Here is a 57,415-nt window from a genome sequence, read left to right on the forward strand (position 1 = left end):
GGGGTGTTTGACGAAAGCCATGGGTGCTGTAAACTATCATAGCAACAGATATGCGGGGGTCCGGCCCTCGTTGGCGTCAGATGCAGCGCCGGGAACGGAGGCACTATTCCATGAACTGGGCAAACTTGACAGAACGTGCTCAAAAGGCCGTATGGATGGCACAGGAGTCGGCTAGCTCCCTGGGTAACGACTTCCTCGACACCGACCATCTCCTGATTGGTCTTGCCAAGCTGGAAGAAGGCATAGCGTATGAGGCTATGGTAGCCAGCGGCATCGATCTTCACAAACTGGTCGACTACGTTTCCGATCAGGTGCGAGGGGTCAAGCACAACAACTTCCTCGGCAGGAATGATGAGATCATCCTCACGCCAAGGGCCAAGAAAGTCTTGGACCTGGCTGAGCGCGAGGCCATCAATCTTGGGGACGGGTATATCTCTACGGAACACATCTTGCTTGCGATCGTTCACGAGGGTGGCGGTGTGGGTGTGCGAAGTCTGGAGGATGAAGGTGTCGATGTTTCGAAGCTCGTGAACACGGTTCTCTCGTTGCGTGGGACCGAGCACACGACGGAGTCCCCCCGCACGGGTCATCAGCCGCGGCAGCGCACCAAGACGCCGACGCTCGACCAGTACAGTCGTGATCTGACAGAGATGGCTCGTCAGGGTAAGCTCGACCCCGTCATCGGCCGTGACAAGGAAACTGAGAGGCTGCTTCAGATACTGTTGCGACGAACCAAGAACAACCCCGTTCTCATCGGTGACCCCGGCGTAGGCAAGACGGCCATCGTCGAGGGACTGGCACGGAAAATCGTTGCGGGCGAAGTGCCTGAACTGCTCAAGAACAAGCGTGTCATTTCGCTTGATATTCCAAGCCTTGTGGCCGGGACCAAATACCGTGGCGAGTTCGAGGACCGGATGAAGAAGTTTCTGGCTGAGATGAAGACGGCCGGCAACACTGTCATTCTGTTCATCGACGAGCTGCACAACGTTGTCGGGGCTGGGTCCGCAGAAGGAAGCTCCATCGATGCGGCCAACATCCTCAAGCCGGCGTTGTCGAGAGGCGAGCTTCAGACGATTGGGGCCACCACGCTTGGAGAGTACCACAAATACATCGAGAAAGACCCGGCACTCGAGCGCCGATTCCAGCCGATCGTCGTCAGCGAATCCACCCTGCCCGAGTCGATCGAAATCCTGAAGGGACTACGTGACAGATATGAGGCTCACCATCAGGTAACCATTACGGACGCGGCCATCGAGGCTGCCGTAAGGCTCTCCGTGAAGTACATTACGAGCCGGTTCCTGCCGGACAAGGCAGTCGACCTCATGGATGAGGCCAGTGCCAAGGTAAGGCTTGCTTCTACCGTTCCAAGCGACGAATACCGTCAACTGCAGGACGAGCTCGACAAGATCGAGCGCGAGAAGGACGACGCCATTCGTAACCAGGAGTTCGAGAAGGCGGCGGGTCTGCGAGACCAGGAGCGGGACGTTCACGACAAGATCGAGACGATGAAAGGCAGCGCGTTTTTGGCATCGGCTGCACGGGAAGCCGTTGTGAGCCCGGATGACATTCGCGCCGTTGTGGCTCTGTGGACCAACATTCCTGCCGAGCGGCTGGCTGAGGACGAACGAGCGAAGCTCCTGCACCTCGAGGACGCTCTCCGAACCAGGGTTGTCGGGCAGGATCAGGCTGTAGCGCTCATGGCAGAGGCTCTCAGGCGTTCTCGTGCGGGACTGAAGCATCCGACGAAGCCCATCGGGTCGTTCCTGTTCCTTGGCCCGACAGGCGTAGGGAAGACCGAGCTGGCACGTGCCCTGGCCGAGGAGCTGTTTGGCAGTGAGTCGTCGCTCATTCGCCTTGACATGAGCGAGTACATGGAGAAGTTCGCCGTGTCTCGCCTGGTTGGAGCCCCTCCCGGCTACGTAGGATACGAAGAGGGTGGACAATTGACCGAGGCCGTGAGGCGTCGCCCATTCAGCATCGTCCTGTTCGACGAGATCGAGAAAGCCCATCCGGACGTCTTCGACATTCTGCTTCAGATTATGGACGATGGACGTCTGACCGACTCGAGTGGAAGGACGGTCGATTTCCGGAACGCCGTCATCATCATGACGAGCAACATTGGAGGCGGGTTCAATCGGATGGGTGGCCTCGGGTTCAAGCTTCCCGGCGAGGCTGGTGAGGCAGAAGCCCACACAGCGTCCATGATGGATGAGCTCAAGCACAGCTTCAAGCCGGAATTCCTGAACCGGGTCGACGAGATCGTCGTGTTCAACCAATTGGCGGTCGAGGACATCGAGAAGATCGTAGCGATCCTGCTGAAGCGGGTAACCAGGGAGATCGAGGAGGAGGACATGCACCTCCAGTTCGGCCCCGAGCTCGTGTCGTATCTTGCACGCAAGGGCTTCAACCCCGAGTATGGAGCCCGGCCGCTGCTGAGGCTGATCCAGCACGAAGTGGAGAACGAGCTGTCCTACCGGATCCTGGAAGGGGAGTTCAAGCACGGCGATACCATCGTCGTGACGAGCGACGGCCAGAAGGTGGTCTTCGAGTCAGCGCTGAGAGAGCCTGCGCCAGCAGAATAGGCTGGAGTCATGAACCCGAAAAGCATACGCAATTTCTGTATCATTGCCCATATCGATCACGGCAAGTCCACCCTCGCTGACCGTTTTCTTGAGCGAGCCGGCTTCATCCTGAAGAACAAGGGTGATCAGGTCCTGGATCAGATGGACCTCGAGAAGGAACGTGGCATCACGATCAAGGCACATCCCATCCGCCTGACCTATACCGCGCGGGACGGGTCGCCCGTGGTGTTCAATCTGATTGATACGCCCGGCCATGTCGACTTCACCTACGAAGTCTCGCGCAGCATAGCCGCCTGCGAAGGAGCGGTGCTTGTTGTGGACGCGACACAGGGTGTCGAGGCGCAGACTGTTGCCAATACCTACCTCGCGCTGAATCACAACCTCACCATCATCACTGCCGTCAACAAGATCGATTTGCCAAATGCCGACGTGGACGAGACGAAACGGGAGATCGAGGAGATCATCGGATTCGACGCCTCGGACGCGTCACTTGTCAGCGCAAAGACCGGGCTCGGCGTGGATGAGCTGCTTCGCGTCATCGAAGACAAGGTTCCGAGTCCTTCCGGCGACGCCGACGCTCCTCTCAAGTGCCTCGTGTTTGACTCGCACTTTGATACCTACAAGGGCGTGGTCGTTCACATCAGGGTTTTCGAAGGGACCATCCAGAAGGGAGACCGTGTCCGGTTCATGGCCACCGGCAACGAGTTCGACGTCGTCGAAGTAGGCTACTTCGAGCTGACGCCTGTCGTGGCAGATGTGCTGACGGCGGGGGAAGTCGGCTACTTTGCCGCGGTGATCCGGGTTCCTGCCGAGGTCCATATCGGGGATACCGTGACGGGCGCGCTCCGGCCGACCGCAGAGCCCATACCGGGGTACAGGCCGGTGCTCCCGATGGTTTTTGCCGGGCTCTACCCCATCGACGCAAATGACTATGACGGACTCAAGTCATCACTGCAGCGGCTGCAGCTGAATGATGCTTCTCTCACGTTTGAGCCCGAGTCGTCGGGGGCCCTGGGTTTTGGGTTCCGGTGCGGGTTCTCCGGTCTCCTGCATCTGGAGGTCATCACGGAGCGCCTCCGCCGGGAGTACGGCCAGGACATTATCGTCACCGTTCCAAATGTGCGGTATCGTGTTATCAAGCGCAATACGGGAGAGGAGGTTCTTGCCGACAGTCCTTCAAAGTTCCCCCCGCTGGGAGAGATCGAACGCATCGAGGAACCCTTCGTCAAAGCCGAGATTGTCGTACCGCATGATGCTATCGGAGACGTCATGGAGCTCACCAACAAGCGCAGGGGCATCTATGTCAACATGTCCTACCCCGAGAGCCGGCGGGCGGTCCTGGAATATGAACTCCCCTTGTCCGAGATCATCACGGATTTCTTCGATCGGCTCAAGTCCATCACGAAGGGGTATGGAACGCTTGACTACGTTCTGGCGGGGTATCGCGAGGAACGGCTCGCCAAGGTCGATGTCCTGGTCAACGGAACGCCCGTCGACGCACTCTCGTTCATCGCGCATGAAGATGAAGTCCAGCACATCGCAAGGTCGATGTTGCAGCGGCTGCGCAAGTACGTTCCCCGGCAGATGTACGAAGTTGCGTTGCAGGCCGCAATCGGGGGAAAGATCGTAGCACGCGAGAACATCGTCCAGCTGCGCAAGGACGTCCTGGCCAAGTGCTATGGTGGGGACGTCACGCGAAAACGGAAGCTTCTGGAGAAACAGAAAGAGGGCAAGAAGAAAATGAAGCAGATCGGCAAGGTGAGCATCCCCCAGGAGGCGTTTCTCTCTATCCTCAAGCGTGAGTCGGACGACTAGACCAGTCGGCGTCTATTTCCACATTCCCTTCTGTCGCAGAAGGTGCAACTATTGTGACTTCCTGTCGACGGGGGGCGCAACGGGTGTTCCCGACGAGTATGTGGATGCTTTGCTTTCCGAGTGGAGACTGTGGGTTGATCCATTGCGCCGGCAGGACGTTGGTGTGCGGTCCATTTACGTTGGTGGCGGTACCCCTTCCCTCCTGGAACCCCTTCAGCTTCGGCGGCTGATCGACGGGGTGAGGTCTGCTGTGCCAGAAATGCCGGATTGCGAGATTACCATGGAAAGCAATCCGGACAGCCTCGACGTTTCGAGCATTCGGGCGTACGCCGGCGCGGGTGTCAACCGCCTGAGTGTTGGCATCCAGAGCTTCAGTGATTGCTCGCTGAAGAGACTGGGACGCCTGCACGATTCGGCTGGGGCGGAACGCGCACTTCGGCAGGCGCGGGAGGCGGGGATCAATAACCTGTCTCTGGACCTCATGTATGGACTTCCCGGTTCTCTGCCCGGTGAAGAGGTTGCCTCGTTGAGACACGCCATCGAGCTTTCTCCGGAGCACATCTCCTGGTATAACCTGACCCTGTCTGCCGGCACCCCGTTGGCCAGGTCCGTAGCTGACGGCCGTGAGGTGATGCCGGACGACGACACGGTTCTGGGAACGATGCGGGAGGGATGGAGCCTGCTTGCGGCGAGCGGGTTCGAGCACTACGAGATCTCCAATTTCTCCCACCCCGGTTTCGCCTCGCAACACAATCTGGGCTACTGGCTGTTCACCGACTACGTCGGGCTCGGCCTGGGAGCGTCTGGATTCGTGTCAGGCCGGAGATGGACGAATGTCAGCGACATGGCAGTGTATTTCGCTGCCGTTTTCGACGGCAGGCTGCCTTTCGACAGCGAAGAACGGCTCGAGGGTCATCTCCAGGAAGGCGAGTATGTTATGCTGCGCATGCGCCTGCCTGGCGCCGGCCTCGATTTCGCGGCCTTCGGCGACCTGTTTCGAGAAGACGCGCGCATCATATTTCATGACGCTCTTGCTCAGCTGAGGGACGATGGACTCATCAGTGTCCTGAAGGACAGGGCTGTGTGCACGCAGAAGGGTCTCGAATTGAACAACCTCGTGGCCGGGGCATTCATCTGAGGACAGCGAAAGCCCCGGCCCTGATGGCCGGGGCTGGTGGCAACGAGCGTCCCCTGTCAGTGAGAAACGTTGAACCGGAAGTGGGCGATCTCCTTGTTCTTCACGACGTAGCTCTCACCCTCTATTCGCAGCAGCCCCTTCTCCTTGGCGACCTTGAAGGAGTTGTCGGCTTTGCGGAAGTCATCCAGCGAGATGACTTCGGCCGCAATGAACCCGCGCGCGATATCCGTGTGGATCTTCCCCGCAGCTCCACGGGCGTGCGTGCCAGCTTCGATAACCCAGGCCTTGCACTCGTCTTCTCCCGCCGTGTAGAAGGTTTCGAGCTTGAGCAGCTGATATGCTCTGCCAATGAACGTGTCGATGACTGATCCGGACAGGCCAAATTCCTGAAGGAACTCGAGTTGTTCGGCGGCAGGAAGTTCGGCGATCTCGCGTTCCAGTTTTGCATCCAGCACCATGACCGTCGCGTCTATCTGGCCTGCAGCAGCAGTGAGAGCCGCCTCGAGGTTTCTGGCGGCGGTTTCGTCTGTCATCGTGATGTTGATGACATACATCACCGGCTTCAGCGTGATGAACGCGTAGGAAGTGAGCAGCCTCTTGTCTTCATCGGTCAGTCCGAGACTGCGCAGTCCCTTTCCGGCCGAAAGGCATACCTGGGAACTCGAGAGGAGGTCCCTCTCCCGTTCAAGCTGAGGCGTCATTTTCTCCTTCTTCATGCGTTCGAGCCGGTGTTCCACGATTTCCAGGTCTACCAGGGCAAGGTCCAGTTCGAAGCTGTCTATCTGATCCTTGAGGCTTGTGGCGGAAGGCACCTGCGTGAATGCGTCGAATACCTCAACCAGCGCCTCGACGTTCTTCACGTCTTTGAGCAGTTCGTTGCGTCGTGAAGCGTTTTCCTGGCCGGACGGAATGCCCGGAACATCGGCAAACTCGACGCTGGCGGGCGTCGTCTTTTTGGGCTTGAAGACGTCGGCCAGATAGTCCAGATCAGTGTCGCCGACGCCAACGGCGGCGAGATTCGTCTTGGACTGTGAGACCTGCGTGGTTCCTCTGGTCAGTGCTCCGAACAGCGTGGTCTTGCCCGTTTGAGGCAAACCGATTATTCCAATCTTCATTGGCAGCTCCTTCTCATGCGCTCGTTCATGCTTGCGGACTCTTGTTCAGTATACTTGAGTCATAAACGTGTTGCAAGGATCGGGAGGCAACAGGCCTCGTGGGACAGCAGGAACCTGGCAAGGACGGGTTGTCAGGTGTATTCCTCCTGCACCGACCGATTGACATCGTGAGGCTGACATCATACACTGTCGTCTCTGGAGACAACCTATCAGATGAAGATCAAGACGGTACGTGGAGCGCTGCGCGCTGTGCAGCGCAAGATAGTCGCTGGTCACAGGGAGACGGTGACGTACTCCAGTGAACTCGACAAGACCTATGGTCTGCTTGCGACGGACAAGGCGTGGTACATTACGCGCCTGCTCCGCAGCGAGGACTATGTCGATTTCGGGGGCCTGTTCCCGGAGCTCTCGAAGCAGATTGGCTGGACGAGAGGGGTAAGGCTCGCGAGGCAGGGCCTTTCTGCTGCCATTGGTGCCACTCGGAAGCTGCCGGTACACGGCACCGCGTCGAGCATCCTGGTGTTTGTGGACGAACAGGGAAGGTTCCTCCAGATTGGCCCTGCGACACTCATGGGGTTCTGTGAGTACATGGGACTCACGACCGGCCGCGGCAACAGCTGGTATGCCTTTCCGACGATCATCCTGAGCCCCGTGTTTGGCAGCGAGCGCGACACGGAAGAGCGGGCTGCCCTGCAGCGGGCGTCTCTTATCTCCCAGGTCAATAGTACGGAAGCTGATGAGGACACGCGCAAAGAGTACTTCATCGATGCCGTCGTCCAGCTTGGCCAGCCAGACGCGCAGGCAGTGCCGGACTTGTCCGTGTCTGGAGCGGTTCCGACAACTTCGTTCGACCAGTTCGATTTTGCGGGCGACGGCGCCGTATTGGCCGTGCTCAGCGAGATCAACCGAAACCTTACTCGCATACGCGAGCTGCTGGAGAAGACCTCATCGAAGTGAGGACCGGCCGCGCGCGGCACCTGACCGTCGCTGTGGCTGCCATCATCTCTGGAGCGGTGTTCCTGTCGGCTCGATTGCCCGTGTCGATGAACCCTCCGGGGCTTCGCGCGGTTGACGCAGCGTCCCTGGACGCTGTGCAGATCGCCAGCGATGCAGGTATTGTTCTTGGTTCGGGAGCAGCCGTAGCGGTGGAGTGCGTGGGCGGCGGCATCGAATTGGTAACGCCCAATCAGCAGATGATCGGGGTGTTGCGCGATGGGTCGCCTTCTACTGGAACATGGGACGTGCCATGGGCTTTCGGTCCAGTGAGACTTGTCCAGGTGAGTGAGAGAACGGTCGTTGTACGCGAACGGGTCCCGTATGATATTCGGTATGTGCCCGAGCAGTCCGCAGTCAGGGGGCAGGTGGTCGTGTGGACATCCGGCACGGGTGGGGTGCGCGAGCGTTCGTTCCGCCTCCTCTACGAGGACGGCAGACTGGTATCGCGAGTCCTGGTTTCTGACTCCCTGCTCGAGCCACCCGCCGGAGACGCACTGGCTGTCGGGAAGTCCGCCTATCGCGGTGGAGCGATGAACGAGTTCTATATGGAGGCCACCGCCTATTCGCCGACGGTTCAGGAGACGGACGGCGATCCGTGGACGACTGCCTCGGGGATGAAATCTGGGCATGGTGTGGTGGCAGTCGACCCGAAGGTCATACCACTCGGCAGCAAGCTCTATGTGGAAGGCTACGGGTACGCCATAGCCGGCGACACGGGCGGCGCCATCAGGGGCGACCGCATCGACGTGTTCTTCTACTCGTCTGATGAGACAGCGAGGTGGGGAAGGCGCTGGGTTCGCGTGTTCGTTCTCTCATGACGAGGAGGAAGTCCACAACGTGAACACGCTCACTCCAACTGCCCTTCGCGACTTGCTGAAACGGACGGGTGTTGTCCTGTCCAAACGCTTCGGGCAGAACTTCCTGGTCGACGGCAACGTCCTTGCTTCCATGGCCTCGCACTTCCCTTCAGATGAGAACGTGGTGTTCGTCGAGGTCGGTGCCGGGGCGCTTGCCCTGACCGGGATTCTCGCGGAGCGTGGCAAGCGCGTGGTTGCCTACGAGATTGACGAGCGTCTTCGCAAGGTCCATGAGGCCCTTCTGGTCGATGACCCTCTCCGGATGCGTATTGAGCTGAGGTATGAGGACGCCCTGGAGGCAGACTGGTGTGCTCTGGGACACGAGGGTGAGACCCTGGTGCTGATGGGGAATCTCCCGTATCTGCGGTCCTCTGAGATCGTCCTGAAGCTTATCCGAACTGACTGTATCGGGCAAGCCTGCCTGCTGTTCCAGCGGGAGTTCGCAACCCGCCTTGCCGCTCATTCCGGGAACGGGGACTACAGCTCACTCTCTGTCGTGGCCCAGACGTTCTTCGATATCAGGCGGCTGCTTGAGCTTTCGCCTGAGGTGTTCTTCCCACGTCCAGAGGTCAGCTCGACCTTACTGGGGTTCGTCAGACGTCCAAGCGGACTGGAGGATGCCGAAGTCGCGCCATTCATGCGATTTGTTCAGCAGTCATTCCTGCACAGGCGCAAGAAACTGGCCGACTTCTTCCGCCGACTCGGCGTCCCGCTGACGGGTGAGTTCGCCGAGACGTCTCAGCTTCGTCCGGAGGTCCTCACACCCTCGGAGTTCATCGACTTGTTTCGGGCGGTCTCCCGGGTGACTCGACGCTGACCAACTGCGTCCAGAGCGTTCGCCGTGTTGCCTTTTCCCCCATCGGGAGTAGAATTTCCCGGTAAGCTACGTCATCTCATTTCGGGAGGCATGCGATCATGAAGATTCAGAACGATGCACGTTATGCGAAGTCGGACGAGTGGGTACGCGTCGAGGGTGGCGTTGCAGTCGTTGGAGTCTCTGACTACGCCCAGGGTAAGCTGGGGGACGTCGTGTTTGTCGGTGACGTCGCCCGCGGCTTGATACTGAAGGCAGGAGACATCCTGACCTCCGTCGAATCGGTCAAGGCCGCCTCAGACATCTACTCTCCTGTGTCAGGCAAGGTTCTCGAAGTCAACCACGAAGTTGTAGCGAAGCCTGAACTCATCAACAGTGATGCATTTGGCGCCGGCTGGCTGGCGAAGATCGAGCTTTCGAATCCGGATGAGCTGAACGGATTGATGAGTGCGACCGACTATGCAGAGTACAGAAAGGAATAGGTTCTCGTTCATCCCAGCGACAGGTGATGAGCAGCAGGCGATGCTGCAGAAGATCGGCTTGCAGTTTGACGACATTGTCAAATGTTTTCTTGGCAACGCTTGCGTGGAAGGCGGTCTCGATCTGCCCGAAGGATTGACTGAGGATCAGATGGTCGAGGAGTGGGACGCCATGATGTCCCGGAATTCCGGTCCCAGGAAGGCTTCTCTTCTGGGTGCCGGGGCATACATGCATTTCATTCCTGCCGTCGTTTCACACCTTGCCTCCCTTCCGGGTTTCGTCACGGCATATACGCCATACCAGCCGGAGATAAGCCAGGGGACGCTGCAGTCCCTGTTCGAATTTCAGTCGTTCATGGTAGAACTCACCAACATGGAATTGGCCAACTGCTCGATGTACGATGGAGCCTCGTCGACCGCCGAGGCCATGCTGATGGCTCATCGCGTCAAGAAGGTGGACCGCGTGCTCGTAGCTGCCACGGTCAACCCGAACTATCTGGCCACGGTCCGGACCTACCTGGAACCACATGGGATTGCGGTCGATGTCGTCAGGATGGATGGCAACGGGCAGGTATCCATGGATGACCTGGAGTCACAGCTGTCTTCCTCGGCGTGCAGCGCCGTCCTCGTCCAGAGTCCAAACTACCTGGGCATCGTCGAAGACCTGGGTGCTATCGGAACGACCGTCCATGCCCACGACGCACTGTTTGTCGAATCCTTCACGGAAGCGATGGCGCTGGGACTGCTGAAATATGGTGTCGGCACAGGAGCAGACGTCGTCGCTGGAGAGGGGCAGTCGCTCGGTATGTCGATGTCGTTTGGCGGTCCGCATCTTGGCGTCTTTGCCACCCTGAAGAAGTACAACCGTGACTTCCCCGGTCGAATCGTCGGTGAGTCCATTGACACGAAGGGTCGCCAGGCATTTGTCATGACATTGAGAGCTCGCGAGCAGGACATTCGACGTGAGAAGGCGACGTCCAACATCTGCTCGAACCATGCGCTCAACGCACTGACGGCGGCCGTGTACCTCGGCAGCGTGGGTGAATCGGGATTCAGGGCACTTGCCTGCGAGAACGTTGCGAAGCTGGAGAAGCTCATCAAGGGCCTGGAGGCCACCGGGAACTTCGTCCGCGTTTTCAAGCAGAGTCCGGTGTTCAACGAAGTGGTCGTGGCCAGTTCGATCGCTCCCGAAGATGTGCGGTCCCGTCTGGCCGGCCTGCCGGTGTTCCCGCCGCTCGCTCTTGCTCGTGGCGTCGCCCCGGACGTTCAGGGGATGCCTCACACATATCTGGTCTGCGCGACCGAGATGCTCAAGGATAGTCTCCTTGAGCAGGTTCTCGGCGCATTGAGCTGAGGTGGTGGAAGATGACCCTCTATGAGAAGAGCGTGGCAGGTCGGTCAGCATTCTCGTTTGGCTTCGAGGAGGACCATGCTGCGGCCGAAACGTGCATCCCTGAGTTTGCCCGCACTGCGATGAAACCGTTGCCACAGGTCAGCGAACTTGACCTCGTGCGCCATTTCACGAATCTGGCCAGGACCAACTACGGCGTTGATACCGGTTTCTATCCCCTCGGGTCGTGCACGATGAAGTATAACCCCAAGATCAACGAGCGAATGGCCGCTGATCCAAGGCTCACCGTGCGTCACCCGCTGGATGACGCCATGGACAACCAGGGCGTCCTGCAAATGGAGTTCGAGCTGAAGGAGTCTCTGCGGGAGATCACGGGTATGGACGACTTCACACTTCAGCCCGCTTGTGGCGCCCATGGCGAGCTCACTGGCATGCTCATCATCCATGCCTGGATGCGTGACCACGATGCCGGCCGTACGAAAGTACTGATCCCCGATTCTGCCCACGGGACGAATCCTGCATCGGCATCGATGGCGGGATTCGAGGTCGTGACCGTGCCCTCCAACGAGCGAGGCGGGGTCGACATGGATGCGTTGGACAAGCTCATGGATGGTACGGTGGCGGCCATCATGCTGACCAACCCGAACACCGTGGGCCTGTTTGAGGAGAACGTCACGCAGATTGCCGAACTCGTGCATGCCCGTGGAGGTCTTCTGTACTATGACGGGGCAAACCTCAATGCTCTCATGGGGCTCATCCGTCCGGGCGACCTGGGGTTCGATGTGATTCACCTGAACCTCCACAAGACATTCTCCACGCCGCACGGCGGCGGAGGTCCGGGTGCTGCCCCTGTGGGCGTCAAGGAATTCCTGGCCGACTATCTGCCGATTCCCCTTGTCGTATGCAGGGACGGTCAGTATGCCCTGGATGAGGATAGACCGCATACAATCGGCCGCGTGTCCGGGTTCTATGGCAATACCGCCGTACTCGCCCGCGCCTACGTGTACATCAAGATGATGGGCCGGGACGGTCTTCTGGCGGCAAGCCGGGCGGCAGTCATCAACGCGAACTACGTCAAGGCACTGCTGAGCCCGTACTTCCCGCCCGCCTACGACAGGCCTGTCATGCACGAAACGGTTCTGAGTGCGAAGGGCTACGACAAGTATGGTGTCACCCTGCTCGACATCGCCAAGCGTCTCATGGACTATGGATATCATCCCCCGACGATCTACTTCCCGCACTTCCCACCGTATGCAGAAGAGGTCATGATGGTCGAGCCGACCGAGAGCGAGAGTAAGGAGACGATGGACTTGTTCTGCGACGCCCTCATCAAGATCAGCCAGGAAGCGAAAGAGCATCCGGACCTCCTGCTCTCTGCTCCACACGATACCGTGGTCACCCGCGTCGATTCGACGTACGCAGCTCGCCACCTGGTCACGAGTCATCGTGACAAGAAAGGAAGTTGACTGAGTGCTGAACCTACGTGAGACAATAGACCGGCAGGTCAGTCTTGCGCTCGGGGACCTCCTCTCTGCGGAGGAGGCCCCTCTTGCGCTCTGCTCGCTGTCCCGCCCCGGTTTTCTGGACTACACGCTTTCGCTTCCCATGAAACTGGCCAAGACGCGGCACAAGGCACCCGTTGCCATAGCAGAGGCACTGCAGCCTGCTGTCGCAGGCATGGCCTGCGCAGGACTCGCGGAGGCAGTCGCCCCCGGCTACATCAATATTCAGCTTTCGGATTCGTTTGTGGCCGGTCAACTGAGTTCCATGCTTGGTACAGATCCCGCCATGCTGCTCCAGAAGGCGGGGAACGGCCAGAAGATCGAGGTGGAGTTCGTGAGTGCCAACCCGACAGGACCCCTGCACGTGGGCAACGGCCGTGGAGCAGCGCTCGGATCGGTGCTCGCCACCCTTCTGGAGACCCAGGGATATGATGTGGATCGCGAGTACTACGTCAACGACTATGGGTCGAAGATGAAGCTCTTCACGGAGTCGATAGCGCACTACCTCTTTCCGATGATGGGGCTGGAGCATGCCATGCCTGATGAAGGGTACCATGGGGCATATGTGCCGGACCTGGCCCAGGCCATTTATGATCGACAAGGGTCGGAGCTGCGTTCTATGCTTGAAGAACAGCGCCTTGCTGCCATAGAAGAGGACGGGAAGACCCTTGTGCTGGCATCGATTCGCCAGGCACTTGAAGAAATGGGAGTCTCGTTCGACACCTGGTTCTCGGAACGGTATCTCATCGAGAACGGATGGAATGATCGCGTTCTTCAGCAGTTCCGGGATCGAGGTGTCGTCTATGAGAAGGACGATGCCGTCTGGCTGCGCTCGACCGATTTCGGCGACGACAAGGACAGGGTGCTTGTACGGCGTGATGGAGAGCCGACTTACACACTCACTGACGCGGCCTACCACTTCAACAAGTTCCATCGCGGGTATATCAAGAGCATTGATGTCTTTGGCGCGGATCATATCGGGCATATCGTCCCCATGCAGGCCCTCATGAAGAGTCTCGGACTGCCCGATGACTTCCTGGAGGTCATCATCTACCAGATCGTGCACTTCCTGCGCGGTAGGCAGCGTGTCGTCCTCTCCAAACAGACAGGCGAGATCATCGAGCTGGCCGACCTCGTACGTGAGGTGGGCAAGGACCAGGCGCGCGTTTTCTTCCTCCTTTCGTCGGCCGACTCTGAGCTGGAGTTCGACCTTGAGGTTGCCAAGGAGAACTCACTCGACAACCCGGCATACTATCTCAAATACACCTATGCCAGGCTTTGCAGCGTGGAGCGTCAGGCACGTGGTATCGGAGCTGTCGTCCCTTCCGTGGCAAGCCAGGTTGACGTTTCGCGGCTGAAGACTTCTGAGGACCGTGAATTGGTGAAGTGCCTGCTGAAAGCGCAGGATGAGGTCGATGATGCCGCAAGGACGAGACAACCCCATCGGATCCTGTATCTCGCAAGTGAGCTTGCCAAGTCGGTCAACGCATTCTATCAAAAAGAAAAGGTCATCCAGGAAGACGCAGGCCTGGCACAGGCCCGCATGCTGCTCGTGCTGGTCTCACAGCGTCTCCTGCAGGCGTATGCCCACGTTCTGGGCGTCACTCTCCCCGAATCAATGTAATTGAGCTCCCCGCGTCTGTGCGGTGAGCACGAAGTGAGGTATGCATGAAGAATATCCGTAGACTGCGGCTTGAAGCGTTCATACGTCGTAGCGTCGAGGGTCAGCTGATCATGATGGACGACCCCGACCTGCGACTCTTGACGGTGACTCACATCGAGCTGTCGAACGATACGCGCTTGGCGAAGGTTTACGTTTCGAGTCTGTCGAATGACGAGAGTCATCAGAAGGCCCTCATGGCAGCCCTGTCCAGGGCCTCGGGCAAGTTTCAGCAGAGGCTGGCGACGGATGTCTCGATGCGTTTCACCCCCCTTCTTTCGTTCCATTTCGATCAAGGGTTCGTGAAGGGGACTCAGGTTGTCGAACTGCTCACTGAGCTCGAGAAGAACGAGAAGAAGGATCCCGCGGATTCATGAGGGGCGCTGGTCTCGACGTCATTGCATCGAGGATTCGCGATGCGAGTGATGTCTTTCTGTTCACCCACGAGTTTGCCGACGGCGATGCTCTGGGCTCCGTGGTGGCGCTTACGCTGTATCTGCAGGCAATGGGCAAGAGTGTTCATGCGTTTGTTCCTGGCAAGATCCAGAGTGTCTACCGGTTTCTTGCAACAGATGAACTGCTGAACACCATGCCCGCTATCCAGGCCACGGCTCATATTAGCGCCGCGCATGTGACGTGTCTCAGCGCAGATGCCGCCGATGTCGACCGTCTGGGTGAGTGGAAATCTCTGTTTCTCTCCGGGGCAGAGCGTCTGGTGATCGACCACCACGATACGAATACAGGCTTTGGCGAGGTGTTCGCCATCGACGGTTCGGCCAGTTCGTGCTGCGAGGTTCTGTTCGACCTGTTCAACGTGATCGACCCCCAGCTTATCGACGCCAGGATCGCATCCGCGCTCTATACCGGTCTGGTTGCGGACACCGGGTCATTCCAGTACGCCAATACGAGGGCTCTGTCCCTGGTGCACGGAGCTCAGCTGGTCGAACTGGGCGCGTCACCCGATGAGATCTCCCGTAGCATCTACGAATCCAAACCATACGGAAGCGTACGACTCATGGCTGCTTCCGTGGCAGTCTCGCGCCTCATGTATGGCGGGCAGGTGGTCGTATCCTACGTGACGCGGACCATGCTTGAGGACTCGGGCGCGCTGGATGAGGACACGGAAGGCATCACAGACGAATTGCGGCGAATTGCAGGAACAAGAGCGGTCGTGCTGTTCAAAGAGGCATCAGATGGCTCGGTCAAGGTCAGCTTCCGCGGGAAGTACGGGTTCGACGTCAAGCGCATAGCAACCGCGTTTGGCGGCGGCGGTCACTTGCTCGCCGCCGGCTGCACCATCACGAGTGACCTCGGCGAAGCCGAAGTGCGCATTCTCGCGGAGCTGGACAGGTACCTGGGGCCTTCTAGAATTTGAAACTTGTGCTGATGTCGTAGACCACCGGCACGTGGTACATGGTCTCGCCGGTGAGCATCTTGATGATTGCAAGTACAGAAATGAGCCCTGGCAGGAACCAGAACCAGCCGGCCACGAACCTGATCAGTGGAATGCGGCCCAGAACTGCGAGGATGACTTCCAGGATCAGCACAACGAGTCCTTGCGCCAGATGCAGGCGGAAGAACTCGTTCTTCTTATTGGAAAGAAGCGGGATGAGCCAGAGGATACCCAGATAGCACAGAATTCCAAAGACCAGATCGTTGTTGACGGTTCCACTCGACTGCTGCTCCACGGTCGTCCACCCCCACACTAGGATATCAGCATGCTACCTGATGGCGAAGCTGTGTCAAGGGTTTTTGACGCTCATGAGCGCTGAGGTGGGGCAGGGATTCAGATACTCCTGGATGCCGCATGCATGGCAACCTGTGTCACGGCACGTCGGGAGACGCTCGCCCTTCTCTGCCGACAGGTAGTCCTCCCGGAGGAAGTCTGTCGAAACCCCGGCATCGATGATTTGCCAGGGTAGTTCACTCTGCAGAGGAATACTGCGATACAGGAAGTCAGCGGGGTCGAGGCCTGAGGCGGCAATGGCCTGCCGCCACACATCAAACCTGAAAGACTCGCGCCAGGCGTCGAATGTCGCCCCGTTCTTCCAGGCTGTCTCGATGACCTGACCGACTCTGCGGTCGCCCCGGCTGAGAAATCCCTCGAGGAAGGCGATGCGCGGATCGCCAAAATCGATATGGAGCTTGCCCTTGAAGGCTCTGAAGCCTTTGCGGAGGTGATCGATCTTGGCATCGTACACCTCAGGCGTATTCTGGGCACACCATTGAAACGGCGTATCAGGGCGAGGCACGAACGGGTTGATGCTGAGATTGATGGCGATGTCCCTGCGGAAACCTTTGCCAAACGTGGTGATGCGGCTCACCAGGTCAACCATGGCATCGAGGTCCTGCTCCGTCTCAGTCGGAAGGCCGAACATGAAGTAGAACTTGACGAGATGCCAGCCCTTGCCAAAGACGGTCCGCAGCGTTTCAAAGATCGATTCTTCCGTGATGTTCTTGTTGATGACGTCGCGGAGGCGCTGGCTGCCAGCTTCGATGGCAAACGTCAACGAACCTTCGCGTGTCTGCTTGATCTCGTCTGCGAGATAGCCGGGGAAGTTGTCCATACGGAGTGACGGGAACGAAATGGCCACCTTGTGCTCTTCTCTGTACACGCGCACGAGTCTGACCAGCCCCGGCAGATCACTGTAGTCCGTGCTGCTCAGAGACAGCAATCCAACTTCTTCGTAGCCGGTGTTGGCGACGAGCTGCTCAAGCTGCTTCTGGATGGATGCCAGTGATCGCTCCCGGGTGGGGCGATAGGAGATGCCGGCTTCGCAGAAGCGACAGCCTCGCACACATCCACGGAACAGTTCGATGACGCCCCGGTCATGGACGAGCTCACGATACGGGACAATAGGGCTGACCGGAGCAAATGCGTCGTCGAGGCTCTCGACAACGCGCTTGCGCACGGTCGCCGGGACTCCCGATAAGATGGGTTCGGCGACAACGTATGGCGCACCGCCAAGGGCAGAGCGTGTTTTGTACAGGGATGGGACATAGACACCCTCGACGCCGCGCGCCAGTGTTTCCAGCGCATCGTGACGGCTTGCTCCGGTTGCGCGCGACGCTGCAAGATTCCGCACGATTTCCGGCAGGAGGTCTTCGCCATCGCCGATACAGAATGCGTCCACGAAGTCGGACATGGGTTCGGGGTTGAACGTGCAGCTGCCGCCGGCAATGACGATCGGCCACTCGGTTCGATCCTCCGACCGTACGGGGAGCCCGGCCAGGTCAAGCATGTTGAGCAGGTTCGTATAGACGAGTTCCGTACCGAGGCTGAAGGCAATGACATCGAACGAGCCCAGCGGCTGGCGGCTTTCGAGAGAGAACAAGGGAACCTCGTGCTCTCTGAGCCAGGCCTCCAGATCGTGGAACGGGGCGAACGCGCGTTCCACGACGACACTGTCGATGGCGTTGAGAAAGTGATAGAGGATCTGGATGCCGTGAGACGACATGCCGACCTCGTAGAGGTCCGGGTAGCTGAGCGCGACCCGAAAGCGACCCTCCCAGTCCTTGTGGACGGCATTGAGCTCATTTCCTGCATATCGAGACGGGCCTTCGAAGCGTTCGAGAGAGTGCATATCCATGCTAGAACCTCAGTTCGTCGCGGGTGCGGTAGACGCTCACGACGATCGAGGCGGCCGCAACCTGCGTGAGCAGGGAGGATCCGCCATAGCTGATAAACGGCAGTGGGATGCCGGTGACGGGCGACAGCCCGATGGTCATGCCCATGTTCACGGCAGCTTGCAGAAACCACATGGCTCCTATGCCTATGACGATGTAGCGAGCGAAATCATCGGTCAGCGATCGAACAATGAGAAACGTTGACCAGAGGAGCATGACGAAGAGAAGAACGAGCAGCGCACTGCCGGCAAACCCAAACAGCTCTCCGACGAGAGAGAAGACGAAGTCGGCATACTGGACAGGCACAAACGAAAGAGGCGCCTGGGTGCTTCCTTTGATGCCACGACCCCAGATGCCGCCTGATCCGGTGGCTACGATCGACTGGATGACGTTGTAGCCATCACCGAGCGGGTCTGCCTGTGGATTCAGGAAGGTCTCGATGCGTGTACGCTGATATGGCCTGAGGCTGAGCCACACACCGCCTGCTGCAAGTGCCAGGACCAGTCCCAGAACCAGCAGCTGGCGGCCGGTGAGCCGGAAATGAGCCAGCATGACGACAGAGATCCCGAGCAGGAGGCTCGCGGATCCCAGGTCCGGTTGCTTCATGACCAGAAGAACGGATGGCACGACAGCGGCCACGACAAGGAGAATTTTCAGGCCCGTGTTGAGCTTCTTCTCGGGGAGCGTCAGGATGAACGCGACGACAAGGATGATGACCAGCTTCTGTATCTCACTCGGCTGAAGGCCAAATGACCCAATGACAGGGATCCAGCGCCGTGAACCGTACATGCCGCGCCCGACGAACAGCACTGCCACCAGCAGCCCTGTCTGAATGACGTAAACCGGGATCGTGAGAAACCGGAAAACCCGGTAGTTCACGAATTGCAGCATGACTGCAATGGCCACACTGAGGCCAAGCAGCAGGAGCGTCTTCAGAAAATAGGAGTAGAAACTGCCGAAGTGCCCAAGCGTGTACCGCTCTGCAAGGCTTGCGGCATAGAACGTCGCCAAGCCGAACCCGATGAGGAGCACGACGCTTGTGATGAAGACGAGCGGAAGGCGATGGGGCTTCACAGGGCGTTGCTACTCCAGAAAGCGTGTTTCGACGTTCAGCCGGCCTTGAGTGGCGCTCGCCACGTAGTAATGACCGCGCATGCCAGCCGGGGCCAGATGAAGGACGGCGCTTGCCTTGCCGATCGAAAGTGAAGTGCCACCAGCGACCTCGAGGCACGTGATGATCGCATCCGAAGTCCCCTGGGTGCCAGCCAAGACGGTTCCCCTGATGGCGCCGAACACGAAACAGGAACGCATGGTCTCGACGCGTGATCCCTCGAGAACGGAGCCGACCACGACGACATCCTTGGTCGTCTGAATGACTTCGCCTCTGATGAGGTCACGAGCGATGATCAAGGCTGTCTCAGGTGGAGGGGTGCTCTTCTTCGATTCCCGTATGCGGTAGTTGGTGATGCCCAGGTTGTCGCCCACGACCTTCCGCAGATCCTTTTCCAGCTTGGTCAGCGTCTTGAGGCCGCAAGCCCGGTTTTGCAGGTCGACCCTGAGCTTGAGCTGAGGAAGGATCTGATGCTGGGCGGCTGCTTGGACAACGAGCACGTGCGAGGCTTCCTTCCACGTTGCCTTGGGATTGACGAGAGCCAGGATTTCCGTTTGGTTCCCCTTGAACACGACGGTGTTTGTCGGACTAGTTGCTGACATTTTCCCCTCCGTACAGATCAAAGTACTGCTGCAACATGCGGTGAACGAGTGGAGCCATACTGGTACTGCGCTCGTAGGGCGAGTTCTCGAACATGAGAAGGACCGCTACCTGGGGATTGTCCATCGGTGCGAATGCTACCAGCCATGTATGGTACAGATTCAGCGTACCGGTTTCGGCCGTACCGGTTTTTGCGCAGACCTCGATGCCCCCGACTTGAATGCGTGTCATTCCGCCAGTCTTCGAAACGAGATTGAGGCCTTTCTTCACGGTCGCCAGCGTGGCCACGCTTATGCCGAGTGTGTCCTGAACGACAGGTGTCGTCAGCGTCTCCGCTTTGGTGATGGGGTCGACCGAAGCCTTCAGGAAGTGAGGGCGCCAAAGAGTCCCGTTCATCGCGATCGAACTGAAGATGGAGATGTTGCGGATAGGCGTTTCCAGCATGTATCCCTGGCCGATGCCCATGTTCATCGTATCTCCTTCGTACCATGGTTCGTTGTACCTGTCGAGCTTCCACTCTGGTGTCGGGTAGAAACCGGTCCTCTCGCCAGGAAGATCGATGCCGGTGGGCTTGTCGATGCCAAATCTGCGCGCGTAGGTGGCCAGTGTCTCGATACCAACCAGGCGGGCAACGGTGAAGAAGTAGCTGTCGCAGGAGTCGGCATAGGCCCTGTAGATATCTTCGTTGCCATGGCCACCTGGCCAGATCCAGCACTTGAACAGCCGTCCTCCGACCGCCAGCCCTCCACCACAGTAAATGATGGTTCGGTCCGTAATGGTGTGCGTTTCCAGCCCCGCCGTTCCGGTGACGACCTTGAACGTGCTCGCCGGGGGGAATGAACCTGCAATGGCCCGGTTGAACAGAGACCCTTTGACGGACCACGCCTTCCAGTCTTCGGTGGAGATCCCGGAGATGAACTTGTTCGGGTCGAACGTGGGCGCGCTTGCCAATGCGAGGAGGTCTCCGTTGCGTGGGTCCATCATGATCGCGGCACCCTGGTTGCTACCAAGAAGCTCTTCGCACGTCTTCTGCAGACGGGCATCGATGGTCAGGATGATACTCTTTCCAGGTGCAGCGGGCTTCTCCTGCAGCGTTTTCACGGCTTTGCCGCCGGCATCCACTTCGATGAGTTTTTGACTCTTCTGGCCGCGCAGCAGTGACTCGTATTGCAGCTCGACGCCTTCCTTGCCGATCGTGTCCTTCATGACATAGCCGTCAGCTCGCAGCTTTTCGAGTTCAGTTTCGCCTATTTCACCGGTATATCCGAGGACATGTGCCGCCAATGTTCCCTGGGGATATGATCTCCTGGTCGACATGACGAGCTGGATGCCAGGCAGGTCTGGTTCCTGTTCCGCAAGCTTCAATGCAACGGGTTTGCTGACGTTGCGAGCGACGGTGATGGGCGTGAACGGCCCGACGCCGGCCTCTTTCACGATGCCCTTGAGAGTCTGAAGCTTCGTGCCTGTCAATTGGGCTACGATGCCCAACTCCTGGTCAGCGTTCTCGAGGTCGTAGGTTGTCACGACGATGTCGAACGAGGGGACGTCGGTTGCGAGAACGATCCCGTTCCTGTCGCGGATTTCGCCCCGTGGGCCTGCCGTACTGATGATGCGAAGACGGTTGTCTTCCGCGACTCCTGCATAGTAGGTGCCCTTGACGACCTGCAGAAAGTAGAGGCGGGCGATGATACCCAGCAAGATCAGCGTGAAGACAACGGTAACCGCAAGGAATCGCCGAGTTTGCCGGTACTGTTGTAGCTTATCCATGACTCTGCTCGAGTGGCGAACGCCTGAGGAGGTAGCGGGACCCCGCGAGCCCCGTGACGGCTGCCGCGACGAAATACCAGAAGAGGGCCACGAGACCGGGAGCAGCACTGCCTCTGGCGAAGAGGGCGAGAAGGATTGCCACGACCGCATAGGCGCCCGTGAAGGCTATGCGAGCCAGACCAGGTGCAAGCTGCTCGATGTAGGGCGAGGTGCCCGTGACGAGCAGAAGCAGCAGGGCAGTCGGCAGCCCCCGCGACTGGCTGAAATATGAAAGAAGGAGTGTGTTGAAGAGTCCGGCAGCAACGCCGAAGGGAGTGGGATGACGTACGCTGTAATAGAAGACGATGGCCGCCGCCACGAGGAAGCCGAAGGCTCCCGCGCCCGGGGCATGCAACGCAACGCTGCAGAACAAGGCAAACACGAATGCTTCCATGGACAGAACCCCTGCCAGGATGGCATACTGCCGTTTCAGGTTCATTTCGAGCCCTGTGTGACCAGAAGGTAGCGTGTCGCCCAGACGGCTGCAAACGGGCGCAGGACGAGCCGTGTCGCGGTGTCGCTGGTCAATGTATCCACTCTGCCGATAGGGATGTTGGGAGGAAAGGTTGCTGAGCTGCTGGAAGTGACGACGATGTCACCCGCCTGGAACTGGGGCAGTGGTGAGATGTATGACAGTTCACAGTACTCTCCGTCGGTGCCCTTGATGAGCACATCCTCCCCGGTTCGGCGGTTGATGCCGGAGATGACGCACCTGCTGTCGAGCAGCGGGATCACTGTGGCAGTGGATGTGAAGGCGCCCCGGACCTTGCCATACACGTAGGCTTGGCCGGTGAAGTCTGCGACAAACACTCCGGCGCCGTCGGTTACCCCGAGGGCTGTTCCGTGGTCTATGAACACATCCAGAGAGCGCATACCCATTGCTCTTCCCGTCACCTGGGCAAGGACACTCTTGACCGGCAACTGTTGTTGGACCGACAGCTGCGCTTGCAGCTGTTTCAGTTCGTCGTGATCGCCGAGAGCGAGACGAAGTCGAGCATCGAGATACTGGTTCTCGCTGCGGAGCGCCTCGTTCTCAGCGTAGACACCTCGGGCAAACGCCAGGGCGTGCCCATATGCAGCCACACTGTCAGTTGCTGCGGAGACAGCCCTGCCAAGCGTCCGGGCAACGCGTTGGACTCCGCTGAGTGCAAGGCTTCCAAGCGTAACCCCATAGGACGCCAGTCCGATGATGGTTGCCAGCGCAAGGAACAGCGCTATGAACAGAAGGCTGGTGGACCTGCGGGTAGGCTTCCGTACCGGACCGGGCATTCGCTATATCAGAACCTCGTGCAGCAAATCGTAGTTTTCGAGGACCTTGCCTGCGCCCTTGGCGACACACTGCAACGGATCCTCTGCGATGGTGACGAGAATGCCCGTACGGGTGGAGATGAACTTGTCAAAGCCCATGATCAGCGCGCCACCGCCCGACAGCATGATGCCGCTATCGATGATGTCCGCCGAGAGTTCGGGCGGGGTCAGCTCGAGTGCCGACTTGATCGTCGCGAGAATCTGCTCCAAAGGTTCCTTGAGTGCGTCGCGAATCTCCTCGCTCGTGACTTCGACCGACTTTGGCAGGCCATTGATCAGGTCTCTGCCCCGTACTTCATAGGTCTTCTCGCTTTCGAGCGGATATGCCGAACCAATGGCGAGTTTGACTTCCTCGGCCGTCACATCTCCGATGAGCAGGTTGTAGCGGCGGCGGATATGCGTTGCGATGGCTTCTGTCATCTCGTCGCCTGCAATGCGCAGTGATCGCGATGTGACGATACCCTTCATCGAGATGACCGCCACCTCGGCGGTACCGCCGCCGACATCGACGATCATGACTCCGCGGGCGTCAGCGACGGGGAGGTCGGCGCCGATGGCGGCTGCCATGGGTTCCTGGATAAGCTTTGCCTCTCGCGCACCAGCGTTGAGGGCTGCGTCAATGACCGCCTTCATCTCAACTTGGGTGATACCGGACGGGATGCCGACAAGCACACGTGGACGGGCAAAGAGACCTGTTCCGGAGGCTTTTCGGATGAAGTATTCAAGAAGCTTCTCTGTTACCGTGAAGTCTGCGATGACACCGTCCCTCAGAGGACGTGTCACGGTAATCGACTGGGGCGTGCGCCCCGCCATCTTCTTGGCGTCGTTGCCAACGGCAAGCACAGTCCCGGTCTTGGCATCGGTCGCCACGATGGTAGGCTCGCGGATGACGACACCTTTGTTCTTGACATATACAACCGTGTTTGCAGTACCAAGGTCTATTGCCAGGTCTCTAGAGAAAAATGCCACGAATTACCTCCTCACATCAACATGCAGCTCAGTACACAGCGCGTAGAAATCACTCATCGTGAAACCGATGATCGTGTCCATCGGCCCGTCAGTTCGTTCAATGAAACTTGCGGCCAGTCCCTGGATGGCGTACGCACCGGCCTTGTCCCGATATTCGGGGTTGCTCAGGTAAGCCTGTCGCTCATGCTCGCTCAGGCGTCTCATGAACACGCGCGCCATGGATATTCTGGCAGCTTCCGCCCTTTCGGGCATGAGCACAGCTGCCATGGCAGTAATAACGCGGTGTTCGCGCCCTTCGAGCAACGCGAGCATATCGCGAGCTTGAGCTTCATCGAGCGGCTTTCCCAGGATGCGGCCTTCACAGGCGACGACAGTGTCGGCGCCAACGACTAGCCCAGCGTCCACACGACCACTTCCGGATCTTGCCTTTGCCAGTGCGTTTTGTGCTGCAGAGTCCTCGGGTGCGGCGTCCAGCATGACTTCGTCCGTGTCAGTCTCCACGACCAGAAACGGTATACCCCAGTCGGCGAGCATGTGAGCTCTGCGTGGCGAACTCGAAGCCAGATAGAGGTTCATATGAGCGTCGAGAAGAAGAGAAACAGCAGTGCAAGCCCCGCAGTCCCCAGGTTCATGTTGAGCGTGAAGCCCAGTCGCAGCTCCATGAAACCAAGCTGGAGGGTGAATTCGGGAACGCCAAAATGGAGACCCGCCCGCATGAAGGGGTAGTACGCGCCCAGTACTTCGCCCAGCACGGATCCAAGGATGGCCCCCACAATCACAAAAGCTATCGATATCGTTCGTTCTTTTCTTCTCACCGCTGCTCCAGAGGTACACTGCCATGAAGGGCTCGGTCGAGTCGAGTCAGAACGGCAAGCGACACACCACCGATCAGATATCCGGCCGCTCCGCCCGCCACCACCAGCACCGGCAGATAATACCATAGTGTACCCACAGTATTGGTAATCAACAAGAGCAGGTATTGCGACACATTGTTGCAGACACCTCCTATGGTACTCACGGTCGGCAGCCCAATATGCTTCCCGAACGCCTTCCGCAGGATGACCATGACGATGACGGCCCCGAGACTACCACTGAAGGAGAGCAGCGAAGTGATGGTCATCAGATTCCCCTTCATGATACCCGTGGCCAGGACTCGCAGCACCACGAGTGCGACAGTCGCGAGGCCTCCGTACATCTCCAGACACAGCATTGTGCTTATCTGAGACAGTCCCAGCTTGGCGCCCGGCAGGAACGACAGTGGAGGGTCGAAGTAGTTGATGACGATCGCAACGGCGGCTAGCAACGCAAATCGCAGGGTATCCCGCGTCGTACAGCTCTTCCTATTGGGCGAGAGCATCGATGCCGGTCCCTTTTCGTTCGATGGTGATGACCATGCGGTTGGGTACACAGATGATCTGGTCGCCGGGGCTCCGGGCCGGAACGGTATGCACGCAGATGTGGTCCGTACACGTCGATTCCGTGACTCGGATGGAGCCCTTTCCATCAGTTGCGATCACGAGTGGCCCCAGCACACCCGTTATGTGCAGCGTTTGGGGTTCGCGTGACATTAGATCGACCGTCGCGACGACCTGGCCGTCCACGCGGATAGTTGCCACGGTGCCGCGTGTACGGTGCGTGACGATCCAGAAGACAACGACAAGTGCCATGGCGGTGAGGATGACTACCGCGGTGATTCGATCACTCCGCTTCATTGAGCAGTTGTGGGCACGAAGGTAATCGGCCCAAGTGTGGACCGTGTTCCAGCAGCGTCGACGATGACAATGCCGACGGCCCCCTGGTTCTGGGCCGCTGGGAAGAGCGAACGCTGAGTCTCGGCTGTTGAGCAGAAGAAAACTTTGCCCAGAGCATCACCGACGGCTCCGTGCATGGATTCTATGTCTGTGATGACCGTGACGCTCTGATTGAGGGTCCCCGGGTATCCCGTCGATGGGTCGATGATGTGACAGTATCTTGTGCCATCCCGCTCGAAGTACCGCTCATAGTCTCCGGACGTAGCCACAAAGGCATCCCCTGATTGAACGTAGCCGATGATCCCCTGGCCACGCGGATCGCGAATGCCGATCTTCCAGTCGTGCTTTCGACCGCCGCTATACAGCAGGAGGTTGCCGCCGAAATCGACGATCACCTGTCGGGGCTGGGGTTTGACGGTGTGGAGGTATTCCTCCATGACGTCCAGCGAGTAGCCCTTGGCAATACCGCCCAGGTCGATGCGGGCCCGGGAGTCTCGAATCTGCACGGTGGTGTCGGAGAGCGTCAGCTGATCTGAGTGAGAATAGGCGAGCGTATCCGATATCTCCTTGGCAGCAGGGACTCTGAAATCCTTGGTCGAGAAGCCCCAGAGCGATGAGACGGGCGAGATCGCTATGTCAAACGTCCTACCATGGTCGATGGTTTCCACGGCTATGGCGGCTTTCAGGAGCGTTGCATATTCCGGTGAGACGGACACCGGTCCTTTGCCGGCGGCCGTATTCACGCGAACCGTCTCGGACCCGGACTTGTAGTAGCTGGTCAAGCTGTCGACGCCGGATGCCAGAGCATGGAGATGCTCGTTGATCGCGGCGGCATCGCCTCCGGTGGTCTTGACGGTGAGGACCGTGTCCATGAGAAAGTATGTGGACGTAACCGGCTCAGGTGATGTGCGCAGGGCGAAGAACGTCGCCAGTCCTGCTCCGATGACGATCAGTGCCACAATCGGGGCAATCGCCTTTCTCAAGGTGTCTCCTTGTCGAGTGTCAATCCAACGTCCGTACCGCAGTTGCCGCATATTCCGTCTGTAACGAAGGACAGGTCCAGTGGACGAGTCGTCCGGTCGACGATGACAGAATAGCAGTTGGGACACATCGTATTATTGAAGAAATGCCCATGGCAGTTGCTCAGGTAGACGAAGCCAACGTGCTGTCTTCGTCCAGATTCTACTAGGTTTTCGAGAAAAGGTGTGACGGGGCCATGGTGAATTGCGAAACCATGCTCGGGGGCGATTGCCCTGAGGTGGAGAGGGATTCCCCTGCGAAGGTCCTGGGCAATCCACGCGAGCATGGCAGAGAACTCCTGTCCCTGGGCCGGAGTGTCCCGTGCAATATCGAGCATGAGTTCGACGTGGATCCCCGCGTCGATGGCACGTTCTACAAGAGCTCGACTGTTCTCCAGGAGCCCGGCCGGACTTCCCAGCGTCCGATACGTTTCGTCGGAAAAGCCCTTGAACCTGACAAGGAGAGCATCTACCGTTTCGGGTGAGTCGCGGAGAAGCTCCGCCGTCACCCCGCCGTTCGTTGCGAGGACGACCTTCTTGCCCGCCTGGTGAACTTTTCGGGAGCACTCGACAACATTGTCCCAGTGCAGCGAGGGTTCACCACCACTCCAGGCCACGCCGGCAAACCCGGGCTGGCTCCCGAGGCTCTCCACCGCGGCGGCGAGCCTGGCAGGGTCGTAGGGCGACCAGTCCTGTGAGCGCGCCAGCAGCGGGCGGTCACAGTACGGGCACCGCAGGGGGCATCCAGGCACCTCCAGGACGAGCACCGAATCGCCCGGCAGATAGTGATAGAGCGGCACATCCTCGATCTCGGCAACGTATGGCTGCCCGAGAGGACTGGAAAACCTGTCAAACTTCATGATTCCTCGGGAGTGCAGTGGAATCGCATTTCTGGCTTGTGGCCGCGTGCGGGCAGGGGCACTGGAACGTCACAAAGGACACCGTGGCGGTGTCCTTTGTGACAAATGTGAGGCGCACATGGCAATCACAGAGACCCCAGGCCGGCGATGCAGCCCTCAGATGCGTATGCCGGCCCTGGCTTGAGCCTCGACCATTTCCATGCCAAGATCCAGTGCCTTCATGTTGAGGTCGAGGAACTGCTTCTTGACGTGCATCGCGACTGCCTTGCGGAGTGTCTCGACGTCCACGATGGCCGTCAGACCCTCAATGATGCCGAGAAGGACGATGTTGAGTCCAAGCTCGGACTCCAGCCTACTGATGAGGGTGCTGCGTATGGGAAGGGCCAGCAGGCCCCGGCAGTTCTCCTCGTCCAGGAAGTCGGGGACAGACATCACGGATGAATCGATGACGACCCTGGTCTTCCGGCTGATCCCTCCGCCGTACTGCTTGAGGCCCTCGTTGGTCATTGCTGCGAGCAGATCTGGATCGGTGACCTTGGGATAGGCGATATGCTTGTTCGAGATGACGAGTTCGGCCTTGGTCGTTCCGCCGCGCGCTTCCGCGCCATAGACCTGACTCTGTGTGACGGTCTTGCCTTCCATGATGGCGGCCTCCGCGAGGATGATGGAACCCAGGATGAGTCCTTGCCCGCCGCTGCCGGTCATGCGGAGTTCGAAACGGTTGTCGTTTCCCATGTCAGGCCTGCTCCTTGGGCGCAGCCGCGCTCACCGGCGCATGGCGCTCGATATTCACGAATTCACCGATGATGACTTTTCCCGCCAGTTCTTCGGGAGTCCTCTTCTCGGCCACGCTCTTGAGGGCCATCCAGTCCTTCTGCGATGTGACCATCTGTCCTGCGCTGCCCTTCTTGTTGAACCGTCCAAAGTATGTAGGACATTGGGCGACAGCGTCGACAAGAGAGAAGCCGTCATGGGCGATGGCCTTCTTGAGGTGGTCGACAAGATGTTTTGCGAAATAGATGCCAGAACGGGCAACATACGTCGCACCGGCTCCGGCTGCCAGCTTCACAAGGTCGAATGGTCGATCCAGCATGCCGTTCGGGGTCGTCGTCGTGATCGACGAGGTCGGCGTGAGAGGCGATGCCTGCCCGCCGGTCATCCCGTAGTTGTAGTTGTTGAACACCACAACCGTAATATCGACGTCCCGGCGTGCGGCATGGATCAGATGGTTGCCGCCGATTGCCGAGCTGTCGCCGTCGCCGGTGACCACGATGACCGTGAGGTCCGGATTGGCCAGTTTGATGCCCGTCGCGACTGGAATGGCGCGGCCATGGAGGGTGTGCACATTATCGAAAGCAGTATATGCCGGGGCACGTGAAGAGCAGCCGATGCCCGATACGAGGACAACCTTGTCGGGATCCAGTTGCAGCTGATCGATTGCCTCCAGGAGCGCACGGAGGACAATGCCGTTCCCGCAACCGGGGCACCAGATGTTGGGCAGTCGTTCGCTTCGGAGAAAATCGAGTCTCATAGGTTCTCCTCCCGGAGGAAGTTGAGGATCTCCTGCGGGCTGATCAGGTCGCCATTGATCTTGTTCATGGGCACGACCTTCCGGGAGTCTCCGAACACTCTCTTGACGAGAAGGACGAGTTGACCGGAATTGAGCTCGGGGACAACGATTGTCCTGGCATTGCCGGCAGCCTTGCGGACACGGTCGTCGTCGAACGGGAACAGCGTGATGAACCGAAGCGACCCGGCCTTCCGTCCATGAGAACGAAGCGTTTCGACTGCCTCGCTTACTCCGCGGGCGGTGATGCCGAAGCTCATGAACAGGACGTCGGCGTCCTCGACGCGGTCGGTCTCGAACTGGATGATGTCGTCGAGGTTGTTGAAGAGCTTGTCGCGCAGACGCTCGACAAGGGCCTCTGCCACATGACCATTTGCGGTCTGGAAGCCGGATTCACCGTGCACAAGGCCCGTGCAGCTGGTACGGAAGCCGGTGCCAACGTTGGCGACCGTCGGGACCAGTGACTCGTCTGTCCTGTAGGGAAGGTATCCTGCCTTTTCGGTCGGGAGTCTGCGCTCGACAAGGGCCGGCGGGATGCTGATGTCGATGGGTTCACGCAAATGAGAGATGGTCTCGTCGGACAGGACAATGACGGGGTTCCTGTACTTCTCGGCCAAGTTGACCGCGCGTATGGTCAACTGGTAGGATTCCTCGACACTGGAGGGGGAAAGGACAATCACCCAATGGTCGCCGTGAGTTCCCCAGCGTGTTTGCATGAGATCCATCTGTGAGACTTTCGTTGCCATGCCTGTCGAAGGCCCATATCTCATGGAGTCCAGAATCACGATGGGTGCCTCGACCATGCATGCGTAGCCGAGACCTTCCTGCATCAGCGAGAACCCGGGCCCGGATGTCGCGGTTAGTACTTTTTTTCCGGCCAGCGATGCACCGACGATCGCCATGATGCTCGCGATTTCGTCCTCCATCTGGATGAAGGTGCCGCCTACCTCTGGCATGCGCTTGGCCATGATCTCGGCGACTTCGGAAGATGGTGTGATAGGGTATCCGGCGTAGAATCGTACACCTGCGGCAATCGCGCCCTCGGCGACAGCTTCGTTGCCTTGCATCAGAAGCATCTTTTCACTCATCCTTGACCTCCTCCACCGTGAGCGCGAAGTCGGGACAGTGCTCGACACACATCTGACAGCCGATGCAGTCCTGCGGGTTGACGATCGCGTGCTGGTCACTCCGGTCTATCTCATAGACCTTCTTCGGGCACACGGCGACGCAGATGCCGCAGTCCTTGCACCACTTACGGTTGTGCGTGATCTTGAATGCTTTTTTCTCTGGCATGTTCCCTCCCCTCGTGGTAGTTGAACAGTTCTCGAGCAGTCTGCTCAATGCGCTGGCTCAGAACGAGCAGGTCCGTGTCCAGAAGTGAGGCCACTGCGCGATAGGTGTGAACAACAAATGCAGGCTCGTTCCGCGTTCCTCGCATCGGTACCGGCGGCATATACGGTGCGTCGGTTTCGAGCAGCAGGCGCTCCAGTGGGCAAGCCTTCAGAGCCTCACGCGTCGCTCCCGCCCCTGGGTAGGTGAGGTTGCCGGTGAAGGAGACACACAACCCCATACCCACGGTTTGCTCGACGTCCGCCGGTGTTCCTCCAAAGCAGTGCATCACCCCGCGCGATCCGGCAAAATGTGAGATGACACTCAAGGATTCAGCCTCGGCGAAGCGCGAGTGCACGATGACGGGGAGCCTCATGTCGGCAGCCAGCTGCAATTGCTCCTCGAAGAAACGCATCTGTACCATGTGGTCGGGAGTGCCCTCCTTGAAATCCAGTCCAATCTCCCCGATGGCGACTGTCTTCTCGCTGTACCGGGCAAACAAGGCGCTCAGCTGGGCCAGGTAGTCTGGCGGTGCGTCGGCACAGTCCTCGGGGTGGACTCCGATGGCCGCAAGGACGCCGGACTCCTGTTGCGCGAGGCGCCCGGCGAGGTCCGACGTGGCCAAGTCGACGCCCGGACAGACGATCCAGCGGACGCCGCTCTCCCGGCATCGCCGCAGGACATCCTTCCGGTCGTCGTCGAACTCGGCCATCTGGACATGGGCGTGTGTGTCGATGTAGGAGGGCTCGGTCAATGGATCTCCGCTCCGTCCGGCAGGACCGCCATCGGGGTCAGCAGAGCCATCTCGTCTCCGGCCGAAGCCGCGAGGAGCATACCCTGCGAGGTTATGCCTTTGAGTTTGCGTGGCTGGAGGTTTGCGATGATCACGATCTGTTTGCCGACCAGCAGAGCCGGATCATAGTGCTTGCCGATGCCTGCCACAATCGTACGCTCTTCGCTGCCGACCTTGACGCGCAGCTTGAGCAGCTTGTCGGTCTCGGGCACCCGTTCGCCTTCCAGGATCGTGGCGACGCGCAGCTGCACCTTGGCGACGTCGTCGATCGTGATCAGGCCGGAATCGGGGGCGGAAACAGGTGGAGGAGTTGCAGCAGTGACCGTTGCAGAACCAGTCTTGCGGGCAGTCTGGGCTGCCAGAAACTCGTCCAGCTGGTCAGGCTGGACACGGGGGAACAGCACGGTCGAGCTTGCCTCGGGGAGTTCTGGGCCAGGTCCCCGCCATGCAAGGTCACGCCAGGCAGCCTGCGGCCTCCGGATTGCCTCCAGCAGTCGGTCTGAGACGGTCGGCATGCACGGCTCCACAAGGTTTGCAACGTACCAGAGACCTGTCAGAAGCGTCGTCAGATGAGTTGCCAGTCCAGCAGCGTCACCGGCTTTGGCCAGCACCCACGGTTTGTCGTCTTCGATCATCTTGTTGAGCACGTTGACCAGCATCCATGTTTTCTCGAGTCCCGCAGAAAACTGCAGGCTGTCGTAGTCGGCGCTCACGGCGGAAAGAGTCGTCGAAAACAGCTCCGACAGAGCGGCTTTCGGCTCCAGCGGCTGGCCTTCGATCTGGGGTCGAAACTTGGCGAACATGTTCAACGTCCTGTTCAGCAGGTTGCCCAAGTCATTCGCGAGGTCCGTGTTGAAGCGAAGCAGGAGGCGCTGGCTGGAGAAGTCGACGTCGAGCCCGTAGGTTCCTTCCCTGCACAGGTAGTACCGCAGGGCGTCCACAGCTATTGGCTCGTCGATCCCGATGAGGCTGCTCAGGTTCTCGATGAGAGCAGCCGGGTCGACGACATTGCCGAGCGACTTCGACATCTTCTCACCCTCGAAGTTCCAGAAACCGTGGGCAAAGATATGCCGTGGCAGTGGAATGCCGAGCGCCATCAGCATGGCCGGCCAGATGATACCGTGAAACCGTGTGATGTCCTTGCCGATCAGATGGAGGTCGGCCGGCCAGTCGGTCGCAAACCGCTCCGTTCCGTAGCCGGCTACTGTCGCATAGTTGATCAGGGCGTCAAACCAGACGTAGACGGTCTGGTCGGTGTCGAAGGGAATGGGGACTCCCCACTTCACGGTCGACCGGGACACGGAGACGTCCCGCAGGCCGCCCCTGATGACGTTGACCAGCTCGTTGTAGCGCATCTGGGGCTGCACGAAGTCCGGGTGCTGCTCGTACCAGGCAAGCAGGGCGTCCTGATACTTGGAGAGGCGGAAAAAGTAGTTGACTTCGGAGACGTGCTGCACTTCAAGGCCGCAATGGGGGCACTTGCCTTCCACGAGGTCTGACTCGAGCAGGAACGCCTCGTCCTTGAGGCAGTACCAGCCGTCGTACGATCCCTTGTAGATGTCTCCCTGGTCGAAGAGTTTCTGGAACATCTCCTGCACGACCTTCATGTGGTCTGCATCAGTCGTCCGGATGAATCGGGAGTAGCTGATGCCCAGCCTGTCGAAGAGGGCTTTCCAGGATGCGGCAGCCGTCGCGGTGTACTGTTCCACGGGTTGTCCCATCGCCAGTGCCGTTCGCTCGACTTTCTGCGAGTGCTCATCTGTCCCCGTCGAGAACAGGACCTCTTTTCCCAGCTTCCGCTGATACCGCGCGATGAAGTCAGCCGCAATAGTCTCAGACACCGAACCAAGGTGCGGCTTATCGTTGATGTAGTAGATGGCCGTGGTCAGAAAGTATCGATCCATGGCAACTCCTCCTGCTATGTCGGGTGTGGCGCGTCGCTCAGGCAGACTCCGAGAGATCCTTGAGAGCGCGGCCCATGGCAATTCTGATGATGCCGAGGTTGCTTTGCCTGGTGGTGAGGATGGAAAGGACACTGTCCTTCGTCCGTACCACCATGATGCGCCCGGTCGTCGTCTCCACATCCACCTCGGTCAGCTTGCCCATGTCGAGCTGGGTGACAATCTGCTGCATGTATCCCGCAAAGGACAAAATCATGCCGCGCACGAGGGGGGGAGCGATGTCCATGTCTGAGGCCGTGTACAGGATGGCGCCGTCGAGATCGGTCAGAATGACGGCGAGAACCCCCGAAGAAGACTTGAGTCTGTCTAACGTCTCTAGCATCACGATCACCAGCCTTTCTGTCTCTCGAAATGTGGTCGGAAACACACGTCTGAACACTGAACATGATACGTGCAAAAGGGTTTTGTGCAACGAAGCGCATTGCCTGGTTTGTAACAGGGGACAGCCGTAGTTGTTGTAACATGTGTAACAGGGGACAGCCGTAGTTGTTGTAACAGGGAACGCAGCTGGTTTCGCGACAAATGTTACAGATTGCGGGGAGTACTCCGCCGCTTCAAATACCGCCCGATTGTCATGGCACTGACATCCAACCGCTCGGCTATCTCCCGCAGCGTTCTCCCCTCGTTTCGCAAGCGTAGGATCTCGGCTGTCAGCTCGTCTGGGCTCAGACTGCGTGACGACGGCCCATTAGGAGCATCGTGGACGACGGGTTGCCTTCCTGTGCGGCGCGGTAGCAGAAAGTGTGGCTTCTCCGCGCCGAGGCCTGCCCGGACAAAGTCGCGGTAGGCCTGTCGGGATTCGTTCTCTCCATGACTGTCTAGCATCGACAGCAACATCTGGTCAGCGACGGGCACGAGTCCGCGCCTGCCAAGTGCACTTGCAGCATAGCTGCTCCACTGCCAGTCGCTGGGCGAGGCTACCAGTCCGGCTCTCACCGGGTTCAGGACCGTGTAGCGGCAGGCCTCGAGCAGGTGGCTGTCTGAGGCAAACGGGACCGAGAAGAACCTTCCTTGAAACACATGGCCACGATGGTCGTAGTGATGGTTGTACATCTCGCCATACGAGCCATTCATCGCGTGCATGCCCTGAGACAGATTCGCGAGGGGTGTCCGTACGACAAGATGATAGTGATTGTCCATGACACAGTACGCCGCGACCTCCCACTTCTCTCGCGTCGTCGTCGTGCCCAGAAGGTCCAGCAGCGCGTGCTTGTCCGCGTCTGTGGCAAAGATCATGTCGTCGCCGTTGCCGCGAGCCGTCACATGATAGAACCCGTCGGGCACGACTGCTCGTGCTATGCGCGGCATGTCAGCATCCCCCCGGCCCACGGACAGCCTTCCATGTCGGCAGTAGTCTCCTGGACTTCTTTCTGAGTAGCAGCCTTGCCGAGTAGAACGACATTCAGATGTTTCGCGTCACACATAGCGCGTTCACCCCCCTACGATTTTCATTCGATAGCCGCCCTCAACCATTTGCCGAGACGCTGCGTCGGTCCTTTGGGCACACTAGAGCCCAGCTGGCCACCAAGATGCTCGACGATCTGCAACCCTGCCCTCATGCGACGGTGTTACAACAACTACGACTGTCCCCTGTTACACCCTGTTACACCTGTTACAGGTCGAAGTCGGCGTCGGTTATTTCTCGAAGCTCGTCGAGGGTGATTTCGGGGGCCATTTCCTTGAGGATCAGGCGGCCCTTGTCGAAGACAAACACGGCGTACTCGGTGACGACCATGTCGGCCTCGCCGATGCCGGTGATGGGGAGGGTGCATTCTTTGACCAGCTTGGGCTTGCCGTTCTTGCTGGTGTGCTGCATGGCGATGACGACTTCTCTTGCTCCTGTCACGAGATCCATGGCTCCGCCGACCCCAAGCTGCTTGCCATTGGGGATGATCCAGTTGGCAATGTTCCCCTTCTGATCTACTTCGAACGCTCCGATGACGGTGGCGTCGACATGGCCGCCGCGGATCATGCCGAAGGATGCGGCGCTGTCCAGGTAGACGCATCCGGGAGTCTCCGTCACACAGGTCCTGCCGGCGTTGATGAGGTCGTGGTCCATCTGGCCTTCGGGCGCCGCACAGCCGACGCCGAGCATCCCGTTTTCGGCCTGCACGTAGATGTTGGGGCTTGTGACGTAGTTGGCCACCATGGTCGGAATGCCGACGCCAAGGTTGATGAAGAGCCTCCCATTCTGGGCTCTCCCGTCGAAGTAGCGCGCGATCACGGAAGCTATCCGTTCTTTTGCCTGTTGTTCCGATATCGCCTGCATGTCAGCTCTTCCTCATCGTCAGCACGTCCACAAACATGTGGGGCGTGACGATACACTCGGGGTCCAGGGACCCCACGGGGACGATCTCTTCGACCTCGGCTATGACGGTGTCTGCCGCCATCGCCATGACGGGATTGAAGTTGCGGGCAGTCTTGTAGTAGACGAGGTTGCCCAGCTCGTCGGCCTTGTAGGCCTTGATGAGCGCCACGTCGGCATGGATGGATTCTTCCAGGATACACGCCCTCTCGGCGAATGCTCTGGTCTCCTTGCCTGCCGCGAGTTCTGTCCCCGCTCCGGTCGGCGTGAAGAAGGCCGGGATGCCCACGCCGGCGGCTCTGATCGCTTCTGCGAATGTCCCCTGGGGGACCAGCTTCACGCTGATCCGGCCTTCATTGTAGGCGGCCGCCACCTCTGGATTCCAGTTGTAGTAGGTGCCGATCAACGACCGGATCTGGTTGTTGGTGAGCAGTTTGCCAAGACCAACGCCGGGCGTGCCCAGGTCGTTGCTGATGATCGTCAGCTCTCCCGTTCCACTTGCTGAAAGGGCCTCGATCAACTCCTCGGGATATCCGGCCAGGCCAAAACTCCCGACCATGACGCGCGACCCCGGCTTGACCATGGCAATTGCGTCCTCGATGCTTCTGTACTTGTCACAAGCCATAGACTGAACCTCCCGTTCTTACACGCACAGATTCTCGAAGATCGCCGACACGCCGAGGCCACCCGCAACGCAGATGGTCGCAAGCCCGTACCTGGTGTTTCTCCGCAGCATCTCGTGGATCAGTGTCACTGCTATCCGGGTCCCGGAACAGCCGAGCGGGTGCCCCAGCGCAATGGCCCCACCGTTGACGTTGAGGATCTCCCGGTTGAAGCCCAGCTCCCCCACGACAGCAAGACTCTGCGCCGCGAACGCTTCGTTGAGCTCGATGAGGCCGATGTCGTCCAGCGACAGTCCAGCCCTCTCGAGGGCCTTTCGGGTAGCGGGTACAGGGCCGATGCCCATGATGGTGGGGTTGACGCCGGCGATGCCTGCCGCCACAAATCTCGCCATGGGCCTGATGCCCAGCTCAGCAGCCTTCTCTTCCGACATCACCACGACAGCAGCAGCGCCGTCGTTTCTGCTGGAACTGTTGCCGGCCGTCACCGTCCCTCCCGCCTTGAACACGGGGTTGAGCTTTGCCAGCTTCTCAAGGCTTGTCTCTCTTCTGGGGCCCTCATCGGTGTCGACGAGCGCCGTCTCGCCTCTCCCGACGCGCACGCTGACAGGGACGATCTCCTGCTTGAACCGGCCGGCGTCAATGGCCGCGACGGCCCTGACATGGCTGGCATAGGCAAATTCATCCTGTTCTTCCCTGGTGATCCCGTACTTGTCCGCCAGATTCTCGGCCGTCATGCCCATGGTGAAGGTGCCATAGATTTCTTCAGGCTGGGACCTGGGCTGGCTCTCGGTGTTCGGATCGAGCAGCTCACCGTTCCCGGACTTGTAGCCGTAGCGCGCGTTGCGAAGGTAGTAGGGAGCCGTGCTCATGCTCTCGACGCCACCAGCCACGATCACGTCGCCATACCCCGCCTGGATCTGCCACACGGCATTCAGGATGGCCTGCAGACCCGACGAACACTGCCTGTGGACCGTATAGGCAGGGACTTCTTCGGGAAACCCGCCTTCGAGAGCGGCGACTCTGGCAATGTTGGGCGCATCGGTGCTCTGTTTTGCCTGCCCGAGGATGATCTCATCCACGATCGACTTCTCGATGCCTGACCGCTTGATGGCCTCCTCCAGGACAATTCTTGCCAACTCGACGGCCAGCGTGTCCCTGAAAACCCCGCCCATGTTGCCCACCGGCGTTCTGACTGCGGACGTGATGACAACTGACTTCATTCCTGTCTCCTCCTGTTCAGTGTCCGATCGCCGCGAAGATCTGGTCGAGCTTCTGCAGTGTCACCTCGTAGTCCTGGGCCGAGTGCGCCAGCGACGTGTAGAACGGCTTGTGCGGATGGACATAGATGCCCTCGGTCAGGCACGCGAAGTCGAAGGCCTCGCGCAGCGCTCCGTTCTCGCGAGCCAGGTCCCGGTAGTTGCGAATCGGCGTCTCGCTCATGATGACGCCGAAATTGGCACCGAGGCCGGCCACGTGCCCGGGGATGTGACGGGCTGTCAGCAGATGGCGGATGCCGGCCTTGAACTCCTCGGTCGCCTCATAGAATGGCCGCATCTGGGACTCATCTGACAGGATGTCCAGCGTGGCAAGTCCCGCAGCAAGAACCTGGACTGCCCCGTTGAACGTCCCGGAGTGGAAGACGCTTCCGCCAATCGACAAGGGCGACGTCAGGTCCAGAAGGTCCTCCCGTCCCGCCACGGCTCCCACGGGGAAGCCGCCCCCGATGATCTTGCCCAGGACCATGAGGTCGGGCTCGACGCCAACAATGCCGGCCGCTCCCCTGGGGCCAGAGCGAAACCCGGACATGACCTCGTCGAAAATGAGGACCATGCCAAGCTCCCTGGTCAAGGCACGAAGCCCAGCCAGAAACCCAGGGTCTGTCTGGTAGAACGCACGAGGCGACGGCTCGACGATGACGGTGCCGACGCGGTCACGATTGGCCGTGAGCAGTGTCCTGCACGCGTCGAGGTCATTGAATGGAAGCACCAGCGTGTTCTCGAGGATGGACGCAGGAGTCCCGCGGGACCCGGACACGGACGTTGGGCGGTCTGGATCTCCGTAGTCTGCGGCCCGTGGGCTGTTGCTGAGCACCCCCTCATAATGCCACCCGTGGTAGTGTCCTTCGAAACGCGCGATAGCCGGCTTGCCGGTCGCCGCGCGGCCCAGCTGCAGAGCCAGGTACGTCGCCTCGGAACCACTGTTGGTGAGACGTACCTTGCCGGTGACCGGCAGCATGGACATCAGTTTCTCGGCGTAGATGATCTCGAGTTCGTTGGGCGTCCCAAAAATCGTCGTACCCCATGTTGCAAATGATGCTGCCACGGCACTGACGACAGCTGGATGCCCATGGCCGAGGATGAGCGGCCCAAACGCGAGACAGTAGTCGATGTACTCGTTCCCATCGACATCCCACAAGTGCGAACCCCCTGCCCGCTGCATGAACAGGGGGTAGGGGGCGAAGTACTTGACGTTGGCGACGACGCCGGCCGGGAGAGTCTGCTGGGCGCGCTCGCTCAGTGTTCGGGATGCCGGTGTCTTCGCTGTATAGAGCTGTTTGAACTCAGCAGAAGACTTCATCGCCCACCCCTCAGCTGTTCATCTGTTTCTCGACAGCCGCCAGAGACTCTTCCCAGACGTCCAGCATGACATCGCACTGATCCTGTGTGACACTGAGCGACGGACAAAGGCGGACCGAATTCTCGCCACAGGGCAGGAGCAGCAGGCCACGTTTGAAGGCCTCGAGGACCAGCTGAGTGCTTTCTTCCTTGGCCTTGGTCTTCTTGGCGTCCTTCACGAACTCGACGCCGATCATGAGTCCCATACCGCGCACGTCGCCCATGAGCGGGTGCCGCTTCTGCATCTGGCGCAGATGCTTCATGATGTACTTGCCCTGGACGGCCGCATTCTTCATCATCCCATTCTGGATGAGCTCGATCGTCTTGAGCGCTGCAGCACAGCTCAGCGGATTCCCTCCAAAGGTCGAGCCGTGGGCGCCCTGCTTCCAGTCCATGACACTCTTCTTGGCGACCATGATGCCCAGAGGAAGACCCGAAGCAACGCCCTTCGCGATGGCCATGATGTCGGGCTCGGTATCCCAATGCTCGATGGCGAACATCTTGCCGGTACGGCCCATGCCGCTCTGCACTTCATCGACCATGAGCAGGATGCCTCGCTGTTCGGTGAGCTGACGCAGTTTCTGGAAGTAGCCGGCCGGTGGCACGACGTACCCGCCCTCGCCCTGGATCGGCTCGACCACCATGACGGCCGTATCAGAGGGGGGAGCAATGCGCTCCATGACTTCTTCGATCATGCCGATGCAGCGGAGACTGCATGTCTTCGGCGCGAGACCGATGGGACACCGGTAGCAGTAGGCGTATGGCACATGAACGACGCCCTGAAGCATGGGCGAGAATCCTTCGCGGTGTTTCGCCTTTGAACCCGACAGCGTGACAGCACCGTAGGTGCGGCCGTGGAATCCACCGAAGAACGCGAGCGCCAGCGGGCGCTTCGAGTGCCAGCGTGCAAGCTTCAGGCCTGCCTCGACAGCCTCGGCTCCGGAGTTGCCGTACCAGACCATCTTTTCGGTCGGGCCGGGTGTGATTTCCTGGATCTTCTCCGCGAGCTGAATCTGAATCGGGTAGAAAAAGTCCGTGCCGGACATGTGCACCAGCTTGTCTGCCTGATCCTTGATGGCCTTGATGACTTCGGGATGACGATGACCGGTACTGTTGACGGCGACCCCGGCTGTGAAGTCCAGATACGTGTTGCCGTCGACGTCCACGACCTCCAGTCCCTCAGCATGGTCGGTCACGAGGACATATGGGCGAACGTACGAAGGCGAGATGGCGGCGCGGTCACGCGCATACCATTCCATGCCCTTGGGTCCCGGGATCGCGGTCTTGAGGTCGATATAGTTGTTCCTGGCCATTGTCATCACTCCTTTGAATAATGCTCACGACGCTTTTCGCGCAACGTGCCTGGCGGTGTCAGGTCGTAGGCGTCTTGCGTGAAGATCTTGGCGATGCCCTCGGGCGGCACCTTGCGCTTTTGTAGGTCACAGATGAGACATGGCTCCGGACAATGGCTCCTGGTGTCTTCGGGCTCGGGGTACGACACGATGACGCCTTCGTAGTTTCGCAGCACGATGCGGTCTGGAGACATGGAGAGAATGTAATTGGGACTGACCGGGATCTTGCCGCCGCCGTGCGGCGCGTCGACGACGAACTGTGGCACAGCAAAGCCGCTCGTGTGACCGCGCAGGAACTCCATGATCTCGATGCCCTTGTAGACAGAGGTGCGGAAATGACTGATACCGCTGGTCAGATCGCACTGGTAGATGTAGTAGGGTCTGACACGGATAGCCACGAGTTTCTGAATGAGCTCTTTCATGACATAGGGACAATCGTTGATCCCCTTGAGGAGGACGGACTGGTTGCCAACGGGGATCCCTGCGTCGACCAGCATCGCGATAGCCCTTGACGATTCAGGCGTCACCTCGTTGGGGTGGTCGAACTGCGTATTGAGCCACAAGGGATGATACTTGCGCAGCATGGCGCAGAGTTCGGGCGTGATGCGCTGAGGGAGAACCACGGGCGCACGCGTGCCGATGCGGATCACCTCGACGTGCTGAATCTTGCGGACCTCACTGATGACGTACTCAAGGAACTCGTCGTCGACGAGCAGGGCGTCACCGCCGGACAGGAGGACGTCGCGCACCTCCTCGTGCTCACGAATGTAGCCGATTGCCGCGTCGACCTCGCTCCTGGAGCGTCGTCCGTCAGTCATGCCTGCGAGACGCCTGCGCGTGCAGTGACGGCAATACATGCCACACTGGTCCGTAATGAGGAAGAGCACGCGATCGGGGTAACGATGCGTCAGGCCGTGGACGGGAGAATCGACCTCCTCGTAGAGGGGATCGTCCAGATCGCTCGGCGCAGACTGCAGTTCGAGCGCGCTCGGAACACATTGTTTGAAGATGGGATCATCCGGACTGCTCTGGTCGATGAGCATGGCGTAATACGGTGTGATAGCCATGCGGAACCTGGAGAGTGCATTGATAACACCGGTCTTCTGCTCATCAGTGAGATGGATGACCTGGGATAGTGTTTCGACTGTCTGGATGCGGTTGGCAACCTGCCAGCGCCAATCATCCCAGTCCTGCTGCAACACGTTCTTCCAAAGGGGAACGTCAGTGTACTTGTGACCCGACACGGAACACCTCCTCCTTTCGATGGTGGAGATGGCGGGATTTGAACCCGCGACCTCATGGATGCAAACCATGCGCTCTCCCAACTGAGCCACATCCCCACGTATGAAGACACGAACGAAAAAAATGGTGGGCCTCTCTGGATTCGGACCAGAGACCTCGTCCTTATCAGGGACGCGCTCTAACCAGCTGAGCTAGAGGCCCACTTGCAGCTTCCTTTTCCAACATGTCATTCTACAGGGAATCACCCTGCTGTCAAGTCGCAGGAACGGCTCTCAGCCGTAGCGCTCTTCCTTCCACGGGTCCCCATGCATATGATAGCCACGCGATTCCCAGAACCCGGGCCGATCCTCCGCAAGGAACTCGAAGCCGGATACCCACTTGGCGTCCTTCCAGGCGTACAGCGACGGCACGAGAAGCCGGAGGGGTCCGCCATGCGGGGCAGTGAGGGGAAGCCCTTTCCATTTCCAGACCAGCATCGTGTCGTCCGCGACCAGGGCCTCGATCGGAAGATTCGTCGTGAACTCCGTCACACAGTAAGCCATGACAAATCGAGCCGACGCGGACAACTCGACGTGCGCTGCCTCAAGGACATCACGCACCAGCGCTCCACCCCACTCGGTTGCCAGCATCGACCATCCGGTGACACAATGGAAGTCGGCCGTCAGGGTCGTATGCTTCACTGCCATGAGCTGCTGCCACGTCATCTCGGTCGGCTGCCGCACCTCGCCCCAGAACCTGAACACGAAGTTGTTCACGTCCACCAACGGCACCTGCTCGGCCGTCAGGGTGTAGAACGATGTCGTGACCGACTGGTTGGGGGGAACGCGGGGCCGACTCGGCCGAGGAGCGAATCCTGAACCACCTGAAGGTCTATGCTGGAAGACGCCCATTTCCGGAACGTTGGTAGACGTTCACAAGCAAGTCCACAAAGAACGCCGTCGCTGGAATCATCACGACACTGCCTGCGGCTTGACCGGCTACCACGGGCCAGTATGGCAGCTTTATGACATCATGCAGTACCAGAGGCAACCAGCCGACATTGAGCACCAGGCGCGTGACGCTCACTCCTATCCATATCCGCGCGGTGCGCGACCGTGGCCATCCCAGCTTTACAAACACCCAGGGGATGACACCGTTGAGAGCCGAAATTGCCGTTATCTGCCAGATGATGAAGGGTCCGGAAGGCCAGATGACGAAACCAACCAGGTCAGCAGCAGCTCCAACCAGCAATCCGCTCAGCGGGCCTGCGACGATGCCGGTAAACACAATCGGGAGATGCCCGAGGCCTATCCTGGCCCCGATGCCCCCTCCGATGGGAACGTTCAGTGACATGAGACGCGTCAGAACGATGCTCACCCCAATCATGAGCCCGTCCAATGTCAGAACTCTCAGGGCCAGGCGAGCGCGATCCGGTTTCCCTTCAACGGGGTTACTCACTGTTCCTCCTCCTGTGCGCCTCCAAGGCGCACCAACACAGCACAAACAGACGTACAAGGTCAGCCACGTCAAGTGGCGCGCCGCTGCGTCCCTCTATAGACTTTTCTGGGTTGCCTCCCTTTACGGCTATATCAATATCTCGTGCTGATTCTACCTCTTCAAGACATGAACCAAAAAGTATCACTTTCCCCACACCAAAATACTTGCTAATGTTAATGACTTTAGCTAATTCTTTTTCGAAGATTACTCTTTCCATTTTTCATTTGGGCAAGCGTAAGCTTGCCACAAACACCGTGTTATATGCCGTTTTGGCAATTCTACTTTGCTTTATATCTATCTTTTTGGTTAAACAATGTTAAATCCTTGTAACCTTTTCTAATTCTTGCACTATGCTTGACATCTTTAGGAATAAAGTATGTATCCCCATTTGTAAAAATGCATTTCTTGCCGTCTATGGTTAATTCGATTTCACCATCTAAAACGACTCCCCATTGTGCTTCATGAGAATGTTCAGGAACTTCTGCATCATTTTCAAAACTCATAAAAACGAACTGTTGTTTTTCACCTTGAAGAAGATATGAATGTAACCCTTCGATAGGGATATCTGCTTCTGGTAGATTTGTAATTATCTCCGGAAAGGATTTTTCTTTTGACATTTTTCAAATCCCCCTTTCCTTAGTCCAAATGGTAGACATTGACCGCCAGGAACCGCTTCTTGCCAACGCGCATGTGGGTGGGCGAATGACCCAGACTGACCTGGAATCCAATGTCGGCAACACGCTGCCCTTCCACTTCGATGCCGCCCTGTTGAATCAGACGGCGGGCCTCCGACTTCGAAGGCACCACCCCCAAGGCAAACAGCAGGTCAATGACCGCAACCTCGGGGAGGCCGGCAAACTCGGCCGGCAGAGCGACGTCCTCATAAGCGATGTCAGCAGACGCACTCGAAGCCCTCTTGCTGAACACATTCTCGAAGTTGGCCTGCGCAGCCGCCGCGCCCTCTGTCCCATGGAAGCGCTCAGTGACGAGGAACGCAAGACGCTTCTTGGCAGTCATCGGATGCACCGAGCCATCTGTGATACCTGCCACGATACCCTGGATCTCCGGTTCGGGCAGGCCGGTCAGAAGCGTGAAGTACTGCTCCATCAACTCGTCCGGAATCGACATGCACTTGCCGTACATGTCCACGGCGTTCTCTGCTATGCCAATGTAGTTGTCCAGACTCTTGCTCATCTTGTGGACGCCGTCGAGTCCCGGCAGGATGGGCATCATGAACGCGACCTGCGCAACCTGGCCGACTTGTTCCTGCAATTCGCGAGCGAGAAGGAAATTGAACTTCTGATCCGTGCCACCCAGTTCAACGTCTGCCTCGACGGCCACTGAATCATACCCCTGCATGAGGGGATAGAAGAACTCATGGAAGAAGATCGGGACCTGGCCGTGGTACCGCTTGGCGAAGTCGTCGCGCTCCAGAATCTGCTGGATGGTGAACCCTGAAGCGAGGCGGATGATCTCCTCGAACGTCAGTCTGGACAGCCATTCGCCGTTGTAGCGAACCTCCGTCTTTTGCGGGTCGAGAATGCGGTAGACCTGCTCGAAGTAGGTCTTCGCGTTGGCATCGATCTGCTCCCCGGTCAGGGGTGGACGTGTCTTGGAGCGTCCGGACGGATCCCCGATCCTGGCGGTATAGTCGCCGATGATGAACACCACCTGGTGACCAAGGTCCTGAAACTGGCGCAACTTGTCGAGGACGACGGCATGCCCGAGATGCAGGTCGGGCGCGCTCGGATCCGCTCCCAGCTTCACCCGCAACGCCTTCCCTGAAACGAGGGAATTCCTGATCTTGGCCGCTAGGCCTTCTTCACTGACAATTTCCGCTGTTCCACGCCGCAGGATACTCAGCTGACGTTGTACTTCCTGCTCCACCTGTGCCTTTTCCATTTTCACCTCTTTCATGGAATATCGCTTTCTCCCTTCCAGGCAATCATGACAACTGTCCCACGTTCCACAACAACCTCCTGGACGAGGCCGCAGGCGACGTTGCTCAGTGTTCTCGTCGACCCCTGCTGCACGACTGCACGCGACAGAGGGTATGCGAATCCCGTCAGGCTCAACTCGACTTCCGAGGTCATCGGAACAAATGAGACGGTCGTTCCCGACAGGAGCTGCAGGGCGTTGCTGCCCCTAAGCGGCCTGACCAGACACCGGTCATCCTCGAACGTGATGTCCTCGAAGTCAGCGAGATGCCGTGCTGCAAGCTGGAGGTTGAACAGACAGTGATCGAGTCTCCCGCCGAGTCCGGCCAACACGAGCACGCTGCCGTGCCGTTCCATCGTCACCAGCAGGTCAAACGCAGCCTCGAGGTCGGAGGCATCCTTGTGCGCCGGCAAGATGACCACCCGCGTGCGCTCCCTGTCCAGCCCTGCCAGCAGTTCGGGAACCACGGAGTCGCCGTCGCCGACAAACAGGTCGGGGGTCAGCCCAAGTTCGGACATCACGGCCAAGCCACGATCGACGGCGACCAGAAACGCGTCCGAGAACTCAACAGTGCGCAGGTACGAGAACGAGCCAGGGTCTCCCCCGGCGAAGACGATCGTGGGCGCGGCAGACATGGCTGCCCTCCTCAGGCACCCTTGAGGAGCCGTACGAATGCAGGAGCGTCTGCGGCCCGGAAGAATGCCGTCCCTGCCACAAGTTCGTCTGCGCCCGCGTCGCGAAGAGCCGCTGCGTTCGAGGCGTCGACTCCCCCGTCAACGGCGATCCGAAGGGGTATTCCAGACCGGTCCGCGGCGGAACGGAGCACCCGCACCTTCGCCAGCGTCCCCGTGAGAAACGACTGGCCCCCAAAACCGGGTTCCACCGACATCAGGAGCACCGTGTCGACACTGTCCAGGAGAGGAACAACGGACTCTGCCTGCGTCGCGGGGTTGACGGCGACACCCCTGCGGATGCCGGACCCTTCAAGGAGCTGGAGTGCCCGGAATGGGAACCGCGTCGCCTCCACATGAAAGAGCAGCTCGGCCACGCCCGCCGCGACAAACGCGTCGAAGGCTTCCTCGGGGTGCTTGATCATCAGGTGGGCGCAGCATGGCAGACCTGATGCCCTGACGATGTCGGCTGCGATCGACGAGCCGAACGAAATGTTCGGCACGAACCGGCCGTCCATGATATCCAGGTGGACGCCGTCGGCTCCCGACAGCCGAATCCGCTCGAGGGAACGACCAAGCTCTGTGAAGTCCGTGCTCAGGACAGAGACGGACACGTTGACGCGGGGCTCTTCGATCATGGGACTTTCGACACGGTCAGCTCGATCCAGGCGCCTTTCTCGATGGCGTCGCCGGCCGCTGGTTCCTGCATCAGCACCAGCTGTGCGGGTTGAGTCAGCTGAGGTGAGACGATGACCTTGCTCACCGAGAACCCGAGGGCTTTGAGACGCTTCTTCGACTCCGTCAGCGACAGCCCGACCAGATCGGGCATGGTGGCCATGGTTCCTCTGCTGATCGTCAGGGTCACGACAGACCCTCTGTTGACATCGGCGTTGACCGCAGGCACCTGGGCCAGGACAGTCCCTACCGGACTCGTGTCGACCTGCTCGACGAGGTCGCCCAGGACCAGCCGGTTCGCGACAATGAAGGCCTGCGCCACCTCAAATGTTCCACCGACGAAGTTTGGAAGTGTCAGGAAAACGGGTCCCGAACTGGTCACCACCGTGATGACGCGCCCCTTCTGTACCATGGTCTGGGGTTCGGGGTCCTGTCTGAGGACAAAATCCACGGGCATCGTGTCCGAATTCTCTGACGACTTCACTTCGACCTGCACTCCCACTGCCGCAGCTTTTGCCTCGGCCTCGCGAAGACTCACGCCCACGAAGACCGGTGCCTGGATCATGCCCTGAACAATAGTACTGGACGAACAGCCGGCACCTGCTGCCAGGATGCCAATAAGCGCGACCAGTACCAGATATCTATATGGGTTTCGTATCCTCACTGTCATTCCACCTGTAGGCGGATGGACTCAAACCATCTGCCAACTCTCGCCGGGCCGCTTTGACCCGAACCAACACACTGCAACCAGTCCGTCCACAATCACGCTTCTGAACCATTATATGGCCGGCCGCCAATAGTCAACCACAAATGAGCGCAAGTCATTTGACAACGAGGCCTAAGGCGGTAAAATCAGACCGCCCCGAAGCGGGCATTGGACGTTATTCTCTGTAGAGGAGGCTTTATGAAGAAGAGAGTCTTGATCATGGGAGCTGCAGGCCGAGACTTCCACAATTTCAACGTGGTCTATCGGGACAACCCGGACTACGAAGTGGTAGCATTCACGGCAACGCAGATCCCCGGCATCGACGACAAGAAGTATCCTGCCGCCCTGGCCGGCAAGCTCTATCCGTCTGGTATTCCAATCTACCCAGAGTCCGATCTCGACAAGCTCATCGCGGAGCTTCATGTCGATGAAGTAGTATTCGCGTACTCAGACCAGCCCCACCTGAAGGTCATGAACAAGGGTTCACAAGTCCTTGCCGATGGCGCCGACTTCACCCTGCTGGGTCCCAAGAGCACCCAGGTCAAGTCCATCAAGCCGGTCATCTCCATCTGCGCCGTTCGCACCGGATCGGGCAAGAGCCAGACCAGCCGCGCCGTCGTCCGCGCCCTGCGCGCCGCCGGCAAGAAGGTCGTGTCCATCCGCCACCCGATGCCCTACGGGGACCTCGTGGCCCAGGCTTGTGAGCGCTTTGCGACCTATGCCGACCTCGACAAGTACAAATGCACGATCGAAGAACGCGAGGAGTACGAGCCGCACATCGACATGGGCGCCGTCATCTACGCCGGCGTCGACTATGAGATGATCGTTCGCAAGGCAGAGAAGGAAGCGGACGTCATTGTCTGGGACGGCGGCAACAACGACTTCTCGTTCTACGTTCCAGACCTCAAGATCACTGTTGCCGATCCCCTGCGGGCCGGCAATGAACTCACGTACTATCCCGGCGAGACCAACTTCCGTCAGGCAGACGTCATCGTCATCAACAAGGTCGACTCGGCTACTCCCGCACAATTGACCGAGGTCCGCGAGAACATGTACAAGGTGAATCCCAAGGCCATCATGATCGAGGCCGCTTCTCCCGTGTTTGTAACAGACCCTGACATGATTCGCGGCAAGCGGGTCCTGGTCATCGAGGACGGCCCCACGCTCACGCACGGTGAGATGAACTATGGTGCCGGATACGTCGCAGCCATGAAATACGGCGCAGCCGAGATCATCGACCCTCATCCCTATGCGGTCGGCTCCATCAAGGCCACGTTCGAGAAATATACCCAGAAGATGAGTATCCTGCCGGCCATGGGCTACAGCGATGAGCAGATCGAAGACCTGCGTCAGACCATCGAAGCAACCCCGTGCGACGTCGTCGTCATGGGCACACCCATCGACCTGCTGCGCGTCCTGAAGCTTTCCAAGCCGTCGGTCCGCGTCACCTACGAACTCCAGGAGATTGGCACACCAACCATCGTTGACGTCCTGAAGAAATTCGGGCTCATCTGACCCGGGGGGCATTATGGCCACCAAGCTCAAAGGAAGGGACCTGCTCTGCCTCAAGGACTTCTCGAAAGAGGAGATCCTCGAGATCATCTCGTTTGGCGACAAGCTGAAGATGGATTCCATGGTGGGAAAGCAGGAGCACTACCTGGAAGGCAAGTCTGTTGCCATGATCTTCCAGAAAGCCTCTACCCGCACCAGAGTGTCGTTCGAAGTCGCAGCATTCGAACTCGGCGCCCACGCATTGTACCTCAACGCGAACGACATGCAGCTGCACCGGGGTGAGACCATTGCGGACACCGCACATGTCCTTTCGCGCTACGTGGCCGGTATTGTCGCACGCGTGTTCGCGCACCAGGACCTTGTCGACCTTGCCGCCAACAGCGATTCGCCGATCATCAACGCCCTGTCCGACTTGAGCCATCCGTGCCAGATCCTCGGGGACCTCATGACCATCCGCGAGAAGAAGGGCTCCCTCAAGGGCCTCAGACTCGCGTACGTCGGCGACGGCAACAATGTCGCCAACTCCCTGCTGCTCGGCTGCGCACGCGTTGGCATGAGCATTGCCATCGCATCACCCAAGGGGTTCGAGCCGAGGGAAGACATTGTCAGGACCGCAACCGAGATCGCCAAGCAGAGCGGCAGTACCGTTCTCGTGACCAACGATCCCATCGTTTCGGTCCAGGATGTCGACGTCGTGTATACCGACGTCTGGGCTTCCATGGGTCAGGAAGCAGAGCATGAGGAACGCGTGAAGGTCATGCGTCCCTTCTCCCTTACTGCCGATCTCATGGAACACGCCAAGAAAGACGCCATCGTGCTGCACTGTCTGCCGGCTCACCGCGGCGAAGAGATCACCGACGCAGTCATCGATGGCCCTCAGAGCGTGGTGTTCGACCAGGCCGAGAACAGGCTCCATATCCAGAAGGCGGTCCTGGCTCTTCTGCTCGGCTAGCGCTTGTCCGGAATCACACACTATTGACAAAGGCCGGGGATACCCCGGCCTTTTCTCTTCTTCCGTCACACGACTGGGCCGAACGGCTCCGCAGTCGTTCAGCGTCCTCAGTTCTCAGGAGTGCGGTTCGCTTTCCCCTTGCTGCTTCGCACGTACATCCCTGCTTTCTGCGCAGCAACTGCTCCGTCAGCCACCGCGGTCACAATCTGCTTCAGCGATTTGCGCCGTACGTCTCCTGCTATGTAGAGGCCCGGAACACCCGTCTCTGTCGATTCGGGAGTCATGACATAGCCTTGGGCGTCGACTTCAACCAATCCCTTGAGGAGGTCGCCTGTCGGAACAAACTCCATGGCTACGAAGACGGCTGCAACCTCCAGCGTCTTCTCCCCTCCGGCCGAAAGGCGCAGTCGAAGCCGCTCTACCTTTCCCTCTCCCTCAACGGCCGCGGGAGCCGCACCCGGAACAAATTCGACATTCGAAAGCGCTTTCAGCTGTTCAATCAGGATTGGTTCTGCCTGGAGCGAGTCGAGCGGAAACACGACGCTCACCCTGCTGCAACCGCGCGCGAGCACCAGCGCTTCCTCGACAGCGGAACCACCACCACCCACCACGGCGACCGGCTTTCCCTTGAAGAATGCAGCATCACACGTAGCACAGTAGCTGATGCCCCGTCCACGGTACTTCGATTCCTCTTTCACAGGGAGAACCCTGGGCATGGCGCCCGTCGCTACGATGACCGAACCAGAGAGGTACACTGTTCCCTCAGCGGTCGTGACCCTGAAGCCCGTGTCCGTCCTGTCAAGCGAGAGTGCCTCGTCCGACACAAACTCCGCACCGAACCGTTCAGCCTGCCGACGCATGCGCTCCATGAGTTCAGGCGCAGCAATGCCATCGGGAAAACCGGGGTAGTTGTCGATCCATTCGGTCGAAAGAACCAGTCCTCCCACACTCATGCGTTCCAGAACGACCGCCTTGACCAGCGACCGGCTGGCATACAGGGCAGCAGCCAGACCCGCAGGCCCGGCTCCTATGATCAGAATATCGGTAGTGCGTTCACTCATCATCCACCTCCATATACCCCCTAGGGTATATGTATCAGTATATGCGGAACCTGTGGAGCCGCAACCGCTTTCGGCTACTCCGTATCGACACGGCCTCCAGGCGCGGCAGGAGCAACCCTTCTTCCCTCCCGGAGCGACTGCGACCAGAGGCCTTCGAGGTTATAGTGCCTCCGGACGTCGGCACCGACGAACACATGGAAAACGGTATCCCCGTAGTCGCACACGACCCAGTCGGATGCGGGTGATGATTCGGTGAAGGTGACGACCCCGGCATCAAGCTCGACCGCCTTTGCCACCTTGCGAAGCAGTGCATCGGCCAGAACCGTATTGTCGACCGTGGCAATGACCAGGAAATCGAAGAAGGGGGTCCGTTTCCTGACGTCAATCAATCTGACCTCCTCGACCCCCATCTTCTCACACTCGTTGACGATCCGGTTTGCCAGTCGTTTGCCGTTCATGAGCACCTCACACCAAGGAATGGCTGTTCAAGTCCATTGTACGTTCTGACGTTCCGAAAGCAACGTCAATGCTCTCCCTCGCGTCAACTCAGGTAAGAATGGAGGTGAACCATCAGGCCGTGAACTCACTAGAAACGGAGGCGTAGCTGCCACGTTTCCTGATGATCCGGTTTCGATTGCCACCCACCGCGCTTGTCAGACAAGCCCTTCGGGGTAGACTCAGCATGAAACCGTCTGATACAAGGGGAGCCTGTGCGCAGAAAAGGGTTCACGCTGCTGGAGCTTGTCGTTGCGATAGCGATCGTGATGATCCTGGTGACGATGGCCGTGCCGCGTCTCGACAGGTATGTCGCGCGGGTCCGTCTCCGATTTGCCGGGATGACGCTGGTACAGGACCTCCGCAACATGCAGGCCAATGCTGTGTGTGAAGACTGCTTCTACACGATCGTCTTCGTGACCAATCAGAACAGGTACTACTTCAGACAAGGCACCAAGTCCTATGCGCCCCCTGGGACAGTCAGGACGGAGCGGTGGCTGTCGAGATACGCCGGGTTTCCGCTGGCGGTCGGCAAGAGAACTCCTGTCTCCGCAGTGTTCGGCTCTGAGACATCGATGCAGACCCCGCTGGTCACGATGAGCTTCAATTCGATGGGGAGGCCGGCTGGGACTGGCGGAGGTCATGTGACCTTCATCAACGCGTATGGTGAACGCGTCGACGTCATCATCACCCCGGTCGACGGGAACATCCGTATGGCGTGGGTTCGATGAACCAGCTTGTAACAGGGTGTAACAGGGGACAGCCGTGTAACAGGGTGTAACAGGGGACAGCCGTAGTTGTTGTAACATGGCACCGTATGTAACAGGGGACAGTCGTAGTTGTTGTAACATGGCACCGTAGAAGGAAGAGCAGGGTTGCAGGTCGCTATGCGCCTTAGTGGGCCCAGCGCAGGTGGCCGGGCTCTTTGTTGTTATCGCTAGTCCGTAGTTTAGTAGTTGAACTGCTGCACCAGGTAGGACGGGTTGAGCTGCTCGCCGGTGGTGTGCTCGATCATGGTGTTCCATGAGTACTTCGAGCCAGGCGTGAACACGTTGCCCACGAACCAGCGGCCACCTTCGGGCGTCAGGACCTTGCCGTCGGCTTTGGCGCGCAGGGTGTGGTCGAACTGGGAGGCGAGCATCTCGCCGAGCAGATAGTTGTGGTAGTAGACGGGTGCCATGGCGAAGTGGTACTTGGCGGCCCAGTCGGGCTTCTCGAAGCGTTCCTCGGGGGCGTTGAGGTACTGGATGTTCTGGACGCCCTGGTACCAGAGCCGGCTGTCGCTCTTCTCGGTGCGGTACAGCTCGCGCTCGAAGAGCGCGAAGTGGGTGATCCACCGCGTCGCGACGAGCATCTGGTTGCGGATGGCGACCGGCAGGTCTGCCTGCAGCTTCTGGAGGTTGGCGTCATCGATGCCCACCATCTGTTTGTACCACTTGGGGTCGCGGGCCATGCGCCCAAAGAACATGGCGACGGCTTCGGTCGTGAAGATGTGCGCGGGTTGGCGCAGCACCTCGGGAAGCGACATGTCGGTGTACTTGTCGTAACAGGCGTGGCCCATTTCGTGCAGGAGGGTCTCCATCTCGGTCTCGTTGGGCCGGAGGTTGGCCAGGACGCGGACGTCGCCCTTGTTGTCGAGGTGCATGCAGAAGGCGTGCTGGTCCTTGCCCGCCCGCTCGTAGAGGTCGCTGCGAGCGATGATGTCGCGGATGTCCAGCCCGATGGCATCGTAGGTGGCTGTCGCAAGTTCCTCGATGATATGGTCTCCCTTGCCCTCGAAATACACGCCGAGATCGACGTCTGAGGTACGGGGAGCTTCCTGGAAGAACATGTCGCTCATGTGCCACGGCATCAGCTGGGAAGGGTCGACGCCCAGCCGCTGTCCGACCGCCTGATCGATGGAGTCCTTGACGCGGCGAAACAGGGTGTCGGTCTGGTCGCGGTAGCTCTCGAGCGTCTGCTTGAGCCATGCGCCGTCGAACTCCTGGAGCTGGATCTGCATCTCATAGTAGTTGGCGTACCCCAGCTTGACGGCGGACTCGTTGCGCAGCTTGATGAGCTCCATGAGGCCAGGCTCAAGTACGGCGCCCACCTGCTTGCTGGCGAGCCATGCCTTCTTGCGCAGGTCATCGTCGGTGCTGGTCCGGAGGATCTCCTCGATCTGCTTGTTGTTGACTTCCCTGCCGTCGATGGTGCCGCGAAACTTCGTCGTGATGCCCTGAAGGGCGATCTGCTGGCTGACCAGTTGCTGAAGGGTCTCCTTGTCCAGCTGGTTTTCGACCATCATGTCGTGGATAAGAGTGAGCTGCCTGCGCTCGAACTCTTCCAGACTGTCCGCTGCGAGCATGGCATTCACGGTGTCGAAGCGCTCCTTGTCGGCCAGGAAGAGCCGCATCGCCAGGTCGGCATGCTCTGCTTGCGCGGCGTACTCGTCCTTCCCGGTCGTCGACAGGTTCCACGCGGCGATGTTGCACTGATAGTACAGCTCGTTCAGCTTCTCATTCAGGTCCTTCAGATACATGACTTTTTCCATAGGTACCTCCTGGGATACGTACAGTTTACGAAGGAATGTGCGAATGCAACAGGCGGGCAGAGGAGCGGCCGGAACAGGCTCCAGCTTGAAGAGGCCACACTTGACACGTTTTCGGGGCGGCATATAGTTTAAGTATTCTCTGGGGCAGGGTGAAATTCCCGACCGGTGGTAGTAGCGAAGAGCTTAGCCCACGAGCCGCTGCGGCGGTAGGACTTGGTGCGATTCCAGGGCCGACAGTACAGTCTGGATGGGAAGAGACGTTCGCTTTCCGTGCCCCCAGGGTTGATTGCAGCTGCAAGGCTGCGTCTACTATGGAGGTAGAGAATGGAATCGAGAAAACTGCGTGTGCTCGCCCTGACCGGCATGCTGGCCGCCGTCGGGTATGTCCTTCAACTGTTCGAGTTTCCCCTGCTGCCGGCAGCGCCATTCCTCAAGTTCGACTTTGGTGATGTCGCCGTCTTCATCGCGGGCTCGGCGATGGGTCCAGCGGCGGCCATCCTGACGGCTGTGGTGAAAGGAATCCTCTGGGTGCTCATCGGCCGTGGGACGAACGGCTGGGTCGGAGCAGGTATGAACACGATTACCATCATCGCCTTTGCACTACCGGTGGCTTTTCTGGCCCGCTCCAGGAAGATATGGGTCAAGGTCGCTGCAGCGGGTCTGGGCGTTGTCGTGATGACGGTCGTGATGGCCGGCGTGAACCTGATCGTGGACCCCTGGTACTTCAAGATGCCGATTGCGGCCGTCAAAGCCATGATCGTGACTGCGATCATCCCCTTCAACCTGCTCCGTGGCCTCATCAACGGAGCCGTGTCGGTGGGCATCATGCTGGCGCTTCAGCGGACGGCCATTTTCCGAGGGGACCGCTAGCTCTGGTGCCTGGCACCGCCTCACTCCGTCGTTCCCGCGCAGGCGGGAACCCACGCGACGATGCATCCCCGTTCGTCGTTCCCGCGCAGGCGGGAACCCCGTCCTGCCCTTGTTGCAGCATGTTACAACAACTACGGCTGTCCCCTGTTACAAAGTCCGTCGTTCCCGCGCAGGCGGGAACCCCGTCCTGCCCTTGTTGCAGCATGTTACAACAACTACGGCTGTCCCCTGTTACACCCTGTTACAAAGTCCGTCGTTCCCGCGCAGGCGGGAACCCCGTCCTGCCCTTGTTGCAGCATGTTACAACAACTACGGCTGTCCCCTGTTACACCCTGTTACAAAGTCCGTCGTTCCCGCGAAGGCGGGAACCCATGCGTTTGACCAAGACTGGATGCCCACCTGCACGGGCACGGCAAAGCCGCTGTTCTTGCCTCACGGGGCGCTGAGCATATACTGTCGTCATGCGCCGGGGCTTGGCATGACCGGCATTCCGTGAGGTGAAATGTGAACTCAGCCGATATTCGAGAAGGTTATCTCCGGTTTTTCGAGGGATACGACCACCTGAGACTCCCCAGCGCTCCCTTGCTTTCGCCTGACCCGACCCTGCTCTTTACCGCAGCCGGCATGGTCCCGCTGAAGCAGTACTATCTGGGGGAGGTCACTCCTCCCAGCCTGCGCATGACGTCGGACCAGAAATGCATCCGTACGAACGACATCGAGCGGGTCGGCCGGACGGCGCGCCACCATACCTTCTTCGAGATGCTGGGCAACTTCTCCATCGGCAACTACTTCAAGGACGAGGCCATCGCGATGGCGTATGAGTTCTCGACCAAGGTCCTCGGCCTGTCGGCCGACCGCATCTGGGTAACTATATATGAGGAAGACCTCCAGACCGCAGATATCTGGCAGAAGGTCGGCATCCCGCGCGAGCGGATCGTGCCGATGGGCGCTGACGACAATTTCTGGACCATGGGCCCCGTCGGCCCGTGCGGCCCCTGCAGCGAGCTGTACATCGACCGTGGCGTGCGTCACCCGGGCGACGAGAACCAGCAGATGGGCGATGAGGGGGACCGGTTCCTCGAGTACTGGAACCTGGTGTTTACGCAGTTCGACCGGCAGCCCGATGGCTCGTTGAAGCCGCTTGCCCGCAAGAACATCGACACCGGACTGGGCCTCGAGCGCATGACGAGCATCATGGAGGAGACCGACACCGACTTTGAGACGGACGGGTTCCGGCCCATCATCCAGACCGTGGCAGACTTGTCACACCAGGAATATGGGACGGATCCGCGGGTGACGGCCCGCATGAAGACCATCGCCGACCACGTGCGCGCCTGCACGTTCCTCATGGCCGAGAACCTCCTGCCCAGCAATGAGAAGCAGGGCTATGTCCTGCGCCGCCTCCTGCGTCGTTCTCAGGCGCTGGGTCGGATGATCGGCATCGAAGGCGCCTTCATGGGCAAGGTCGCGGACACGGTGATCGACGTCATGAAGGGTCCGTTCCCCGAGCTGGTCGCTGAAGGTGAGCGCATCAAGGGCGACATGGAGATCGAGGAGCAGCGGTTTGACCACACGCTCCGGGAGGGACTGGTCGAGTTCACCAAGGCGGTCGACGCGGTGCGCCAGGACGGGAGCGACACCTTGCCCGGTAAGACTGCGTTCTACCTGCACGACACGATGGGCTTCCCGGTCGAACTGACGGCTGACCTCCTGCGGGACGCCGGACTCAACCTGGACCGCGAAGGCTTCGACGCCCTGCTGAACGACCAGCGCCATGGCGGCAGCGAGTCGTCGGGTGTCGAAGAGGCAAGCCGTGAACGGACCGGGTACGTCAAGCTGAGAGGAACGGTCGGCAGTTCGCATTTCGTCGGCTATGAAACGCTGTCGGCCGAGGCTGTGGTCACGGGCCTCCTGAAGGACGGCGAAGCCGCCAGCAGTGCCAAGGTGGGCGATCATATCGGGCTCATCCTTTCGTCGACCCCGTTCTACGGCGAGAAGGGCGGCCAGGTCGGCGACACAGGTTTCATCACGACGCCGGGTGCGCGCTTCGAGGTCATGGACACCAGGACGCCCGTGGAAGGGTTGATCATCCACGAAGGCATCCTGGTCGAAGGCGCCATCGCCGCGGGAGACACCGCGCGCGCCGAAGTGGACCCGGAGCGGCGGAAGGCGATCGCACGGGCTCATACGGCGACCCACCTCCTTCAGGCCGCCCTGCGGTCCATCGACGCGACCGTCCAGCAGAAGGGTTCCAAGGTCATGCCCGACGAGTTCCATTTCGACTTCAGTTTCCGCGGCAGCCTCGGCGCGGACGACCGCAAAGCCCTGGAAGAGAAGGTGCTGGGGTTCATCACGTCCAACGCTGCGGTGCGGACCGACGTCATGCCCATCGAGGAAGCGCGCAAAACGGGCGCGTTGGCGTTCTTTGGCGAGAAGTACGGCGCGGCTGTGCGCGTGGTTGCCGTCGACGGCATCTCGAAGGAGCTGTGTGGCGGCACGCACGTCACCGCGACGGGCGATATCGGCTTCCTGCACATCCGTTTCATCCGCAGCATCGGGACGGACACCAAGCGCATCGAGGCTTCCGTCGGGATGGGCGCCCTTCGTGAGTTCTGGGCGTACCAGGAGGGGATGGAGCAGGCCGCAGGGACACTGGGCTGTGGACCTGTTCCGGCAGAGGTGACGCGCGCGGTGGAAGACCTCACGGGCGTTGTCAAGGAACGCGACCGCCGCATCGAAGGGCTCATCGCCGCTGCGACCGACCGCCGTGTGCGCGACCTGATCGCCCAGCCGGCGACCATCAAGGGCCAGCCGGTCGTCGTGGCCACGTTCGAAGGTCTGACAGCCGAAGCCCTGCGCAGTGCGGGCGACATGGCCGAGCAGCAGCTGGGGGACGGCGTATTCATCGGCATGCTCTCCGGCGGAGACGGCTTCACCGTCATCAAGGTGTTCGGCACGGCCGGCGCGACGTTCTCGGCACGCGGCATCTTCAAGGCCTTGACCGACAAGTACGGTGGCAAGGGTGGTGGCAACGACCGCATGTGCCAGGGCCGTATCGCAGGCCTGCCGACCGCAGAGGAACTGGAGGCACTGCTTGGCTGACGGTCCATCCGGCACGAAGGTCATGCTCTGTGTTGACGTCGGCGGGCGCCACATCGGCCTTGCCCGGACGGTAGGGGATGTGGGGACGGCCTTCCCTGCCGGCTCGATCGACATGGGGCTGCCGGCCGCAACGGCACGGATCGTGGTGGACCGTGTCGTGCTTGAGGGTGCGGGTTGTCTGGTCGTCGGCTTGCCGCTTGGGCTGGACGGAACGGACTCCATGCAGACGCGCAAGGTACGGCGGTTCGTGGGTTTCATCCGCAAGGAGCTGGCTGCA

Annotated in this window: 55 protein-coding genes, 2 tRNA genes and 1 riboswitch (1 of these 58 cut by a window edge); of the genes, 18 read left to right on the forward strand and 39 right to left on the reverse strand. The window is 59.4% G+C overall.

Annotated features, from left to right (window positions below; genetic code table 11):
* Positions 1 to 110: 110 nt before the first annotated feature.
* Genes C0398_07820 through C0398_07830 form a run of 3 tightly spaced genes read left to right on the forward strand, consistent with a single transcriptional unit; the run spans position 111 to position 5,535 of the window.
* Entirely contained in the window at positions 111 to 2,582 is a 2,472-nt protein-coding gene (locus C0398_07820) for an ATP-dependent Clp protease ATP-binding subunit ClpC (protein MBA4365886.1), read from the forward strand.
* 9 nt (positions 2,583 to 2,591) lie between these two features.
* Positions 2,592 to 4,397 (forward strand): elongation factor 4, encoded by a 1,806-nt coding sequence (lepA, locus tag C0398_07825; GenBank protein MBA4365887.1) that lies wholly within the window; start codon positions 2,592 to 2,594, stop codon positions 4,395 to 4,397.
* Entirely contained in the window at positions 4,381 to 5,535 is a 1,155-nt protein-coding gene (locus C0398_07830) for a coproporphyrinogen III oxidase (protein MBA4365888.1), read from the forward strand. Before lepA ends, C0398_07830 begins: the two co-directional genes overlap by 17 nt.
* Before the next feature lie 56 nt (positions 5,536 to 5,591).
* Here the strand turns inward: C0398_07830 and C0398_07835 are convergent, their stop codons facing one another.
* Positions 5,592 to 6,650 (reverse strand): redox-regulated ATPase YchF, encoded by a 1,059-nt coding sequence (locus C0398_07835; protein MBA4365889.1) that lies wholly within the window; start codon positions 6,648 to 6,650, stop codon positions 5,592 to 5,594.
* A gap of 213 nt (positions 6,651 to 6,863) precedes the next feature.
* Between C0398_07835 and C0398_07840 the strand changes: the two genes are divergently transcribed.
* From C0398_07840 to C0398_07880, 9 genes are all read left to right on the forward strand, one after another.
* Complete coding sequence (locus C0398_07840; GenBank protein MBA4365890.1) at positions 6,864 to 7,607, forward strand: hypothetical protein; 744 nt, start codon at positions 6,864 to 6,866, stop codon at positions 7,605 to 7,607.
* Positions 7,604 to 8,464: a hypothetical protein gene (locus C0398_07845; protein MBA4365891.1), complete on the forward strand. Its 861-nt coding sequence runs from the start codon at positions 7,604 to 7,606 to the stop codon at positions 8,462 to 8,464. The genes C0398_07840 and C0398_07845 overlap by 4 nt, the downstream gene beginning before the upstream one ends.
* The gene (gene rsmA, locus C0398_07850; GenBank protein ID MBA4365892.1) at positions 8,412 to 9,320 is read left to right on the forward strand and encodes a ribosomal RNA small subunit methyltransferase A; all 909 of its coding nucleotides are present in this window, start codon (positions 8,412 to 8,414) and stop codon (positions 9,318 to 9,320) included. The genes C0398_07845 and rsmA overlap by 53 nt, the downstream gene beginning before the upstream one ends.
* A gap of 98 nt (positions 9,321 to 9,418) precedes the next feature.
* A complete protein-coding gene (gcvH, locus tag C0398_07855; protein MBA4365893.1) occupies positions 9,419 to 9,799 on the forward strand; it encodes a glycine cleavage system protein H in 381 nt (126 codons plus the stop codon).
* On the forward strand, positions 9,777 to 11,150 hold the full coding sequence (locus C0398_07860; GenBank protein MBA4365894.1) for an aminomethyl-transferring glycine dehydrogenase: 1,374 nt from the start codon (positions 9,777 to 9,779) through the stop codon (positions 11,148 to 11,150). Before gcvH ends, C0398_07860 begins: the two co-directional genes overlap by 23 nt.
* 11 nt (positions 11,151 to 11,161) lie before the next feature.
* Entirely contained in the window at positions 11,162 to 12,613 is a 1,452-nt protein-coding gene (locus tag C0398_07865; protein MBA4365895.1) for a glycine dehydrogenase (aminomethyl-transferring), read from the forward strand.
* Positions 12,614 to 12,617: 4 nt separating this feature from the next.
* Positions 12,618 to 14,273 carry an arginine--tRNA ligase gene (locus C0398_07870; protein MBA4365896.1) on the forward strand — a complete coding sequence of 552 codons (1,656 nt, stop codon included), beginning with the start codon at positions 12,618 to 12,620 and terminating at the stop codon, positions 14,271 to 14,273.
* A 44-nt stretch (positions 14,274 to 14,317) separates the two neighbouring features.
* Positions 14,318 to 14,686 (forward strand): 30S ribosome-binding factor RbfA, encoded by a 369-nt coding sequence (gene rbfA / locus C0398_07875; GenBank protein ID MBA4365897.1) that lies wholly within the window; start codon positions 14,318 to 14,320, stop codon positions 14,684 to 14,686.
* Positions 14,683 to 15,684 (forward strand): hypothetical protein, encoded by a 1,002-nt coding sequence (locus tag C0398_07880; protein ID MBA4365898.1) that lies wholly within the window; start codon positions 14,683 to 14,685, stop codon positions 15,682 to 15,684. Before rbfA ends, C0398_07880 begins: the two co-directional genes overlap by 4 nt.
* On the opposite strand, the gene C0398_07885 is transcribed toward C0398_07880, so the two are convergent.
* The 35 genes from C0398_07885 to C0398_08055 all read right to left on the reverse strand — a co-directional run bounded on the left by C0398_07885 (position 15,674) and on the right by C0398_08055 (position 46,577).
* A complete protein-coding gene (locus C0398_07885; protein MBA4365899.1) occupies positions 15,674 to 15,997 on the reverse strand; it encodes a hypothetical protein in 324 nt (107 codons plus the stop codon). The genes C0398_07880 and C0398_07885 overlap by 11 nt on opposite strands.
* A gap of 54 nt (positions 15,998 to 16,051) precedes the next feature.
* Entirely contained in the window at positions 16,052 to 17,899 is a 1,848-nt protein-coding gene (locus tag C0398_07890; GenBank protein ID MBA4365900.1) for a B12-binding domain-containing radical SAM protein, read from the reverse strand.
* 1 nt (position 17,900) lies between these two features.
* Entirely contained in the window at positions 17,901 to 19,010 is a 1,110-nt protein-coding gene (locus C0398_07895) for a rod shape-determining protein RodA (GenBank protein ID MBA4365901.1), read from the reverse strand.
* A gap of 9 nt (positions 19,011 to 19,019) precedes the next feature.
* Complete coding sequence (locus C0398_07900) at positions 19,020 to 19,649, reverse strand: hypothetical protein (GenBank protein ID MBA4365902.1); 630 nt, start codon at positions 19,647 to 19,649, stop codon at positions 19,020 to 19,022.
* A complete protein-coding gene (mrdA, locus tag C0398_07905) occupies positions 19,636 to 21,564 on the reverse strand; it encodes a penicillin-binding protein 2 (protein MBA4365903.1) in 1,929 nt (642 codons plus the stop codon). Before mrdA ends, C0398_07900 begins: the two co-directional genes overlap by 14 nt.
* Before the next feature lie 324 nt (positions 21,565 to 21,888).
* Positions 21,889 to 22,722: a hypothetical protein gene (locus C0398_07910; GenBank protein ID MBA4365904.1), complete on the reverse strand. Its 834-nt coding sequence runs from the start codon at positions 22,720 to 22,722 to the stop codon at positions 21,889 to 21,891.
* 3 nt (positions 22,723 to 22,725) lie between these two features.
* Positions 22,726 to 23,730 (reverse strand): rod shape-determining protein, encoded by a 1,005-nt coding sequence (locus C0398_07915; protein MBA4365905.1) that lies wholly within the window; start codon positions 23,728 to 23,730, stop codon positions 22,726 to 22,728.
* Between the two features lie 3 nt (positions 23,731 to 23,733).
* The gene (gene maf, locus C0398_07920) at positions 23,734 to 24,570 is read right to left on the reverse strand and encodes a septum formation protein Maf (GenBank protein ID MBA4365906.1); all 837 of its coding nucleotides are present in this window, start codon (positions 24,568 to 24,570) and stop codon (positions 23,734 to 23,736) included.
* A complete protein-coding gene (locus C0398_07925) occupies positions 24,542 to 25,087 on the reverse strand; it encodes a hypothetical protein (protein ID MBA4365907.1) in 546 nt (181 codons plus the stop codon). The genes maf and C0398_07925 overlap by 29 nt, the downstream gene beginning before the upstream one ends.
* Entirely contained in the window at positions 25,071 to 25,442 is a 372-nt protein-coding gene (locus C0398_07930) for a hypothetical protein (protein MBA4365908.1), read from the reverse strand. The genes C0398_07925 and C0398_07930 overlap by 17 nt, the downstream gene beginning before the upstream one ends.
* Complete coding sequence (locus tag C0398_07935) at positions 25,439 to 26,515, reverse strand: hypothetical protein (protein MBA4365909.1); 1,077 nt, start codon at positions 26,513 to 26,515, stop codon at positions 25,439 to 25,441. The genes C0398_07930 and C0398_07935 overlap by 4 nt, the downstream gene beginning before the upstream one ends.
* On the reverse strand, positions 26,461 to 27,360 hold the full coding sequence (locus C0398_07940; protein ID MBA4365910.1) for a hypothetical protein: 900 nt from the start codon (positions 27,358 to 27,360) through the stop codon (positions 26,461 to 26,463). Before C0398_07940 ends, C0398_07935 begins: the two co-directional genes overlap by 55 nt.
* A gap of 156 nt (positions 27,361 to 27,516) precedes the next feature.
* Positions 27,517 to 28,095, reverse strand: a complete 579-nt coding sequence (locus C0398_07945; protein ID MBA4365911.1) for a 2-oxoglutarate ferredoxin oxidoreductase subunit gamma — start codon at positions 28,093 to 28,095, stop codon at positions 27,517 to 27,519.
* 1 nt (position 28,096) lies between these two features.
* Positions 28,097 to 28,891: a 2-oxoglutarate ferredoxin oxidoreductase subunit beta gene (locus C0398_07950; protein ID MBA4365912.1), complete on the reverse strand. Its 795-nt coding sequence runs from the start codon at positions 28,889 to 28,891 to the stop codon at positions 28,097 to 28,099.
* Entirely contained in the window at positions 28,888 to 30,015 is a 1,128-nt protein-coding gene (locus C0398_07955) for a 2-oxoglutarate synthase subunit alpha (protein ID MBA4365913.1), read from the reverse strand. Before C0398_07955 ends, C0398_07950 begins: the two co-directional genes overlap by 4 nt.
* Complete coding sequence (locus tag C0398_07960; GenBank protein ID MBA4365914.1) at positions 30,008 to 30,220, reverse strand: ferredoxin; 213 nt, start codon at positions 30,218 to 30,220, stop codon at positions 30,008 to 30,010. The genes C0398_07955 and C0398_07960 overlap by 8 nt, the downstream gene beginning before the upstream one ends.
* Positions 30,180 to 31,010, reverse strand: coding sequence for a hydrolase TatD (locus C0398_07965; GenBank protein MBA4365915.1), 831 nt, complete (start codon positions 31,008 to 31,010; stop codon positions 30,180 to 30,182). Before C0398_07965 ends, C0398_07960 begins: the two co-directional genes overlap by 41 nt.
* On the reverse strand, positions 31,007 to 32,953 hold the full coding sequence (locus tag C0398_07970) for a methionine--tRNA ligase (protein MBA4365916.1): 1,947 nt from the start codon (positions 32,951 to 32,953) through the stop codon (positions 31,007 to 31,009). Before C0398_07970 ends, C0398_07965 begins: the two co-directional genes overlap by 4 nt.
* A 37-nt stretch (positions 32,954 to 32,990) precedes the next feature.
* Positions 32,991 to 33,332, reverse strand: a complete 342-nt coding sequence (locus C0398_07975; GenBank protein MBA4365917.1) for a hypothetical protein — start codon at positions 33,330 to 33,332, stop codon at positions 32,991 to 32,993.
* 203 nt (positions 33,333 to 33,535) lie between these two features.
* Positions 33,536 to 34,318, reverse strand: a complete 783-nt coding sequence (locus C0398_07980; GenBank protein ID MBA4365918.1) for a hypothetical protein — start codon at positions 34,316 to 34,318, stop codon at positions 33,536 to 33,538.
* Positions 34,319 to 34,622: 304 nt separating this feature from the next.
* Complete coding sequence (locus C0398_07985) at positions 34,623 to 35,279, reverse strand: succinyl-CoA--3-ketoacid-CoA transferase (GenBank protein ID MBA4365919.1); 657 nt, start codon at positions 35,277 to 35,279, stop codon at positions 34,623 to 34,625.
* Between the two features lies 1 nt (position 35,280).
* Positions 35,281 to 35,940 carry a succinyl-CoA--3-ketoacid-CoA transferase gene (locus C0398_07990; protein ID MBA4365920.1) on the reverse strand — a complete coding sequence of 220 codons (660 nt, stop codon included), beginning with the start codon at positions 35,938 to 35,940 and terminating at the stop codon, positions 35,281 to 35,283.
* 18 nt (positions 35,941 to 35,958) lie between these two features.
* Complete coding sequence (locus C0398_07995) at positions 35,959 to 37,158, reverse strand: acetyl-CoA C-acyltransferase (protein MBA4365921.1); 1,200 nt, start codon at positions 37,156 to 37,158, stop codon at positions 35,959 to 35,961.
* Positions 37,159 to 37,174: 16 nt separating this feature from the next.
* Positions 37,175 to 38,515, reverse strand: a complete 1,341-nt coding sequence (locus tag C0398_08000; GenBank protein MBA4365922.1) for an aspartate aminotransferase family protein — start codon at positions 38,513 to 38,515, stop codon at positions 37,175 to 37,177.
* 10 nt (positions 38,516 to 38,525) lie between these two features.
* A complete protein-coding gene (locus tag C0398_08005) occupies positions 38,526 to 39,866 on the reverse strand; it encodes an aspartate aminotransferase family protein (GenBank protein MBA4365923.1) in 1,341 nt (446 codons plus the stop codon).
* Between the two features lie 5 nt (positions 39,867 to 39,871).
* Positions 39,872 to 41,218 carry a lysine 2,3-aminomutase gene (gene ablA, locus C0398_08010; protein MBA4365924.1) on the reverse strand — a complete coding sequence of 449 codons (1,347 nt, stop codon included), beginning with the start codon at positions 41,216 to 41,218 and terminating at the stop codon, positions 39,872 to 39,874.
* A tRNA-Ala gene (locus C0398_08015) sits at positions 41,170 to 41,245 on the reverse strand. The genes ablA and C0398_08015 overlap by 49 nt, the downstream gene beginning before the upstream one ends.
* Before the next feature lie 26 nt (positions 41,246 to 41,271).
* A tRNA-Ile gene (locus C0398_08020) sits at positions 41,272 to 41,348 on the reverse strand.
* A 71-nt stretch (positions 41,349 to 41,419) separates the two neighbouring features.
* Complete coding sequence (locus tag C0398_08025; GenBank protein ID MBA4365925.1) at positions 41,420 to 42,037, reverse strand: sulfite oxidase-like oxidoreductase; 618 nt, start codon at positions 42,035 to 42,037, stop codon at positions 41,420 to 41,422.
* The gene (locus tag C0398_08030; protein MBA4365926.1) at positions 42,018 to 42,584 is read right to left on the reverse strand and encodes a folate family ECF transporter S component; all 567 of its coding nucleotides are present in this window, start codon (positions 42,582 to 42,584) and stop codon (positions 42,018 to 42,020) included. The genes C0398_08025 and C0398_08030 overlap by 20 nt, the downstream gene beginning before the upstream one ends.
* A gap of 317 nt (positions 42,585 to 42,901) precedes the next feature.
* Entirely contained in the window at positions 42,902 to 43,240 is a 339-nt protein-coding gene (locus C0398_08035; protein MBA4365927.1) for a cupin domain-containing protein, read from the reverse strand.
* A 19-nt stretch (positions 43,241 to 43,259) separates the two neighbouring features.
* A complete protein-coding gene (locus C0398_08040) occupies positions 43,260 to 44,540 on the reverse strand; it encodes a tyrosine--tRNA ligase (GenBank protein MBA4365928.1) in 1,281 nt (426 codons plus the stop codon).
* On the reverse strand, positions 44,537 to 45,196 hold the full coding sequence (locus C0398_08045) for a thiamine diphosphokinase (protein ID MBA4365929.1): 660 nt from the start codon (positions 45,194 to 45,196) through the stop codon (positions 44,537 to 44,539). The genes C0398_08040 and C0398_08045 overlap by 4 nt, the downstream gene beginning before the upstream one ends.
* 11 nt (positions 45,197 to 45,207) lie before the next feature.
* Positions 45,208 to 45,870, reverse strand: a complete 663-nt coding sequence (gene rpe / locus C0398_08050) for a ribulose-phosphate 3-epimerase (GenBank protein MBA4365930.1) — start codon at positions 45,868 to 45,870, stop codon at positions 45,208 to 45,210.
* On the reverse strand, positions 45,867 to 46,577 hold the full coding sequence (locus C0398_08055) for a hypothetical protein (protein ID MBA4365931.1): 711 nt from the start codon (positions 46,575 to 46,577) through the stop codon (positions 45,867 to 45,869). The genes rpe and C0398_08055 overlap by 4 nt, the downstream gene beginning before the upstream one ends.
* Before the next feature lie 234 nt (positions 46,578 to 46,811).
* Here C0398_08055 and C0398_08060 point away from each other — a divergent pair, with 234 nt between their 5' ends.
* Positions 46,812 to 48,128 carry a GTPase gene (locus C0398_08060; protein MBA4365932.1) on the forward strand — a complete coding sequence of 439 codons (1,317 nt, stop codon included), beginning with the start codon at positions 46,812 to 46,814 and terminating at the stop codon, positions 48,126 to 48,128.
* 13 nt (positions 48,129 to 48,141) lie between these two features.
* Positions 48,142 to 49,077 carry an ornithine carbamoyltransferase gene (gene argF / locus C0398_08065; protein MBA4365933.1) on the forward strand — a complete coding sequence of 312 codons (936 nt, stop codon included), beginning with the start codon at positions 48,142 to 48,144 and terminating at the stop codon, positions 49,075 to 49,077.
* Positions 49,078 to 49,184: 107 nt separating this feature from the next.
* Here the strand turns inward: argF and C0398_08070 are convergent, their stop codons facing one another.
* Both C0398_08070 and rsfS read right to left on the reverse strand, forming a co-directional pair.
* Complete coding sequence (locus C0398_08070) at positions 49,185 to 50,141, reverse strand: thioredoxin-disulfide reductase (GenBank protein MBA4365934.1); 957 nt, start codon at positions 50,139 to 50,141, stop codon at positions 49,185 to 49,187.
* A 71-nt stretch (positions 50,142 to 50,212) separates the two neighbouring features.
* Entirely contained in the window at positions 50,213 to 50,596 is a 384-nt protein-coding gene (gene rsfS / locus C0398_08075; GenBank protein MBA4365935.1) for a ribosome silencing factor, read from the reverse strand.
* A 234-nt stretch (positions 50,597 to 50,830) separates the two neighbouring features.
* Here rsfS and C0398_08080 point away from each other — a divergent pair, with 234 nt between their 5' ends.
* Positions 50,831 to 51,364, forward strand: a complete 534-nt coding sequence (locus C0398_08080; protein MBA4365936.1) for a hypothetical protein — start codon at positions 50,831 to 50,833, stop codon at positions 51,362 to 51,364.
* Between the two features lie 218 nt (positions 51,365 to 51,582).
* On the opposite strand, the gene C0398_08085 is transcribed toward C0398_08080, so the two are convergent.
* The gene (locus C0398_08085) at positions 51,583 to 53,289 is read right to left on the reverse strand and encodes a peptidase M3A and M3B thimet/oligopeptidase F (protein MBA4365937.1); all 1,707 of its coding nucleotides are present in this window, start codon (positions 53,287 to 53,289) and stop codon (positions 51,583 to 51,585) included.
* 8 nt (positions 53,290 to 53,297) lie between these two features.
* Positions 53,298 to 53,429: riboswitch (FMN riboswitch) on the forward strand.
* A 61-nt stretch (positions 53,430 to 53,490) separates the two neighbouring features.
* On the opposite strand from C0398_08085, the gene C0398_08090 reads away from it, so the two are divergent.
* The 3 genes from C0398_08090 to C0398_08100 form a co-directional block, all read left to right on the forward strand.
* Positions 53,491 to 54,036: a hypothetical protein gene (locus C0398_08090; GenBank protein MBA4365938.1), complete on the forward strand. Its 546-nt coding sequence runs from the start codon at positions 53,491 to 53,493 to the stop codon at positions 54,034 to 54,036.
* A 504-nt stretch (positions 54,037 to 54,540) separates the two neighbouring features.
* Positions 54,541 to 57,138: an alanine--tRNA ligase gene (locus C0398_08095; protein MBA4365939.1), complete on the forward strand. Its 2,598-nt coding sequence runs from the start codon at positions 54,541 to 54,543 to the stop codon at positions 57,136 to 57,138.
* On the forward strand, positions 57,131 to 57,415 hold the 5' portion of the coding sequence (locus tag C0398_08100) for a Holliday junction resolvase RuvX (protein ID MBA4365940.1). It continues 192 nt past the right edge of the window; the window shows 285 of its 477 coding nt (coding positions 1-285); its start codon is at positions 57,131 to 57,133; its stop codon lies off the right edge, out of view. Before C0398_08095 ends, C0398_08100 begins: the two co-directional genes overlap by 8 nt.

The sequence above is a fragment of the Coprothermobacter sp. genome, from assembly GCA_013824685.1.
GTDB lineage: Bacteria > Caldisericota > Caldisericia > Cryosericales > Cryosericaceae > Cryosericum.

Bases quoted from the DNA above. Each gene is read 5' to 3' on its own strand.
- C0398_07990 (MBA4365920.1), bottom strand. From the start codon at position 35,940: ATGGCTTGTGACAAGTACAGAAGCATCGAGGACGCAATTGCCATGGTC.
- C0398_07925 (MBA4365907.1), bottom strand. From the start codon at position 25,087: ATGCTCTCGCCCAATAGGAAGAGCTGTACGACGCGGGATACCCTGCGA.
- C0398_08040 (MBA4365928.1), bottom strand. From the start codon at position 44,540: ATGAAAGAGGTGAAAATGGAAAAGGCACAGGTGGAGCAGGAAGTACAA.
- ablA (MBA4365924.1), bottom strand. From the start codon at position 41,218: ATGGTTTGCATCCATGAGGTCGCGGGTTCAAATCCCGCCATCTCCACC.
- C0398_08025 (MBA4365925.1), bottom strand. From the start codon at position 42,037: ATGGGCGTCTTCCAGCATAGACCTTCAGGTGGTTCAGGATTCGCTCCT.
- rsmA (MBA4365892.1), top strand. From the start codon at position 8,412: ATGAGACAGCGAGGTGGGGAAGGCGCTGGGTTCGCGTGTTCGTTCTCT.
- C0398_07935 (MBA4365909.1), bottom strand. From the start codon at position 26,515: ATGCGGCAACTGCGGTACGGACGTTGGATTGACACTCGACAAGGAGAC.
- C0398_08090 (MBA4365938.1), top strand. From the start codon at position 53,491: ATGGAATCGAGAAAACTGCGTGTGCTCGCCCTGACCGGCATGCTGGCC.
- C0398_08060 (MBA4365932.1), top strand. From the start codon at position 46,812: ATGAAGAAGAGAGTCTTGATCATGGGAGCTGCAGGCCGAGACTTCCAC.
- C0398_07980 (MBA4365918.1), bottom strand. From the start codon at position 34,318: ATGCCGCGCATAGCACGAGCAGTCGTGCCCGACGGGTTCTATCATGTG.
- C0398_07970 (MBA4365916.1), bottom strand. From the start codon at position 32,953: ATGGATCGATACTTTCTGACCACGGCCATCTACTACATCAACGATAAG.
- C0398_08085 (MBA4365937.1), bottom strand. From the start codon at position 53,289: ATGCCGCCCCGAAAACGTGTCAAGTGTGGCCTCTTCAAGCTGGAGCCT.
- C0398_08035 (MBA4365927.1), bottom strand. From the start codon at position 43,240: ATGTCAAAAGAAAAATCCTTTCCGGAGATAATTACAAATCTACCAGAA.
- mrdA (MBA4365903.1), bottom strand. From the start codon at position 21,564: ATGCGGTCGTGGCAATCCTTCTCGCCCTCTTCGCCAGAGGCAGTGCTG.
- C0398_08055 (MBA4365931.1), bottom strand. From the start codon at position 46,577: ATGACAGTGAGGATACGAAACCCATATAGATATCTGGTACTGGTCGCG.
- rsfS (MBA4365935.1), bottom strand. From the start codon at position 50,596: ATGAACGGCAAACGACTGGCAAACCGGATCGTCAACGAGTGTGAGAAG.
- C0398_07835 (MBA4365889.1), bottom strand. From the start codon at position 6,650: ATGAAGATTGGAATAATCGGTTTGCCTCAAACGGGCAAGACCACGCTG.
- C0398_07995 (MBA4365921.1), bottom strand. From the start codon at position 37,158: ATGAAGTCAGTTGTCATCACGTCCGCAGTCAGAACGCCGGTGGGCAAC.
- gcvH (MBA4365893.1), top strand. From the start codon at position 9,419: ATGAAGATTCAGAACGATGCACGTTATGCGAAGTCGGACGAGTGGGTA.
- C0398_07865 (MBA4365895.1), top strand. From the start codon at position 11,162: ATGACCCTCTATGAGAAGAGCGTGGCAGGTCGGTCAGCATTCTCGTTT.
- C0398_07940 (MBA4365910.1), bottom strand. From the start codon at position 27,360: ATGAAGTTTGACAGGTTTTCCAGTCCTCTCGGGCAGCCATACGTTGCC.
- C0398_07960 (MBA4365914.1), bottom strand. From the start codon at position 30,220: ATGCCAGAGAAAAAAGCATTCAAGATCACGCACAACCGTAAGTGGTGC.
- C0398_07900 (MBA4365902.1), bottom strand. From the start codon at position 19,649: ATGTCAGCAACTAGTCCGACAAACACCGTCGTGTTCAAGGGGAACCAA.
- C0398_07910 (MBA4365904.1), bottom strand. From the start codon at position 22,722: ATGCCCGGTCCGGTACGGAAGCCTACCCGCAGGTCCACCAGCCTTCTG.
- C0398_08070 (MBA4365934.1), bottom strand. From the start codon at position 50,141: ATGATGAGTGAACGCACTACCGATATTCTGATCATAGGAGCCGGGCCT.
- C0398_07840 (MBA4365890.1), top strand. From the start codon at position 6,864: ATGAAGATCAAGACGGTACGTGGAGCGCTGCGCGCTGTGCAGCGCAAG.
- C0398_08000 (MBA4365922.1), bottom strand. From the start codon at position 38,515: ATGAAGTCTTCTGCTGAGTTCAAACAGCTCTATACAGCGAAGACACCG.
- lepA (MBA4365887.1), top strand. From the start codon at position 2,592: ATGAACCCGAAAAGCATACGCAATTTCTGTATCATTGCCCATATCGAT.
- maf (MBA4365906.1), bottom strand. From the start codon at position 24,570: ATGGCAGTGTACCTCTGGAGCAGCGGTGAGAAGAAAAGAACGAACGAT.
- C0398_07820 (MBA4365886.1), top strand. From the start codon at position 111: ATGAACTGGGCAAACTTGACAGAACGTGCTCAAAAGGCCGTATGGATG.
- C0398_07890 (MBA4365900.1), bottom strand. From the start codon at position 17,899: ATGGATATGCACTCTCTCGAACGCTTCGAAGGCCCGTCTCGATATGCA.
- C0398_07860 (MBA4365894.1), top strand. From the start codon at position 9,777: ATGCAGAGTACAGAAAGGAATAGGTTCTCGTTCATCCCAGCGACAGGT.
- C0398_07930 (MBA4365908.1), bottom strand. From the start codon at position 25,442: ATGAAGCGGAGTGATCGAATCACCGCGGTAGTCATCCTCACCGCCATG.
- C0398_07950 (MBA4365912.1), bottom strand. From the start codon at position 28,891: ATGAGACTCGATTTTCTCCGAAGCGAACGACTGCCCAACATCTGGTGC.
- C0398_07975 (MBA4365917.1), bottom strand. From the start codon at position 33,332: ATGCTAGAGACGTTAGACAGACTCAAGTCTTCTTCGGGGGTTCTCGCC.
- argF (MBA4365933.1), top strand. From the start codon at position 48,142: ATGGCCACCAAGCTCAAAGGAAGGGACCTGCTCTGCCTCAAGGACTTC.
- C0398_08005 (MBA4365923.1), bottom strand. From the start codon at position 39,866: ATGGCCAGGAACAACTATATCGACCTCAAGACCGCGATCCCGGGACCC.
- rpe (MBA4365930.1), bottom strand. From the start codon at position 45,870: ATGATCGAAGAGCCCCGCGTCAACGTGTCCGTCTCTGTCCTGAGCACG.
- C0398_07945 (MBA4365911.1), bottom strand. From the start codon at position 28,095: ATGGGAAACGACAACCGTTTCGAACTCCGCATGACCGGCAGCGGCGGG.
- rbfA (MBA4365897.1), top strand. From the start codon at position 14,318: ATGAAGAATATCCGTAGACTGCGGCTTGAAGCGTTCATACGTCGTAGC.
- C0398_07880 (MBA4365898.1), top strand. From the start codon at position 14,683: ATGAGGGGCGCTGGTCTCGACGTCATTGCATCGAGGATTCGCGATGCG.
- C0398_07955 (MBA4365913.1), bottom strand. From the start codon at position 30,015: ATGAGTGAAAAGATGCTTCTGATGCAAGGCAACGAAGCTGTCGCCGAG.
- C0398_08045 (MBA4365929.1), bottom strand. From the start codon at position 45,196: ATGTCTGCCGCGCCCACGATCGTCTTCGCCGGGGGAGACCCTGGCTCG.
- C0398_07985 (MBA4365919.1), bottom strand. From the start codon at position 35,279: ATGCAGGCGATATCGGAACAACAGGCAAAAGAACGGATAGCTTCCGTG.